Below are 57,671 nucleotides of genomic sequence, written 5' to 3'. Positions count from 1 at the left end.
TGGCGATCACGGTGACCTCAAAGTCAAGCCGCCGCGATTGCTAGGCGTTGAGATCGCGGGCAAGCAGCCATCGCACGTGGTCGAACATGGTGGTGAGATCGCGATCTTCTTCGACGGCGAGGGCCGCGCTCGAATCGCATCCGAAAGGACGATCCAGGAATCGAAGCCTGTTCTGCGCAAAACCGCACCGGGGCTGCCTCACCATGGGGTAGCGGTTACGAATGATCGCTACACGCTCATTTCCGAACCTAACGCCCAGAACTCAGGCGAATTGCCCATCGGCATCAGTATCGTCGACAAGTCCGGCGCGCAAATCGGCGGCGTTCATTCGTGCCCGGACCTGCACGGCGAAGCAACATCGGGAAACATCCTTGCTTTCAGTTGCGCTAGCGGACTTCTCGTTGTCAGCATGGACGTGTCCACGCCGCAGATTAAGCACCTTCCCTACGCCGCGGCGCTGCCAAGCGGCAAGACGACCACCATGCTCGGCGGACGAGGCTTGCAATACTTCCTTGGCAATTACGGTTCTGACAAGGTCGTTCTGATAGACCCGGCTGAAGCGGAGTCTTTCCGCCTCGTGACATTACCAATGCGGCGGGTAGATTTTGCCGTCGATCCAGTCCGTGCAAAATTCGCATACGTCTTCACGGAGGATGGACGATTGCATCGATTGGACGTTATCGCGGGAGAGATTGACGGATCGCTCCGAGTAACCGAACCCTATTCCATGGACGGTCATTGGAATGATCCGCGACCGCGGTTGGCAGTCGCTGGCGACAAGATCGTAGTCACTGATCCGTCAAGAGGCGTCGTTTCGCTCGTCGATGCAACGAGCCTCACGAAAACCGGCGAAATTGCGCTCGGCGGAAGACCCTTCAATATAGTTGCGGTGGGCGGATCAGGTCAGACTCATGACGATGAGTAGTTACGGTATCCTACAGCCATGGTCACCGCTCCGATTGAAAGACAGGGAGACTTCTACTGAAGTGAGGAGTCTTTGCGGGACCTGGAGACATCCGCGTCAAGTGCAAAATGAACCGACAAGAGAGATGATCCGTTGCGGTCGAGATTGCACCTTCTGAAGATCGCCGGCCTCGGTATCGTAACCATCTTGTCCTGTTCAGGCCCGGCTTTTGCGGTGGGGCAATCGTCAGCCCCGCCGGCTTGGTTACAGGCCCACGTCGGCGACGGCGAGGGTCAAATCGCACGAGTGGTCTTGGAGAGAGCTCGCGCGCTTTACCTGAAAAAAGTCCGTGATGGCGCGGTCAGAAGTCCCTGCTACTTCGCCATGGATGCCACGCGGCCCAACTATGCAAGTGAACGCACATTGGGGCGCCGGTTTTACATTATCTGCGAAGCCGACCGGTCGTTCCGTGCAATTTCGGCGGGTCACGGCAGCGGTCACGATTTGAAAGGCCTCGTGGATTTTGCAAATGGGAGGCGCTGCGCGAAGAACTTCGGCAATGCGATCGATTCCAATCTGACAACCGGTGGTGCGTATGTGACGGCCGAGACGAAAACATCCTTCAAAGGATATTATCGGGTTTCGACCAGGCGAGACGCCGTTTTGGTACGCTCGTTCGTTCAGTTTGACGGCGAAGGCGAGACCGCAAATGCCAGACAGCGCGCGATCGGCGGACATGCAGCCGTATCGCTAAAGGGCGTATGTCGTCGAAAGGATCCACACAGCCCACACGCAAACCACGACGGTTACGTTCCGTTTGGAACGCTGGTGGACTACTCTGCAGGCCGTAGCAATGGTTGCACCAGTTGGTCACCGTCGGACGCCCGGCAAATCATCCCGATGTTGAAAGACAATCCGAGCACGATCTACATTTATCCTGAATCATACGATATCGACGCCATCGGCAAAGCCGTTGCTACTGGGCAGTTGCCATCGAGCCGGGGATTGTATTGGAACGCATCCTGCTTGAAAGAGATTCGCTCTCCGAAATTTTGGTCAAAAGAGGGTCTCGAGCCAATCCTTGCTCAGTACAAGAAGGATCATCCGGTGCCGTCGCCGCGGCCGGCGCCGATCTGCAAGGAGCCGTGAATTTATCCCGTGAAGCGGGCATCCATCTAATGGCGTTCGACCAGCCGTGGAGAACACGGGGTAGTCGGCCATGGGCGCTCGACGGGCCGCGATCAGGTTGTTAAGCCCGCCTCCGCAGGAGCCTTTTGAGTCGAGACATGACCGTTGCGATCGAGATGGGACACACCAGGGCAGGCGCCCCGGCGACTCTGGACCTTGAGGAACTGCTTGCGACCCGCCTACTGGTGCAGGGCAATTCTGGCTCCGGCAAATCCCATCTGCTGCGCCGGCTACTGGAACAGAGTGCCCCCTGGGTGCAGCAGACCATCATTGACCCCGAGGGCGATTTCGTGACGCTTGCCGATCGTTTCGGCCACCTTCTGATCGATGCCGAGGATCATACCGAGCGGGGTCTCCAAGTCGCTGGTGAGCGAGCGCGCATCCATCGCATCTCGACGGTGCTCAATCTCGAGGGCCTCGACGCCGAGAACCAGATGCGGCGCGCCGCTGCCTTTCTCGGCGGGCTTTTCGACGTCGCCCGCGACCACTGGTATCCGATGCTGGTGGTGGTGGATGAGGCGCAGCTCTTCGCGCCGGCAGTCGCCGGCGAAGTTTCGGACGAGGCGCGCAAACTCTCGCTCGGCGCCATGACGAACCTGATGTGCCGTGGCCGCAAACGCGGGCTTGCCGGGGTCATCGCCACCCAGCGACTGGCGAAGCTCGCCAAGAACGTCGCGGCCGAGGCGTCCAATTTCCTCATGGGCCGAACCTTTCTAGACATCGACATGGCACGCGCCGCCGACCTTCTGGGCATGGAGCGGCGACAGGCAGAGGCCTTCCGGGATCTGGAGCGCGGGCAATTCATGGCGCTGGGACCGGCCCTCTCCCGCCGTCCGCTGGGCTTGCGCATTGGTCCAACGGATACTACGCCGCGCAACGCGACCCCGCGCCTGATGCCTCTGCCGGAAGCGACACTGGACGCACGCGCCATCATCCTGGCAGCACCGCCGCCCGAGAATAATCGGTCCCAGCGCCGGTCGCCGCCAGACCTCCTCGGCCAGCTCGCGGCGGCGAAAACCGCGGCGCTGGAGACCCGTCCCGAAGCGGTGGAGCAGCCACTCAGCCCTGAGGAACTGGCGGAGCGGCGTGAGCGGATGGACCGTGTTCTGCGCGCCGTCATGGCGGAACCCGACGCGGGATTCCGTTCCATTGGCGTCCTCTATCAGGAGTTCGCGGTCCGCTGCCGAATAGAGGGCTTCGGTTCGGCCGTGCCGGACTTGGGTAGCTTCCGTCGCATGCTGACGCGCGCCCGCGCCGGGCTCGGCTCCGATATGGCTGAGGATGACGGGTGGCAGGATGTATCGGTCCGCGCTTCACTTCTGCCGGAGGATATGCAAGGCGTCTTCATGATGATCGCCCGCGCCGCAAAGGAAGGTTGGCCCTGCCCGGGCGATGCAGCGATTGCCCGCGCGTATGGCTCACATTCGTTGCGCCGTGCACGGCGTCTGTTGACCTATATCGAGGAGCAGGGCCTCATCGTTTGCCAGCTTGACGGCGCCGGTCGGCGGATCGTGACGCTCGTCGAACTGGCTTGGGCGACGGCACCGGGCGACCCCAATGCCGAGGAACCGCCGGCGGAGCAAGGCTGCAGCAGTTCGGTTGCATGACGCAGCGGTCGAGCGCGGATTCAGAAAATACCACGCATACCGGGCCGAAACTACGTCGGACACTTCACGCGGTGCGACTAAGGTCATGAATGACCGGCCGAAGGCCGCTTGGGGTTATCTCCAAAGTAGCCAGTGTGACGGGCAGCTTGAAACGACGTGGCCCTGCACTTCCAGGATTTAGGTATAGCACATCGTCAATCGTTTGGATCCGCGGTCGATGCGAGTGGCCGGAAACGACCACGTCAATTCCGCAAACTGCTGGATCAATCTGCAGTTCCTGAAGGTCGTGCAAGACATAGAACGATCGCTCCCCGAGCCGTACCGCGTGAGTGTCAGGATAATGTTTCGCCCAGTCGCCGGTATCGATGTTCCCTCTAATCGCGGTGACAGGCGCAATCCGACCGAGTCTGACAAGAACATCCGCACGACCAATATCGCCAGCGTGGATGATATGCGCCACGCCGGCAAGCCCTTGCTCAGCCTCGGGCCGCAGGAGCCCGTGGGTGTTCCGAGACGATTCCAATCCGCAGCACTGCAGCATCCATCGATGCGAGCCGAACGGCATGGCCTGAAACGCGACCGGGATAACAAGCCACCATGGTGTGATCTATGGTCAGCGCGCCGCGATGCGTGACACCGCGGACTGTCCGGGTTCCGTCCTGTTTCGACTTGGGTGTTCCGAGCTGGCGTGTGGTTCGGTCTGCAATCAGCACACTGACACAACGCATGGGCGGTCCTCGACCTGCGCCGGCCTGATTTAAACCCCATGCGTTCCCGCACGTTTCCTATGACTCGCTGAAATAACCATTTTCGAGGCGGCTCGATTGTCCCGCAACGCAAAAAATAGAAGCTTTGTTTGCCACTCTCGCAGCTAATCCAAACGTGGAGCACGGTGACAGTTCCGAACTGCCGAGTTCAGGAAGGTCCGCGCGCCGCGATCGCTGATTGAGCGCGATGTCGCGGCCCGCCTTGCACCTCAACGCATGCAACTATTTCTATAAAGTGAAGCCCTTCCTGCAAAGTAAAGCCCTTCCTGCGCATTTTGCGCCGCTCCATGCGCCCGCAGTGGCAAACTGCCTCACTCAGGGCGGCCGCACATATAACCTAAGATATATATGGAGAACGAGAATTCGAATCTAAAATTAAAGAAAGCCTCGCAAACGAGGCGACGTTTTGAAAGTTGGAGCCGTGACATTTTCAGTGGGGAAATACCGAAGGCGCATAGCCTGAGTATCTCAACGTCAAGACTACACTAGAGAAGCATTAGGCCATCAATAGTGGGGCCGCCGATCGGCTGCCCTTTACGAATGTTATTGCGTGCAGGGCTGGGAGGGTCTCATGTGGAGGCGGCCACCTTTTGCGACTGTGCTCATTGGCAAAAGCGTCTTACTCAGAGAAGGACTTTCTAGAATCTTACGCACGGCAAGTTTTCGTATCCAGGGCTCAGTATCATGCGCTGATGATCTGATCCCGAGCACACTTCAACGACATCAGCCGCTGTTTCTCATTATCCATACCGGAAATGACTTTGATTCCACCGTCGAGCAGATCGAGTTGCTCAGGGAGCGGTATCCGAACGGGCGCATCGCGATCGTGGCTGACCACTACCGGCTGAGCGAGTTGGTTTCAGCATTCCGAGCCGGCGCAAACGGTTATCTCCTCGACGTCACGACGTGCGATGCATTTATCAAATCCATCGAGCTCGTGATGATCGGCCAAACAATCTTCCTGCCGGCTCTGCTTTCATTCGCTCGCGACGCCGAATCCGCATCCCACGGCGAGACCGAGCAGCGTCGCGAAAATGACCGCGCGATCCTTTTAGAGAAAGAGGATGCAACTGCAGACGAGGCGACTGCAGAGAAAGCGACTGCGCCCCAGCTATCTCCTCGCGAAAAGACAATTTTGCGATGCCTCATAGAGGGCGATACCAATAAATGCATAGCGCGCAAGATCGACATCGCCGAGGCGACCGTAAAAGTCCACGTAAAGGCGATCCTTCGCAAGATCCGGGTTCAAAACCGGACTCAAGCGGCGATTTGGGCGATGAACAACGGCCTCCTGACACATTCGAAGGACACGAGCTCCCCGCCCACAGTTCCCGAGGTGGGCGAGCGACCTCCAAGTCCCGGCGAGGCGATCGCCGAGGCGCCGGCGCAACTATGTGTGGTCACCCGCGATATAAATCGGGTCGAGATAGCTCGTATCGACGACCACCTGATCCGCAACCGCGTCAACGGAACGGCTCTTGGCACGGGACGGTTTGGCAAATAGTCGACGGTCGCCGAGCCTAGGGATCGGTCGTCCAGTGAATTTTCTCCGGGCAAGAGATTGAAAGTGAGCAAATCGCAAGAATCGAGCCTCGCCAGATCGCGGTGTGTTCTGGCCGGTTGTTTCCAACGTCCGGCGACACTTGGGTATGACGCGGGGGTTGCCGGAGGCACGTTGTGCAAACCGCCACCATCACTCCATCACAGATCGAAAACGACCGCGGGAGGGCTACCATGCGATCGGCCTTTGAAGCGAGCTTAGCGGCCGGTGGTGCTCAGCTTCTCGGCAGAAGGCGCGACGCTGCGGCGCTGCTGATTGCTGTGGCTCTCACCTGTTCGATCGCGCCGGCAAAGGCCGACTACCTGCTGCATCCGGGAGACATCCTCGAGATTTCCGTCGCCCGACTTCCCGAGCTCAAGCACCGGGTCCCCGTTCAACTGGATGGCACCATCTCGTTTCCGCTGCTCGGGACCATGGCGGTGGCGGGCATGTCCACAGCGGACCTGCAGGCCAAGGTGCAAGCCACGCTCGCGGCGAAAGTCTTTCGGCAAAGAACCCCGGACGGACGCGAGAACTCCGTGACGATCGATCCTGATGAGGTTACCGCGACGATTGTCGAATACCGACCAATCTACGTCAACGGCGATGTCGCCAGGCCGGGCCAGCAGGTCTTCCGTCCCCTCATGACGGTACGGCAGGTCATAGCCCTGTCGGGCGGATACGACGTTATGCGCCTGAGGATGAATAATCCCGTCCTGGAAACTGCAGATTTGCGGGGCGAGTACGAGGCGCTCTGGACCGAGTATGCCAGAGCACAAGCGCATGTCTGGCGCCTCAAGCAAGAACTGGGACAAGAGTCTGGGCTCGATCGCGCGTCCTTGCTTGACGTGCCGGTTGCACGATCAACTGCGCTCGATATTGTCAACGGAGAGGCCGAGCAGCTACAGGCCCGCTTGGCGGACCAGCAGGCCGAAAAAAAATTCCTTCAGCGTGCGATCGTTCAGGCCGACGATCAGATTCGCGTCCTTTCGGAGCAGCAGAAAACGGAAGAACAGGCAAACCAGGCCGACACCGAGGAGCTGGAACGCGCCAAGGAGCTCTTCAACAGAGGAAACTTGACAAATCTTCGCGTCAGCGATGCACGTCGCGCCATGCTATTATCATCTACGCGGAAGCTGCAGACCACGGCACAATTGATGCAGACCAAGCGGCAACGAGATGATTTTTTGCGGCAGATCGAGCGGCTCGATGGACAGCGCAAGAGTGATACGCTTCGCGAACTGCAGGATGCTATCGTGACCCTGAGCAAAATCCGATTCAAGCTGCAGAGCACGGGCGAAAAGCTTCAGTACGCTGCTCTTGCCAAGTCGCAGTTGGCACGAGGATTGGGCAATGAACCTTCGATCACGATCCTCAGAAATGGCAGCAACGGTATCGACCATCTGGTCGCGAACGAGGAGTCCGAACTTCAGCCCGGCGATGTGGTTGAGGTCGCCTTGCGGGAAGATAATTCCGGCGCCGATCTGAGCAGCCTACGTTAAACGCTCACCTACGGCGATGGCACATGGCTTCTTCTCGAGGGGCAGTCGCATGCTGGCGAGTATACCCGGCAACAGACCCAAACGCCTCCATAGCAAGAGCGCCATTGCCACGTTCCAGATGACCAGAGACGCCGCGGTACCCGCGGCCGCACCAAGCAATCCGAACTCGGCAACAAGTATGGCACTTGTAGCCAAGTTGACGGCTGCACAGGTTACGAGCAGTACAGCGGCACTTCGTTCATGACCGGTCATGGTCATAACGTACAGTTGGGAACCGGCACTGGCGGCGATCACCTGGCTGATGAGAAGAACCCGTAGCGCGGGTACGCCTGCCTCATAACCGGCACCGAACCAATCAAGAAGAGGCCCAGCCAGCAAGAAAAGCGCTACAGCAATGCAAATTCCTGCACAGAACGTCCATGAGGACGTCTTGGTAATCAGCACTTGCATGGTGCGCATATCGCTACGCGCATGGAGATCAGAGATAACGGGCGCGAACAAGGTGTTCATCGCGATGCGCGGCAGCGTGACCACAAGAGCGATGTTGAAGGCGAGACTGTAGATTCCGGCGTCCTTGGTATCTCCGATCCATCCCAGCAATAGGACTCCGGTACGGTTCATCAGGCACTCGGTGGCGCCGAGAATGACGAGCGGTATCGCTGTCCGGCGCCAGACCGCGGCGTCGTACGCTGGCAAGGTGTCATCAATGGCTCGAGGGCGGCGACGCCGCATGGCATGGCCCGCACAGATAAGCCCGAGCACCGCGCCGGTCAGCGTAGCCATCATCACGAATGGCGCATTGAGCGTCCACCCAAGACCGACACTGGCGGTAGCAACGAGGACGACCAGTACCCCGTCCCGTACGACGCGGTCTGGTATCAGCGCGGAAGTTACACCACCAAAGGCGCGCACCACCGAGCATCGGACCCGCACAAGGGCCAAAATCGGCACCAGCGCGAATCCGGCGAGATATGTGGTCTGGAGTTCAGATGAGGACGCCCAACGCACGACGCAGACGCCGATGAGGATCACCAGCAGGCCGACCAACGCCACCCGTCGCTGCGCATACTGGATCACTCCCCTGAGCAAGGGCCACGCCCGCTCCGCCTCGTAGGCGGGCACATAGCGCAATATTCCAACATCGAAACCGAGTGTCGAAAAATACGCCAACACGACCATCCAAGCGAAGGCATAGGCATACAGGCCATAGGTGTCGACGCCCACAATGCGCGCGATGACGAGCTGAGAGAGGTAGGTTAGCGCGATACCCAAGCCATAGACAAAAAAGGCGGTAACGCCGCCGCGGGCAACCTTGCTTACCGGCGCGCTTCCAGGCAATCCATCAGCCACGTCGGTCTCCTCCATATCTCCACGCAGCAGCCTTGCTGATCTTCATGACGGCGTTTGCCCGCGCGTTGTTTTGACGCCTTCTGGCTACCTCCTTCTCAATCATGGTCACGCTCTCATCGAGCGACTGCTGATCGAGAGACGATGCACTCAGCACGGGTCGACCTCGCTGCAATAACAAATCATGCAAGCGATCAATCATTGGCACCGATGCCAGGCTGGTCTTCAGATCAGGCTCGAACAGTTGCTCAATACTCCCTTGAAGCCGCAACCGGTTCTTGAGGCGGGCTTTCAGGAGTTCCACCGGAGCATCCAGGCGGATGACCAAGTCGGACTTCGGCACGGAATCGAGGGCGTCGGCAATACGAGCGTCATTCACCGATCTAGCCAGCGATGCCAACGAGAACACCGCCTGAACAAACGCCTGATCAAATAATGCGATATGGGTGGCACCGGCCGCTTCATGCCAGGAGTGCGACAGCCGCACTATGTATTGACTGTTCTTCATCGACGCAAAGACGCTAGTTGGCGGCAGCAGGCGTATCAGATCAACTGCTGTCCTTACGTCGCGGGCATTGGCAAGCGGGTGACACGCAATGGTCAGCATCTCCAGCAGGGGCCGGCTCAAGCGCTTGATCACCACATTCTGATGTCGCGGTGTCCCGGCACCGCAACGATCGAGAGACTGCTGGCGCTCGTTCGGTCGGTAGCTGCCACTGAGCTGCGCGAGTTGACCGCGTTCTCGCAAGCGGACTGCAAGCGCCCGCGCGAGTGTAGTCTTGCCAGCACCGGGAGGACCGAACAGCTCGATTATCATGCGTCGCTCCCTATCATCGGCTCTAGAGGAGGCGCCAGATTTCGCGCTTGACCGCACGGATCACCTGCGCGAACGGCTGTTCGGCGTCTACACACACGACGCGGGCTCGGGGAAATTGGAGCCGCTGCAGAGCCGCGATGCGCTCTCGGATGATCGCCGGGTCCATCTCCGGCTCGCGCCTCGCAGCCGTCTCGGGTGTCACCACCAATTTGATGACGAGATCCGGCGGAACGCGGTCCGCGAGCGCATAGGCAGCGGCCTCCAGTCGACGAAGCCAACCCGGCGCGACGGTTAGACGTGTCAATAAGGGACCATCGTTGAATCCACGAATTTGATCCTGCGGATAGCGGTCGGCGAGCACGAAGAGGCCCCGGTTGGTTGCGCGTCGCGCCGCTGTGAGCTTTTTTCGTTTGTCCGCGGCCACTGCTACGGCCCAGATCATCAGCAGCAGGCTGTAGAGACTTCCCGGAGCCTGGCCCGATTTTTTCCCGTGCGACGCACAACTCGGTTTGCTCTTGAGGACACGCATGATCAACGGCATGATCAACTTGAACGGCCGAAGAAACAGCGATGGCCTGCCATCCCCCGTACCGAAATAGATCGGTACGACGTCAATCTTTGAATTAAGCCAAGCCCGCAGGGCTGCCACTGACGTGCTTTTGCCGCTGCCATCGACACCGACGATTGCCACCATTCGTCCGCCGCCGGGCGCGCGCCGGTTCCAGGGGCGCGGCACGTGGAGAACATGTTTGTTCAAGCCGCCGGCAATCCAGAGCACGGCTCGCGCGCCACTCCGTACCCGCGCCTCGAGAGCGTTATAGCTGCGGTAGGCCGCACAATGTCTTCGTACGTATCGGCAAAGCCGCGCCTGGCTATCCAGCTCTTCCTTGTCGTAAAGGGCGTCGGCAACGAGGTCCGCCAACTCCTCGTTCAGTAGTTCAGAAGCAAGCAAGCGAAGAGCACCATGATCGACCTGCGCGGCCAACTCGGCGCGGTCAAGCGCAAACTTGCGCTTTGCTGCCTGCCATTCTCCAAGCGTCATGGGATCGAGTCGCCGCAGCTCAAGGCAGGCGCGTAGGATCAACAGCAGTGCCTCCGCCGTCGGTTCAAGTATGCGAATTGGCAGCGTGGGATGGTGCATGGCCCGGGTCAGAAGCGCCTCTTCCCACGGAATTCGGTAGTTCTTGAGAAGTCGTTCGCCGACGATCAGCACGGAATGGAAATGAATGTGGATTAGCCGGCCGCCACGTTCGTCGTAGCCAAGAAAACTCAGTGCCGGATGATCACGGTCGCCCACAGATGGAAAGAGCTTAAAATCGCGTTCGATCAGTATTCGTTGTGCACGATGCTGGTCACTTCTTGCCACGAGAAGATCGATATCCCCTTCCCCACCGAGAATCGAAAGGAGCCGCCTGCTGCTCTTCCAGTAACAGTAAGAGATCTGCTGCCGATGAAATTCGTTGAAGACCCCAGCCAACTCAGGTGGCATCGCTTCGACACAGGATTGACGGATCAAGCCGATGTCGTGCGCCGCGTTCATCTGAGTTAATTCAGACATCATCGGCCTGCAGGCTTGCCCGACTTCGAGTTCTTGACCTTTGCGCATTGGGACGATCTCGTTGGTGGTGGATCAAGTTGCGACGCATGTTTCGTTACTCGCTTTCTCGGCCCGTCCGGGCCCAGTCGCGATTCAATGGAGCGGGAAGAATATCGCTTGTGGTTCACTACATCACCGTAGCGATATCGAGCGTGCTTGTTGGGAGCAACCTGGGTCAGTATGGCCATCGCAACGTCGCCGCGATCACGGCTGAAACGGCCTGAACCTCGAAGCTGACTCAGCGCATTTTGAGCAAGCTCGCGCCTCGTGCTTCCCCATTTCACGACCAACAGCAGCTTGTCGGCCATGGAAGCAAGCAACCGCGCCTCGATCGCCCCGAGCACGGGCGGGGCATCAATGATCACACAGTCGTAACACTCGCGCAGCTGACGAATGAGGTTCGGCATCTGTTCGGAGGCAAAGAGCGCCAACGGGTCACCCCGGTAAGCGGCTATTGGAAGATAGTCCTGCCGCGCTTCCCCGCCGCGCCGTATCAGCTCTGTGAGCGGTCGATTTTTCAGGAGCAACTCCTCGACTAGCCCAGAGCCTGGGTCGTTCGACCCGTGGCGCGCCGTACCCTGCCGGAGATCGAAATCGACCAGGAGCACGCGTCGTCCGAGGATCCCGATGTAAGACGCGAGGCTTAAGGCCAGCGTCGTTTTTCCTTCCCCGTGAATGCTGGAGCTCACCACGACTACCTTGGAAGAACGGGTGGGCGCCGCCAGTCCTAATGCTGCGACCGTCGATCGGATCGCCTCTGCGTATGCGGAAGATCGGCCGGTCAGAAGATGTTGACCGGGGAGAACTACCTGCCTTCGCGCAAGCCGTGGAACCAGCCCGATGCATGGAATCCCCAGCGCATCGGCGGTTTCTTGCTGGCTGCGCAACCCTCGATCCAGCTGCTCAAGAAGAACGGCAAGCCACCCTCCGCTGATTGCAAAAAGAACGAACGCAGGAAAGATGAAGAGGATTGGGTTATGCGAACTTGGCCGGTTCGGTACCCCCGCGAACAATTGGATTCCGACACTTGATGAGACATTTTCCTGCTGGTCGCGTATCTCTTTTTGACGCCGCAGAAGGCTATCATAGTGCTGCGCGCTGTTCCCCGCCTGACGCAGGAGCTCACGTAAATGACCGTCGGCCGTTCGTTCGGTGCTACGGGCGTTCTGCTGGAGCGCCTTCTGCACCGCACTGCCAGCCGCTTCCATTTCGGACTTGGCCTCAGCAATTCGTTCATCCAGCTGCGCCATTTCACCCGTCATACTTGCCTGCTTCTGTTGAACCAGGCCGTCGATATAGAGCTGGACGATGCGATTGGCGAACGTCGCGGCCTTCTCAGCGCTGGTGGACGTAAAGGCGATGGAAATAACACGGGAGCGACGCTCCCGGATTGCTTTGGTATTGCGTTCGAACTCCTCAAGACGCGGCACCGCCGTGTCTGCAGTCCGACGAAGTTCTCCAAGCCAGAGATTCAGGCGCCGCCTGAGCTCGTTCAGGCCTGCTGTTTCCTTCGCTGTCGCATTCGCTGGCTGATCCAAGACGGGCGATCCGGACGCTCCACGATTATCTCCGGAGGTCGGTTCGGGAGCGGCTTGGTCGCTCGCTAGCGGTCTAAAGTCCGACTCCTGCAAGAGACTCTCAATGACACGCTGCAAATGATCGCGGGAGCTGAGTAGCGTCACGTGGGTCTCAACGGCCTCATCCAGGGCCGCTTGAGCGCGCTCGGCTCTAACGACTGGAGCCTCGATCACGAGCTGGGCGGCTGCAGTATACTTGGGCGGAATCATGAGCCCGACGACTATGGCGAGCAGCGTACCAGTCCCGGCGATCGTGAGGATCAGTGCGCTGCGACGACGCAGGATGCCGACTATTTGGCGAAAGTGGAGTTCGCCTGATGGCGACGTGCTGGAGAGCTCAGAGCCGATCGCCTTGTGCTCCGTCGTCGAAACTCGATCCAGGCGGGCCGTCTCGTCACCCGCGTGCTCATCCAATCGCACTTGCAACATCGCTCAAGCTCACCTGGTTAGAAGTAGTTGACGGCGAACGCCTGGGAGGCCTTTGCTGCGCGGCCCGCATTGACTCACGTCCATAGTCACGGCCTTGGCAACCACCAGCGGACCAGGATCGAGGATGCTGAGCGCGCCGCACATGACTTCAACTCTCAACTCTGCGCTTCGACGCTCGGCGGGAATTGGCAGCCGCCACCAACGAGAGCGAGATTGCAAACCAGACGATCGGATGTCGTACGATCAGGTGAAAGATGCCGAAGACGGCGAGTCCGAAGATCGATGTCGTCAGGGCATCCAACCCTGCCCTGCGGGTCACGGACAGAGCTGCGGCTCCCAGCCATACGATGCTCAAGACCGCGATCAGCCCACCCTGCACAAAGAGATCCAGGAATGTGTTGTGCGCTTCGAAATTCGGAATGTCCCCGAACTCCGGATGTTCGACATGTTTTGGCTCATTCGTCGGGTCCAGCCTGCCGGCTACGATTGTCGGCGGGATTTCGAGATGCGGGCCAGGTCCCAGGCCCAGCATGCCGGCCTCGACACCCCGGCGTATTGCTCCATCCCAGAGCTCAATGCGCAGACGAGTGGTCTCTTCGGTATCGCGGCCGCCGCCGCCCTTTGTCATGCCCTTGATGGATTCCTCGACCTCGGCGGCGACAGAAGCTCCAAGCGGCGTGACGTAGGACACGACCAGCGGCAGAGCGAGAACAAGGATCCAGGCGGACGCGGAACGCAAGAGCATCCGTCTTTCCACCGACATCAGCCATTTCCAGAGCTTGAGAGTGACAAAGATCGGGCCGGCGAGAACAAGGACAAGGAGGAATGAATCACTCATCGTGAGCCGCCCCACTACGATCGCGACGACCATGCAGATCACAGCGACGATCATTCGATCGAACCGCCTGACCACCTCGGCAAGGTGCAGCGAGAGAAGGACAAGCACCGTGCAAAGGAGCGCGAGCTGGTTCGCGTTGTCGCTCAACCCGCGAAATCGGTCCCATTCCCAGGCGTCGAAATCGCCCAGGCTAACCAGTCCCCAACCGAACGCGACCTGAAGTAACAGCCATGCTGCGCCGCAGGTCACCAACAACCAAGCGACGCGATGCAGGCGAGAGCTGGCACCGGGTTCGACGACACTGAGACAGCTGACAGCGGCTGCTACGGCGTAGGCCGCGATATCATGCATGAATAAGCCCGAGTCGTGACGGTCCCCGGTGACAAATCCCGCCATCGTGCCGACGCATTGAGCGATCGCAAACGAGAGCCAAAAGACCAGCAGCGTTGACAACGGCCGGCTCAGCACGGGACCTAGTCGAGCCGCCTCGCGGGAGAGCATCAGCAAGCCCCAGAGGGCCAGGCAAATTTCGCCTGGCCCCACGGGGGCGCCATCGAACCTCAGCTGGGATGCCGTGGACAGCAGCAGTGCGACAGTCAGCAGCACATCGAGCGCAACGTCATATGCGGACGAATACCAGCTCCACTGCGGCGCCACTACGTACCGACGCATCATGAACTTCTCTCCCTCCTAGTCGCCGAGCTGCGTGACATTAGGGGCACAAGATTCATGCTCCAGCGTGCTCTCGGGCGCTGACGAGCCGTTCCGAGTGGAGCACCTCACCAGATTGTCATAGACCGCGGCGTAGCGCGCCACCGTGACCTCCAGGTTGAAGTCCGTTCTAACGAGCTGCGCTGCGCGCCGTCCCAATGCCGCGGCGGCGATCCGATCGCGAAGCAGATCGATAATTCGCTCAGCCATGAGTCGAGGATTGCGCGGCGGGACGAGAAAGCCGCTCCAGTCATCCTGAACTACATCGGTGCAGCCCGGCATCCTTGTTGCAACGATCGGGCAGGCCGCCAAGGCAGCCTCGAGCAGCGCACGAGGTACCCCTTCAAAATATTCAGTCGGAAACGCGAATACATCTGCAACGCGAAGCAACGCGGGCACATCGGACCGCGGACCGATGGCCAGCACATAGGGGGCATGCCTGTCGATCTCGGCTTGTGTCACGGCGAAAGGCCCCTCGCTCTCCCGCGGACCCACCAGCACAAAGCGCACACCGGGTCGACGCTGGTGGACCAATGCTGCGGCTTCGAGCAGCGCCGGAATTCCCTTCTGTCTCGTCATGCGCGTCACAGTCATGACGACCTCGGATGTGCCGAGACCGAGCGTCCGTCGAAGCTCGGCCGGTGACGGTCCCGTCGCCGCAGCCCGCTCGAACCTCTCGATGTCTATGCCGGAACCGGGTATCAACACGTTGCCTCCTCTGCCGACCATCCGATGGCGCACGAAGAAGGCCTGATCGTCGCGGTTCTGGAATACTGTTACTGCCGTCCAGCGGTCCGCCAGCCGCTGAAGCGTGCGATAGACCGGACGCAGCGCGAGAGCCATCGGCGAACTGCATGAATAGAGCCAGCCCAGTCCGTTTATTGTACTGACGACTTTCACATCGGCGTGGCCTCTTGCTGCGAAAGGAACCAGCACATTCAGCTTCGTGTCGAAGCACTGGACCAGATTCGGTCGCAGATCGGCGATCAGGTTCGAGATCGCTTTTAAGGCTGCCCAATCGGACAACGGATCGACGAAGCGGGCGAAATGAATGGGATGATAGTGGATGCCAGCCTGCTGGAACGGACTAGGATCGCCGGCCCCCGCAGCACTTATCCGAAATCCCCCATCACGCAGCGCGAGCAGGAATGGGATGCGAAAGGAATGGTCTACTCCTCCAATGCAAAGCAGGTGGGGTGCTTTCATGTGCTGACCGTCTAGACAGGCCGACATCGGAAGCGTACTTCGCACGGTCGCCACCTTGCTCATCACTGCAACTCCGACGAAGCACCCCTGACCTTCCATCCGTCAATCAGATCGCAAAGCGGAATCCATTCGAACGCGCCAACAAGTGCGGCGAAGCGCCCTTCACAGCGTTCAAGGTTGACGCGATGGCGAAACGCATGGGTGGCCTTGATCCCGGCCACGCGAGGCTGGCCCGCATCGATCTCCCACGGGTGGATGTAGAAGACGTAGGGCAAGCCCGACCGCAGAATCTTGCGCACGCCCCAGAGCCACAGCAGATAGGGAACCAGCCGGAAGTAGCCGCCTCCGCCCCAAGGGATGCCGCGCTTGCCAAGCTGGATGCACGAGACACAGATCTCGTAGAAGCCATCGCGAAGCAGAGTAACCGGTCTGCCAGCATCCATCCCGTTCAACCTGCCGTAGCGATGGTGCGCGATAGTCGGCATGACGGAGGAATCGTACTCAAAGCCAACATCCTGCAAAATCGGAATTGCCCATTCGGTGATAGAGAAGCTCGGCGCGCGGTAGCCGCGAACGGGCTTTCCGGTCAGATCTTCGAGACACTGCTTTGAGCGCAGCACGTCCGAGCGGAATTCACTCGGCCGCAGCGAGTAGAGCAGCTCGTGATCGTGCCCGTGAGAGGCAACCTCATGCCCAGCAGCCGCAATCGCGCGCACAAGCCGCGGGCACTGCTCGGCCACCCAGCCAAGGACGAAGAACGTGGCCCGGGCGTTGCGGGCATCGAGAATCTCCATCATGCGCATCGTGTTGCGCTCAACGCGCAGTTCGCACCGTCCCCATGCCTCGCGGGCGACATTCAGGTTTGCGGCATGAAACCAGTCCTCGACGTCGATGGAGAGTGCAGCTTTGCCGAAGCCTGGCCCGCCGGTGATCATACTTGCTCCTCCGTTGCCACGGCCGGTGGGCTACGGCACCTTGCTCGGACCTTGAGATAATCCTCGGATCGCTACAGGAGTCGGCGAAATGAGCGATGCCTCGTGGGCAGCGATAACTACTAGCACGACACCCAAGGAAACGTGCGTGTATGACGGAGTATAGTCCGGTTGGGGTATACGACCGGCGTTTACCGAGCTTCTTGGTGTCCGGATGCCGGTTCCGTCAACTTGCACCGCCACGGGCTTCGCACGAATCATCCGATTTGGCCGGACAATCAGCGGGGTGAGCGCACCGGCCCGCTTAGATGTATCTCAAGACGCGCGCGAGACGCCTTCTACCGACTTTCGAGGTACCCCGGCTTGGTCATCCTGCACCAACCCAAGTGAGAGTAAATTCGATCTGAACCGACCCAGAATGCCTGGGGAATACCGCGACGCATCCGCGAGGAAACTACCCGTGCCGCAAGGTCCAAACCACTCGGGCGACAATATCCCATGAGGCATTTCGAGATCGTCAGATTGGCGGATACGGGCCTCGATGCGAAATGGGAGAGCTACGTAGACAGCACGCCACATGCTTCCCTCTATCACGCGCTTGAATGGCGGGAGATCTTGCTACGCGCTTTCGGCCATCGAAGCTGGTATTTGATGGCACTGGACCGCGGCAAGACGCGAGGGGTTCTGCCGCTCGTCGAGATGAAGAGCTCGTTGTTCGGCCACTTTTTCGTCTCGCTGCCGTTTCTTGATTACGGCGGTATCCTGGCCGACGCACCGGAGTACGAAGTCGCGCTCGCAACCGCCGCCGCAGACCTGGCCGCGAAGAGAGGAGCGCGTCACATCGAGCTTCGGCAATCGTTCGCGGCGACAGGATCGGTGGCGGCAGGATGGAAGTTGCGGCAGCACAAAGCCGCCCTCGTCATCCCGCTCAGCAGCGATCCTGAAGTGCATTGGTCCGGCTTGAATTCCCGCTTGCGCGGCAAGGTAAGAAGAGCCGAGAAATCCGGCGCCACATTTTCGGTAGAAACGCTCGATGGACTTGACGACTTCTATCGCGTGTTCAGCCTGAACATGCGAAATCTGGGTACACCCGTATATAGCTCCAGCTTCTTTCAGCATGTCCTTCGGCGCGCGAGGGATGCCGTCGTAATGGTCGTGCGCCACGAAGGGCGACCCGCAGCCGCCGCAATCGCGCTGCGCCGCGGCCAACGAGTGGAAATGCCTTGGATCTGTTCGGATTACACACAGTCATCCTCTAGTTTGAACGAATACCTGTACTGGAACGCCATTCAATGGGCATGCAGGTCGGGCGCACGTGAACTCGACTTGGGCCGCTGTTCAATCGGTGGAGGCGTATTTCGGTTCAAGATGCAGTGGAATCCGAAGATACGCCCGCTATTCTGGTATTACTGGTTGGCGCCTGGTGTAGAGCTGCCAGAACTTAGCCCCGACAATCCGCGATATGCATTCGCTGTCGAATGTTGGAAGAAAATGCCCTTGGCCCTCGCAAACCTGCTGGGGCCATGGATTGTCCGGAGTGTTCCATAGGGAGGGCATCGCGTGCAGCTATCGCAGCTTCGTGGATTTCATTCTCTCGACGATGGTTGAGGCCACGACAATTGCGAAACATAATCCGAGACCGGTTCACCGGAATCGCCCCAATTGCTGGACCAGATCACTTGCGAAGCATCGGGTGATGGCGAGGCGTGGGTCTCGCTGTAGTAGTCGCTCTTGGCATTGCGGGTCTGGGCGACGCGCCGAATTTCGCCACTCCCATCGATACGGACCGCAACAACCTCCCGGTAGAATGGCGCATAACCGGGACTCCCGGCGACCTTGGAGTAACTCCCTTCGTAGCTCACGACCGCCCAGCCAGGCCGGTCGATATTGCGTGTTGAGACGTGAGTGCCGTACCCGGCAGGAAGCAGATCAGTCACCCTGCCATCCTCAAGCCTGCGCTTGATGACGTGCCACTTGTCCGGATCGGCCTTGCTAATTCCGACATAGACGTCGCTGCCGTCCTCATCGATCGTCATGTCGCCATGGCCGGGTCTGTGATGTTCAGTCCAGTATTGGATCTGAACGCCATTTAGGGTGAAGATGTGCGTGACCTCAGTTCCATCACCCAGCCTGCGGAAGCAGTATATGTACCGCGCCGAAGGCGAGATGCCGCAATATGCGTTGGTCCCCGGCAGATCGCCAATATCGACGTCCGGATACTTCTTCCTCGCTGACAAATCATAGGCGAAGGCAACGAGCGCACCGGCGGTGTTCGTTGCAACTACGACGAGATGGCTGCCGTCACGGGATGGATTTCCCTTGTAGGGTCCGAATTGCAGGTTCGTGTAGTCTGTTGGAGCGTAGACGATCGTTTTGGCGTTACTCCGCGGCGCCCAGGTGAAGACCGCATGACGTGATAAACAAATCATGAGCGCAGGATCCGTCGGGTGCCACTTACAATCATCGTGCATGGGGCGATGGAAGGCTGGCTCATATCTCCTGCCATCCAGAAAGCAGATGCCATCACAGCCGTTGTTGATCGCCAATAGGCTCTGATCCGCATTCCATGCTTGCGTGCTTGAATATCGGTGCCGACAATACTCTCGTTTGCAGGAAACACCCGGAGCAAGCAGCCGCTCGGGCTCCGTAACGCGGACGAAGCGAATTCCGAGTACCGGGTCAGTCACCGTCTGACGATAGTCTGGCCGCGGCATCGCCCGCTCGGCGACGGTTGATGTCGTCGCAATTCCATCGAATGCCAGCGCGCCGGAGCCGGATGCCATCAACAGCCCGGATGCCGTCAACAGCAATGTCGCGCCAAACACTCTCCTGCCCTTGAACGCAAGCGCCGGACCGAGCCGCGCGCACGCTGACTGCAGGGCGGCGGACAGAACGTGTGGCGAGGATCGTGGGCCTCGCCTCCCAGGCCGAGCAGGGGCTGGACTCAAAAGCAATATCCATCCTCCTCGTTACCGAGCCGGAAAAATTCGCCAGCTCACCTCGCATCACTACCACAGCACGACAGCGAATGTGCTTGCATAAGGGGGTATAGCCGGGAGGTGCTTACCTCCTCTTGGGCACCCCCTCCAATGGATATCTACCCATTCTTGGCATCCCCGGCACTCCGCATCTGCCCCGTGACAATTGCTGGTCATAACCCCTTCTAGTTGCGCGAGCGAAAGCTCAACAACGGTATGCTCGATCCTTGGCCGGTCAACACGGTTTGCATCTCTGATTACCACTGGGCACGAGCGCGTCTGCGACTCTTGCCCAAGCGACGACGATGGTCCGCCTCTTGCGGAGAAACACGATGACGATGTTAACGCCGACTTCCTTCACGATGAGGCGGCCTTCACTTGCGCACTTCGCCTTGTTTCGAAACCTCTCAGAGCTGCGACCGACACCGGGTACCGCCCTGCGCATTTTGGCGGATATGAGTTCCATCTGGCTCGCGTTCTTGTTTGCCTGGCTCGTCGTAGAAGACAATGACCTTGCCGCGCTGGTCACGACGGAAGCAACGAGAGTCCTCCCGCTAATCGGATTGTTGTCAGGCTTGGCCTGCATCGCCTACGCCGGAGCTGGCCTGTACAGCCTCAACCACAGATATGACCTGTCGACAAAGATCCGCCTGATCTCCCTGGTCAATCTTCTCCTCTTCACCATCGCCGGGACGATCCTCTGGCATGCAGATCAGTCGGCGGTCCTCACTTTTGATCAGCTATTCACGATGGCGGGTGGGTCGACCGTGCTGCTCTTGCTCGCACGCTGCGCCTCGCTCGTTCTGCGTTCGGACGATAGGTATGCCGGCAAGAATCGACGATCGGATCCCGCCGACGATAGCAAGGTCCTCGTCATCGGCGGCGCCGGCTACATCGGTTCGGCGCTTGTCGAACAGTTGCTCGATCTCGGTCTGGAAGTCTCGGTCCTCGATGCGATGCACTTCGGGAAGGAAACGCTCTCCCGTGTAGCCGGCCATCCGAAACTCACCCTCATCCAGGAGGACTTCCGTCACATCGAAGTCCTCACCCGCGCGATGAGTGGCGTTGGCTCGGTGATTCATCTTGGCGGGCTTGTTGGCGATCCGGCCTGCGCCGTCGACTCCGACCTCACGGTAGACGTAAATGTGACGGCGACCAAGGTCATCGGCGAAATCGCCAAGGCACAGGAAGTGAGGCGGTTCATCTTCGCAAGCTCCTGCTCGGTCTACGGCTCCTGCGACGAAATCGTGGACGAGCAATCTCATTTCAATCCGCAGTCGCTCTATGCGCGCAGCAAGGTCGCCTCTGAAGCGGTGCTGGGCGCCCTCAACAGTCGAGACTTCGCGGTGACCTGCCTTCGCTTTGCTACGATTTACGGCATTTCTGGGCGAACGCGGTTCGATCTCGTTGTCAACCTGCTTTGCGCCAAGGCGGTTCGCGACAGAAAGATCACAGTCTACGGCGCAGATCAATGGCGTCCCTTCGTGCATGTCGACGACGTTGCACGAGCTATCACGATGACGCTGCGAGCGCCGGTAGACCTCGTCGCCGGCGAAGCCTTTAACATCGGGAGCGACGCCCAAAACTACACGTTGGGACAGATTGCAGAGCTCATCCAAAGGCAGGTTCCCGACGCCGAGATCACATCCGACGATAACTTCGTCGACAAACGCAACTACCGGGTCTCTTTCACAAAGGTTCGGTCACGGCTCGGATTTGCGCCTGCTTGGACAATCGAGCGTGGCATTGCGCAGGTTTTGGCAATCGTCCGCTCCAATCAAGTCGGCGACTATGCGTTACCGACATACAGCAACGTTCTCTACTTGAAGGCGCGGGGCATCAAGAGCTTTGGCATCTTCAAGATCACCGGATGGGAGCAGGAGCTTATGAATATTGATCACGTTGCACCGGCCCCCAGCGTCGACCAACCCGCCGCGCACGGAGCGGAGTCATGCAGTACCTTCGTCCACATCGCTCACTAACCTCGGCAAGGGTGCGGGGACGCCGGGCATCAAGAGCGCTAGCGCCGGCTAGTCACGTTGCCCCAGCCGGAATACCCTGTTTCCGGCCAGTTATCGGCGAGGAAGAGATAGCGGCGGCAACCGCCGTGCTGCGCTCCGGATGGCTCACCACGGGCCCGAAGGCCCGCGAGTTCGAACAGAAATTTGCTGACTTTATGGGTGGAGACGTCGAAACTGTCGCGGTGAATTCGGCGACCGCGGGACTACACCTCGCCGCGGAGGCTTGCGGCATCGAGCCAGGTGATGAAGTGATCGTGCCAACACTCACGTTCACCGCCTCCGCATCCGTTATCCGCTATTTGGGTGCGGAAGTCGTACTGGTCGACATAGAGGAGAGCACGCGCTGCATTGACCTCGATCACGCGAAACGCTGTCTGACCCCGCGCTGCAAGGCGATCATGCCAGTTCACTTTGCCGGCTTCCCCTGTGACATGACGAAGGTCATTGCGTTCGCGCGCCACCATGGCCTCAAGGTCATCGAGGATGCCGCACACGCCATGCCGGCGCGGCGCGACGGTCGCTTGATCGGCTCTTGGGAATCAGATGCCTGTGTGTTCAGCTTCTACGCCTGCAAGCCGATCACCACCGGCGAAGGTGGCATGATCGTGACCCGCAACTCGGAGATTGCTGCCCGTGCGCGCATGATGCGCACGCACGGGCTCGATCGAGATGCTTTCGATCGGTTCCGCAAGGTCGGCGCCTCGTGGGCCTACGACGTTGTGGCGCCGGGCTTCAAGTACAACCTCACCGACGTCGCCGCCGCTATCGGGGTAGTCCAGCTCTCGCGGGCGGAGACGTTGCAGGCGCTACGACAAAGGGCTGTCGAACGCTACCTCACGACACTGGTGGGCTTGCCGCTCGATTGCCCGGCCCCCGCGCCTCCGGGCGGCCTTCATGCTTGGCACATGTTTCCAATACGGCTCCACCAGAATGCGCGGGCCAACCGTGATGATCTTATCATGGGTCTGGCTGCCGAAGGGATCGGCACGTCGGTCCATTATCGCCCATTGCACGAGATGACCTACTGGAAGGAGCGCTATCACTACGAGCCGCGTGAGTTTCCGGTAGCCAGCCGCTATTTCGCAGGTGCGGTCACACTACCCCTATTTGCCGGTATGACGGATGCCGAGGTCGATCGGGTCGTCGCCGTCGTGCGCAAAATCCTGAAGTGACGCGCTATGCAGTCACACTTCAATGGCCGCGTGCCGGACCGTCCATCGCACGGGGCTATGGCAGCGAAGCGCACTTTGGACATTCTGCTATCAGTAGCCGGTCTGCTCTTGTTGTTGCCCGTGCTGGCGGTCGTTGCAGTCATTATCAAGCTCGACAGTCGCGGTCCGATCTTCTTTCGTCAGGAACGGGTCGGACAGGGAGGCCGGTCGTTCCGTATCTACAAATTCCGCACGATGGTAGTCGGGGCGGCCGGCACGGCACTAACGGTACGCGCCGACCCGAGGATCACGCGCGCGGGAGCGTTCCTCAGGAGAACCAAGCTCGACGAGTTGCCGCAATTCATCAACGTCCTGCTCGGTGACATGTCGATCGTTGGTCCGCGACCCGAGGTGCCGGAGTTCATGAAACTCTACGCGCCGGATCAACGCGCAATCATCCTCGCGATGCGGCCCGGAATCACCGACTACGCAGCCATCTTGTTTCGTGACGAGAGCGCCCTGCTCAGTGGGAAGCGCAATCCGATTGATGTCTATCAACGTGTAATCATGCCGGCCAAATTCGCCTGTTACGAGCGCTACAGTCGCGAAATCGGCACGCTGAACGATTTGCGAATCATCATTGCGACCACGTTGCTGCTCACTACGGGTCGAATCCCGCACTGGCTCGGTATCGAATACTGCCTGCCGACGGCCGGGTTGGGCAGCACGAGCGAAGCTGAGATTCATCCATGATTCCGGACAAAGCCGACACAACAGGGGTTGACGCGATGTCCGACGATATTCTCTGGAAGAGGATCGGCCGGATCGCATCCCAGCTTATCGCCTCGCAAGTAGCGCTGAGCCGCGCGTTTGATCAACTCTTGCCGCGCTCGTTCCGCGTCGACGGCTCGAAGGATTTCAAACGGTGCGTTGTTCCGAGATACTTGCGTCCGGGACTGGTCATATTTGACGTCGGCGGCGGAGCTCGGCCGTGCGTGGACCTTGAAACCAAGCGCCGCCTTGGTCTGACAGTTGCCGGCGTGGACATCGATGAGCAGCAGTTAGCAAAAGCTCCGCGCGGGCTTTACGACCGCACCATTGCGGCTGACATTACCACCTTTGGGGATCAGAACGCCGCTGATATCGTTGTCTGCAAGTCAACGCTCGAGCACGTTCGTGGTACCGAGGCTGCCTTTGCCACAATGGCGAGATTGCTCAAGCCGGGCGGCGCTCTGCTCGTGTTCGTGCCGTCGCGCAATGCGCTTTACGCCCGGCTGAATATGCTGCTGCCCCAGCGTTTGAAGCTACGCCTACTATCGGCGTTCATGCCGAATCGGGCTGATCACTTGGGCTTTCCGGCCACGTATGATCATTGTACGCCGCGAGATTTTCGTCGCTTTTCTGCGCGCTGCGGCCTGCAAGTCGAGGAGCTCCGGCCATATTATATCAGCTCGTATTTCTCCGTCCTATTCCCCTTGTACGTGCTCTGGCGCGCCTGGATTATCGGCTATCGGCTGATATCGCGGGAGCAGGCTGCCGAGTCGTTCGCATTGGTTGCCCGCAAGCCGGAGCCGTTCCGCAAGCGAGGCACCGCGATAAGCACGGCGCCGCTTTGTGCCATCAAGGATTGATTGGAGGCCGCGATCACAATCAAGGAGTTCATGGAGACTCGTTGTATTGTTGTCCATTGGGGCGGAGGAATGACGCGGCGGTTTGATTTGGCTCAAACCACACGTCGGGGCTTGAGCCGCTGACGTTCGCTTCCGCGCGTCGAGCGGACATGAACTAGGATTTCCTGACTTGACGATTGAAGACTTCCTCGATGTTACAAGCGCAAGCCGAACGGCGGGTGGAAAATAGGCAAGAGCCATCGATGATGTCCGCGCTGTGCAGGATCGGCTGTGCGCACGATGGATGGTCGCGTTCGCCGCGCCCTCTAAGACCGGAAAACAGCACCGTCACACGATCAGATCGTGCGGCACATGATGCTGCGCGCCCCCGGCGTGATCAGCGGCGTATTGCTCAGCGAGCGAAAGCCCGGGCGGTTCCGTATCCTGGATCGCTGCCAGCCCATTATGTCCGGCGTGCCAGTCATGCGAGGTCGAAGCCGGACCGTTGCCCACATCTGCCACAGCATCTGAATGTTTGGAGGCGGCCATCTCGCTCTTGAACTGGAATGAATCTCCGAGTACCGGGGCGGCTGCCATCTCTGCGTGACCGGCATCGGCGGGGGCAGACTGGTCCTTGCTGGCAGCGTTCGGATTCGATTCCGAATGTGAGTTGTTTGATGCGTCTGCAGACACTGCGTGCAACTCGCGCTGCGATTGGCCGGGATTGGCACCGCTCCCCGGTGCCACGGCCAAGCCGCCATGATCGATCGTGCCTCCCGCGAGCGTTGCGGCTACATCTCTGGTCGTCATTGCGACGGTGCTTGCGTGGATCGGCCCTTGATCGAACCTGGAGTGATCCTCCACTGGTCCGGTCGCGTGACCGCGCGGAAGCTCGACCGAAGACCCTCTGACGAGGGTAACGGCGTCATCCCTGCCGTCTTCGGTTGCATGCCCCGGAGCTTGGTCGAGACTGGCAAGCTGGGCAGAACTGGTTGAATCGACCCGCTCCCACACGAAACGGAAGCTGAAGCTCTCGTCGGATGTGGTCCAAATGCTGTCTGTGACGCGCGCAGCTTCGCTGACAGTCGCTTCCACGGAAGCCTCGGCGCCACTCGCCGTCAGAACGTCTCCTGCCGTCATCGCGGCCAGCGCCGGATCGATCGCTTCGCCGGTGGCCGCGACGGTCGCTGTTGCCGGCTCGTGGACGAAATCCGAATCCTGAGCGAACGCATCGCCCTGAAGGTAGATTTCTAGAAGGGCCGAATCGCCTATATCAAGGGCTTGATTGGTCTGATTCACGTACACGATGGTTTGATTGCTCGCGCTGTCATAGATCGAGGCGATAGTATGCGGCGGCACGGTTTTAGCCGTTGCAGACAGCGCCATGAACGCAAGCGCGCCAAAGGCCGCCAGATCGATCCTATCCGACCCGAATTTGAAATCGGTGATGGAATCGAACTGGGCCGAACTGGAGTCCGTCGCGGCGAGATAGACGAAGGTATCGGCGCCGTTGTTGTCGTTGACGGTTCGGGGGCCTCCGTAGATCGTGTCATTGCCGTCATTGCCCCTGAACCTGTCATTGCCGGATCCTGCATACAGAGGGTCATCCTTGCCGGTGCCGTTGACGGTATCCTCCTCGCCGGCGCCCGCATGGACGATTTGAAATTCATGGCCGCCTCCAGCGATGGTGTCGCCTCGGGAGGTCCCGAAGACGAACGGCGGTTCGGATATTCCGCGGTCCCCCAAGGGGTCGAAATCGTTGAGGTCCGCATCGATGCTGCCACGAATGGTGACCGTCACCACTTGCTCGGTGCCGCTTGCAGTGGTCACGGTGAAGGTATTGGTCCGGGTATCGCCGACATCGAGCGCCTGCGCGGCGCTGTTGGCGTTGTCGAGCGCGTAGGTCCACACTCCGGCCGCCGTCATCATGAAGGTGCCGTAGCCGCCCAAGCTCGGCCTCGTCGAGCTGGCTGCCGTGAACGTATTGGCGGTGTTGTAGATGTCGGAATCGAGTTGGCCGGTCGCGCTCGGCGTGCCCGGTGCGGCATTGGCAGCGCCAATAGTGACATTATAGGTTTGGCTGCCCGAGAGAGTGCCGTGCGAAACCGTGATTGCGCAGGTTTCGGCCGTGGGCGCCGCCAGCGCATTGACCGTGTCATTGCCGGGAACATAGGTGTAAACGCCGGTCGCGCCGTTGAGGTAGAGCGCGCCACGGAAATGGGCCCTCGAAACATCGTATGCTCCGCCATCCAACACTGTTTCGTCGGCGGTGGCATCCTCGCGGGGACTGCTGGCAACGAAGGTTGCCTTCGACGCGTACGGGTTCGCGGCGTCGTCCATCGCTGCGCAGGTCAGTGCTGCAAGCGAGAGCGTGCCGAACCCGCCGTATCGTTGTGATATGGCGAGCGCCGCGAGCACCGTCCGATTGTTGATCTCAAGCTTCTGATATATGTGGTGGAGGTGCACTTTGATGGTGCCTTGGGAAATGTTCAGCTGGCGCGCAATTGCTTTATTCGACAAACCTTCGGACACCAGACGCATAATTTCGCGCTCGCGATCCGTCAGCACTGCCAGCGGACTTTCGATATTGGCGCCGCTTACTTCCTTCCCGGTCGGCGCCAAGTCTGGGGACGGTTCTGGCAGAAAACTGATTCTCTCTACCACTAGCCTCAGGGATTGCACCAAAGTTTCGGGGCTCGCATACTTCGAAATCGCACTGCAGGCCCCGGCGGCGATTGCCGCGGCGAGATCGCCATGTTCGAGTGATGTGGTGAAGAAAACCAGCCGGGTGGAAGGATTCTCGGCTTTGGCAATGGCGAGAACTTCAGATGCCGTCACGTCAGGCGATGTGTCCTCGAGAAGCACGACATCGGGTGCCAAATTCCGAATCGCTTCAACGCAGCTGGCTCCATCGCGACAAGACGCAATAATCTCGAAGTCACGATGAGCCGCGAATACTGACGTCAAGCCCTGCAGAACGATCGGGTGTCGGTCTGCGATCACCAACCGGGTACGACGCATGAGCGGTCCTCGACCTGCCCTCCCCTGTGAACCCCGCCAATCCCAATATATTTCATAGGATTTTCTTCTCAGTGAGCGCAGTTCAGATGCCGCATCGCAAACGCGTCCGTCGCCCCAGCGATCCGACAGGTGTCGTCACGTCAGATGGACTGTCTCAGATGCCCGGCCTCGCCGTTCGGGGCGTCGCCTCAAAATACCCGTCGTTGATGGTGGCTGCGATTGGCAAAGGTGCGCCGGAACCAGTCGTCCAACAGGGCCTGCTCGCAGGCATAGCGGTCGCTGGAGAAGCGCACCGAGGCATTCATTTGGTAGTTGATATCAGTGAGGGTATCTTCACCGCCTTGTCTGGCTTTTCCCCTTTCCGTGAGTACGTAACGCAGCTTGAAGCTTGGCGGGGTAACGTCCCGCATGATCCGGACGTCGGAGACGTTGCGCCGCCACGGCTCATAGTGACCGGCAAGATCGATATTTAGAACATCGATCGTCAGGTTCTGGCCCAGCCGACGTCCAAGCTTCTCGAAATACGCCCGAAATGCCGTGATCGTCGCATCGCCGATGTTGCGCCAAATGACCAGCGTTGCGGCGAAAAGCGACTTCCGGACCATTAGCGAACCTCCGGTGATCTTCGGGAACTAAGCACGCCCACCCGCAATTCCAGGCCCGCCCTCCTCGCAGGCACTACATCCTGAACCGGACCGGAACCACGAGCTGTACGATCTGCTGGCGGATCTCAGGCGGTGCGGGCGGCTTTCCTGCCTGACCTTCGGCCCCTTGGCGAGCCGGCGGCAACGGCCGGTGTCGACCAAAACCCGGCACTGTATCGCATCCAGATTGAGGCGACTCTAGCACTGCAAGAAACGGCACGTCGTCGCGGCCTGCCTGCCGACCAAAAGGGCTTGGCGCGTGCGTTGCTGGACGTCCTCACAGAGCTTCCATAGATCCCGAGCGCGCCGCGCCTTCGAAGTGGCTTCTCACGGGAAGTATTTCGCAGCAGGTCCCGAAGCTGAAGACGAGGATCGGTTGTCTCTCATGTTAGTTGAATAGCAACGCCGCGATTACTCATCCAAAAGGTCGAGGAACTCTTCGACCTTCCTAAGCGGTCCATCGCGTCCGTTGCTGATGTAGACAACCCGATCGCCATCGCGTTGCAGGGATCGCGCCCTGGATTTCCGAAGTCGTCCCGGCAGGAATGTCGCGGCTACGGCATCCAGGCCGACATCAAGTCTTATGATTCCTCTTCGCCTGCAGTCGATTCTGAGCCTTGCTGCCGCAAAGAAATCGCGGGCCGCCGGAGGCAATCTGCCGAAGCGACGAGAGGTCTCCTCCTCGAGATCGTCCAGCTCATCTTCGCTTCGGCATCTGGCGACGCGGCCGTAGATTTCCAGCCGAACCGCCTCCGATTGCACGTAGCCTGCGGGCAACATGTCCCCTACCGGCAGATTCAGATCAGGCACCCACAGGTCGGCTGTTCTGTCGTCGGCTTTCTCCGAGGCCAATTTCAGAAGGTGGCTGTAGAGCACCGGCCCGAACACCTGCACATGGCCCGACTGTCGCTCTGAAAGCACGTCCCCCGCTCCCCTGAGGTCCAGATCCCGCGCACTGATCGCGAAACCCGCGCCGGGTCTGTTGAACTCCTCCAGAACGGCCAATCGCTTCTCAGATCGCTCCGAGCCCGAATCGGTCAGCAAATGCGCAAACGCGCGTATCCCGCTGCGCCCCACCCTTCCTCTGAGCTGATGAAGTTGCGCAAGACCGAACTTTTCGGGCCAACAGACCACGATCGTGTTTGCACGTGGGATATCGAGACCGCTCTCCACGATGTTGGTCGCCAGCAGCACATCGGCCGCGCCTTCGACGAAGCTCATCATTCGGTCATCTATGTCGTCGGCAGGCAACTTGCCATGCAGACAGACGATGCGGAGATCCGGAGCCACCGATTGAACGCGCGCCAGCATCGGATCGAGATCCTGAATTCGCGGACAGATCAAGAAGCTTTGCCCGTGCCGCCTTTGCTCGCGCAGCAATGCGGAGGCAATAGCAGCATCTGAAAGAGGAGCGACCTTTGTGACGACCGGGAGTCGATGAATGGGCGGAGAGGCAATGACGCTAAGGTCCCTGAAGCCAGCAAGACCGCCCGCGAGAGTCCGCGGAATCGGCGTGGCGCTCATCCAAAGCGCATGAATACTCTTGGCCAGCCCGGAAAGTTTCGCCTTCTCGGTCGCCCCAAAATGCTGTTCCTCATCGATGACGACAAGGCCGAGCCCGGCGAACTTCAAGTCTTTCGAGGCGAGGGCCTGCGTTCCGACCACGACCTTCAATTTGCCACTCTTCAGCCCCTCCTTCACCTCTCTTGTCTCTGCGCCCGAACCGGTTCGCGACAAACTCCCCACTTCGATGCCAAACGGAGCGAAGCGTTTGCGGAAAGTCGCGACATGCTGCCTTGCCAGGACGGTCGTCGGCACCGCGATCGCCACCTGCTTCCCCGACAATACGACGGCGGCCGTGGCTCGCAACGCCACTTCGGTTTTGCCGAAACCGACGTCGCCGCAAATGATCCTGTCCATGGGGTGGCCCGACGCAAGATCATCCAAAACGTCCCGAATGGCTTTCGCTTGGTCGACTGTCGTGAAATACGGAAAACGCGCGACGAACCTCTCATAGATGGGACCAGGAGGTACAAGTTTCGGAGCCCGCCGGCGCCGCCGCTGGCTGATGTGTTTGGCGAGCTGCTTGCCGGCGATTTGAATTTCGCGCTCCGCCTCGGTACGCCGGCTCCACCATGTACTTCCATCCGCTTTGTCGAGGGTGAGTTCGCCGCGCTCCGACGCATATGGCCAGATCAAGGCTAGGTCAGAGGGCGGAACGAGCACTGCATCGTCTCCCGCAAATTCGAGCCTGATCATCTCGCGCGACAACCCGCCCCCCGTTGCCACGGTCTGCAAGCCGTCGAGCAAGGCCAGCCCTCGCTGCAAATGAACCACCGCAGTCCCTTGCTCCGGCACATCTGCGTGGTCGAAAGCCCCACTCCAAGCTCTCACCAGGGGCTGCGGATGATGAGCCCTGCTGCCGAGCACATCGGAAGCAGTCACAACGACAAGAGGCTTCCGATCAGGCACGACAAAACCCCTATCGAAGTCGGCCAGGAGCGCCGCCTCACGATTGCGTCCGGCCGTCGCCTCGTTCCAATCCGCAAAGTGCTCCGCCTTGACTCCGCTCATCCGTTCCAGCACGCGCAGATCGTCCTCATGCGCTGCGACGAAAACCAGTCGCGAACCGGCGCGCCGCGTATCGTCGACGAACGCACGAAGCGCCTTCCTGGGCGATGCAACCTGCGAAAAGTCCGGTGAGGGAGCGAAAGGTGCCTTTTGCGACAGCACATTCATACGCCTGGTCGCCTGCTTCCATTCGCGTCTTCCGAGGTATTCCCGGTCTCTGTCCGTGCGACCCGCCGCCTCCTCGATCGTGCTGAGCCAGCTATCAGCGTGCGCTGAAACGCCGGCATCCGCGATCCACTTGGCTCGACCGCAATAGTCGAACAGGGTCGAGCGCTTTCCGCGCATGTTCCGGAACGCCAGCCGCTCCGACATCGGGTCGATGAGAAGCTCTTTCGTCTCAAAAACGATGTCATGTTCTATCGGGTCGAACGCCACGATCCGACGTATCACCCCGCCGGAATGCTCTACTCTGAACGGACCGAGCGCGCCGGCGGGAAAAATCTCGAATGTCTTCCCGTGAAACAGCGCGCCGCCGGGATAGTCCGCCTCGTCATCGAGGTCGTATCCGAGGGCCTCAAGCCGCGCCCGGAGATCTCGTTCGGAGAACACGGCACCGACTTTCAAACGGAGGATGATCCGGGACCAACTCGCCGCCGTGGGAAGGCGCTCCATCACGGCCTCTGCCGTAGATACGAGCAGGATCGGCTTCTCAGGCTTGGCAACGCGCCTCAAGACCGAGCTTCGTCTACCCGCGATTTCGTGCGAAGGCTCAAGCTGATCGAATGGCAGCGTATTCAGTCTTGGAAAAACAAGCACATCGCACGAAGGGGCGAGGGCATGAATGACGGCACCCAGCCGCTCGGCCCTATTCTCGTTTTCAGCAAGAAAGACGACGCCTTTGCGACCCGACTTCCTCCACCGTGCGAGCAGATGGAGGGCCACCATGCCCAGGGGCGAGGAAGAAGAGATCGCAGTCCGCGATGAAGAATTCTTTCGCTTCGTTGCCCTGCTGGCAACACGCGCTTTGCTGGAATGGCCCACCTTGAACCCGTCGTTGATTCGCCACCAACTGGAGCTGATGGCGAGTGTTGCTTCGAACAGGCCCGCTCTGATGCGAGAGCTACGCCTCGGGCTGCGTACATATGCGAATTTGATCGCGGACGCACGTATCCAATCTGGTCGTCCAGTGAAACGTCGCTCGGGAGCGGAGGCGTCTCGATCGTCCCCCTTCTCCACCCGATAGTAGGTTCCCGATTCCTGACGATTGCCCGCTTGCTTCAGCCTAGGCCTACGCCTCGGCGTGGATAAGATGGACACGTCGGCATTTACGTGATCCGAACCCAGGCGCCATTGTTTGCGGATGAGCTCACCGCAGCTTCGATGAACTTCACACCGGCAAGGCCATCCTCGACGGTCGGGAAAATCACCGCCGGATCGGGCGATCTGCCGGCCTGTGCTGCGCGGATAGCGCGCGCTGCCTCAGTATAGATTGTTGCGAACCCCTCAAGGTAACCCTCGGGATGCCCCGATGGCACGCGGGTGAGACGGCCCGCCTCGACCAAGGCGCCGGCACCGCCGCGGGTGAGGAGTTGCTTGGGCTGCCCATAGCGGGTGAACCAGAGATGGTTCGGATTTTCCTGTACCCATTCGAGGCCGCCCTTGGTCCCATAGACGCGCAGCGTCAGGCCGTTCTCGTTGCCGACCGCGATCTGGCTCGCCCAAAGCATACCTTTGGCACCTCCCTTCCACTTGAGGAGGATCTGGGCGTCATCATCGAGACGCCGGCCGCCGACGAAGGTCGAGAGCTGGGCGAGCAGTTCGTCAAGCTGAAGTCCAGTGACGAAGCAGGCGAGATTGTAGGCGTGGGTGCCGATGTCGCCGATGCATCCGCCAGGGCCGGATCGCGTCGGGTCCGTGCGCCACGCGGCCTGCTTGTGCCCGCTTGCTTCTAACCGCTCCGTCAGCCAATCCTGCAGGTATTCGGCCTGCACCAGCCGGATCTCGCCGAGATCGCCGTTCGCGACCATGGCGCGGGCCTGTCGGACCATGGGATAGCCCGTGTAGTTGTGGGTCACGACGAAGACCTTGCCTGTCCTCCTGACCAGTTCCACCAATTCCTCTGCCTCTGCGACGGTCGTCGTCAGCGGTTTGTCGCAGATGACGTGGATGCCGGCTTCAAGGAAGGCCCTGGCGACCGGGCCGTGCAGGTGGTTGGGGGTCACGATCGAAACCACCTCGATCCCGTCGGGGCGCGCGGCTTCCGCCTTCGCCATCTCTTCGAAGGAGCTATAGGCGCGGTCGTTGGCGATTCCGAGCTCCTTCGCCGAGGCCTTGGCTCGGACCGGGTCCGACGCCAACGCGCCGGCTGTCAACTCGAACTGATCGTCGATACGCGCGGCAATGCGGTGGACGGCGCCAATGAAAGATGCCTGGCCGCCGCCAACCATGCCCAGCCGGATACGACCATGACCGCCAGCCGTGTTGCTTGCCTCAATAGCCATTCTTCTTCCTCGCTCAGGAGATGCCAAGCATCTTGCGGTTCATCTGGTCGTCGGTGGCGGAACCTGCGAAATCATCAAAGGCCTTCTCCGTCACCCGAATGATATTTCTTTTGATGAATTCGGCGCCCTCGCGCGCGCCTTGCTCAGGATGCTTCAGCGCGCATTCCCATTCCATCACCGCCCAACTGCCGTAATCGTACTGCGTGAGCTTGGAGAAGATCGCGCCGAAATCTACTTGACCATCGCCCAGTGAGCGGAAGCGGCCGGCACGATCGACCCAGTTCTGGAACCCGCCGTAGACTCCCTGGCGGCCCGTCGGGTTGAACTCCGCGTCCTTGACGTGGAAGGCCTTGATGCGTTGATGATAGATATCGATGTAGTCGAGATAGTCGAGCTGCTGTAGCACGAAGTGCGACGGATCGTAGAGCAGGTTCGCGCGCGTGTGGCCATTCACTCGCTCGAGAAACATCTCATAGGAGACACCGTCGTGCAGGTCCTCGCCTGGATGGATCTCATAAGCGAGATCAATGCCGTGCTCCTCCGCATAATCAAGAATCGGCTCCCAGCGCCTGGCGAGCTCGTCAAAGGCGGCCTCGACGAGGCCTGCCGGACGCTGCGGCCAGGGATAGACATAGGGCCAGGCCAATGCGCCGGAGAAGGTCGCCTGCGCCGCAAGCCCGAGGCGCCTTGAGGCGCGGATTGCGCGCTTGACCTGGTCTATCGCCCACTCGGTGCGCGCCTTGGGATTGTCCCGCACCTCCGGCACGGCGAAGCCGTCGAATGCTGCGTCATAGGCCGGATGAACCGCGACGAGCTGACCCTGGAGATGGGTCGAGAGTTCGGTGATGGAAAGGCCGTGACCGGCTGCGATCCCCGTCACCTCATCGGCATAGTCCTGCGACTCCGAGGCCTTGCCGAGGTCGAAGAGTCGCCCATCCCAGCTCGGGATCTGAATCCCCTCGTAGCCAAGCGAGGCGGCCCATTCGCAGATCGCGTCGAAGGAGTTGAACGGCGCGGCGTCGGCGGTGAACTGAGCGAGGAATATCCCTGGTCCCTTGATCATCTTCATGAAGTGCTCCTTCTTCCCTGGATGCTCCAGTAGCGCGTGTCCGTTCGATCGCTGACTGGCCGCCTCACTTTGGCAGAAGATTGGACACATCTCCAACCAGCTCAGGCATGACCTTCTCCGCCGTACGCTTACCCGTCACTAGGCCCTCTATATGGCGCTTGATCACCTCAATAATTTTCAGCGAATTGTCACTTGGAAAGGACGTCTGGTGACGGGCGACAAGCTAGGCGCGTTTTCGTGTAGCGGCCGGGGAATAGAGCGCCTCCTGCTCCCGTCGGATACGCACGGCGGGCAGCGTCTCGTCGATCGCTACATCGACCCAGGTGATGCAGGAGTCTTTGGCTACTGGCCGGATCATTCGCACATTGTGCGCAAGACCTAGCGGGAGATATCCCTTCGCCAGCGACGTGCTGGCGGGCGTCAACTTTCCGAAGACGGTGTAACCTCCTTCCCCATCGAGTACATCTCCCGGACGCAAATCCTTCTTCGCGGCAGCGGCAACATCGGCATTGAAGGTCGTTGCGACACCTGTCGGTTCGCCGCGAAGCGCGATGGCTGCAACCGATATTCCGAGTTCCAGACCGATCAGGTGCCACTTCTTGTAGGAGCTCATGTAACGGCCGCTCGGGTCCGTGACGACCTTGTACTCCTCGAAACAGTTGCGGATGTACTCGCTATCACCTTCGAAGCAAACCCAGACGCCCTTTCGAATATCGTTGGGGATCTGAACTCCGTCGGCCGTGAGGCAGGACACAACCTCGACTTGACCCTTGGCCTCCAACACTCCTCCTTCCGAGCGGGGGCGCATCAGCGTAGGAATGTCGTCGACTGATCCCGGAGGAAACGCAAGCCCCTGCGAGGGCGCCTCCAGGCCGGTCGCGTTCGCTATCGAAGCGGATTCGATCGCCGGCTTCGATCCGTCAAGGAAAGCGTTGAACATCTTCGGGTTCATGCCACCGCGTGCAGCTTGCTCGGCGGTCAGCCCCCAGTGATCCCACACCGTTTCAGGCGTCGATTCCCGATATTGCGGCAGCCATTTGTGACCGCGACCAGCCGCGACCACCGGGAAGCCGCATGCCCTCGCCCAGTCAACGAGATCACAAGCCAAAGCCGGTTGATCGCCATAGGCAAGGCTGTAAATCACACCTGCCTGCCTGGCTTTGTGCGCCAGGATCGGTCCGCAGAACGCATCAGCTTCGACCGTTACGTTGATGATCGGCTTGCCGGCCGAAAATGCCGCTAAACAATGTTCGACGGCAGCCACCGGATTACCAGTGCATTCGGCAATCACGTCAATGCCGTGGTAATTGACAAGCGCTTCCCAGTTGTCGGTCAGGAAGGTCGTGCCATTCTCAAGGGCATCATCAAGAGAGACTGCGCCATACCGCTCCTCGGTCCACCCGACGCGCTTCAGGTTCTCGATCGCACGAGATGGCGATAGATCGGCGATGCCGACGAGATGCACGCCGGGCGTACGCAGAACCTGATGAAGGTACATCGCGCCGAACTTTCCTGCACCGATCAACCCGACCTTGACGGGGCGTCCCTCTGCTTCGCGTTCGAGGAGTTTTGCATAGAGGTTCACGATGTCTCTCCAGTCATTAAGTGGCGCAGCCTTGTTTCAGATCTTTGGCGGAGGCAGGCTCAACTCCTGCGTCAGCCAGTGCGTGAACATCCGGACCGACCGGCGGGCCTTGGCCACACGTGGAAAGACGAGGTAGTGCCCGACGTAGCCGACGTCCTTTGCCCGCCCGGCGAGCGGAGCGACGAGCTGGCCGGCTGCAATTTCCCGCTCGGCCAGCCGTGTCGATTCCAGGGCGACGCCGAGTCCGTCGACGGCTGCGGCGATGGCCATGAAGGACCGGTCGAAGCGCGAGCCACGGGGAGCCGGAGGAGCAATCTCGTTCGCATCGAACCAGCTATTCCACCGCACGCGCTTGTTGTCGCTTTCGATGAGCTTCGCGTCGAGGAGATCCTTCGCTGAGGTGATCTGCGCAGCGATATCCGGCGCGCAGAGAGGGGTGACGGTCTCCTCGCCGAGCGGGATGACGATCAATCCCTCCTGCCGCGGTGGCCCGTAGCAGATGTCGGCGTCGAACTCGTCGTGCTCAAACCTCGGATAGTCGACCCCGGCCGCAAGCCGCACCTCGAGCCCGGGCTGCTTGGCCAGAAGATCTCGCAGGCGCGGCATGAGCCATTGCGCGGCCATGGACGGCGCGCAGTGCAGCCGCAGCAGGTTGCCGGAGCGCGAGCCGACGGTCTCAATGCCTTGCCGCATCTCGTCGAAGCCAGACGCGACGTGGCGCACCAGCGCTTCGCCCGCCGTGTTGAGATGGACGGCACGGCTCTGCCTGTCGAACAGCACCGCGCCCATCAGGCTTTCGAGCTTGCGGACCGCGTGGCTGACCGCGCTCGGCGAAATGCCGAGCTCCTCGCCGGCTGCCCGAAAGGAGCCCGTCCGGGCTGCGGCCTCGAAGGCCTGGAGCGCGGAAAGCGGCAAGCGTCTCATGTCTTTCTCAGGAGCCCGACTCCGCGACGTCTGACGACTACGAACACCGGCCGACCATCGCCTGGAGGCCGGAAAGGGAAAGATGAATTCAATTCATCAAATAGCGCAATTTTTGCGTTTTTCCCATGGAAAAAGGCGAGTCAGTATCACGCAACAAAGATCACACCAGTTCGAGGGATGAAATGCTGCTTCAGAACAAGACCGCCGCGATTTCCGGCGCCGCCAGCGCTCGCGGCATCGGCTTGGCCACGGCGAAGCTTTTCGCGAGTCATGGTGCGCGCGTCGCCATCCTCGATATCGACGAGGCGGCCGCGCAAAAGGCCGCCGCCGAGCTCGGCCCGCAGCATATCGGCCTTGGCTGCGATGTCGCGAACAAGGCGTCCTGTCAGGCCGCCGCGGACAAGGTCATCAAGGCCTTCGGTCAGCTCGATGTCCTGATCAACAATGCGGGCATCACCCAGCCGGTGAAGACACTGGAGATCGACGAGGCAAGCTGGGATCGGATCCAGGACATCAACTGCAAGGGTGTTCTGTTCCTGAGCCAGGTCTTCATCCCGCATATGCAGGCGCGCAAGCAGGGTTCGATCGCCTGCATGTCCTCCGTCTCGGCGCAACGCGGCGGCGGCATCTTCGGCGGGCCGCACTATTCCTCGGCGAAGGCGGGCGTGCTCGGACTCGCCAAGGCGATGGCGCGCGAATTCGGGCCGGACGGCATCCGTGTGAATTGCGTGACGCCGGGCCTGATCCAGACCGACATCACCGGCGGCAAGCTGACCGACGAGATGCGCAGGGAGATCATCAAGGGGATCCCGCTCAACCGGCTCGGCGACGCGAGCGACGTGGCGGGCATCTACCTGTTCCTCGCCTCCGACCTCTCGGCCTACGTCACGGGCGCGGTGATCGACGTCAATGGCGGCATGCTGATCCACGGCTGAGGGCCAGCCGGCCGCTCCGGCCGGCAGTCCTCGCCAGTGTCGCCAATGCTCACTCTCAAGAAGGCTCAGTACTCATGAGAACCGCTCCACTCGGCCACAACGTTTCGCTTGAACGCCGTGCGTGGAATATCCGGCGCCATGCCATCCTGATGGGCGAGGTCCAGGGGCAAGGATACATCGCGCAGGCGCTGGATGTCGCCGACATCCTGGCCACCGCCTACTTCCACGCCATGCGCTACCGGCCCGACGATCCCGCCTGGGAAGGACGCGACCGCTTCCTGCTGTCGAACGGCCACTATGCGATCGCGCTCTACGCGGCGCTGATCGAGGCCGGGATCATTCCGGAGGAAGAGCTGGAGACTTACGGCTCGGACGAAAGCCGCCTGCCGATGTCCGGCATGGCGAGCTACACGCCCGGCATGGAGATGTCGGGCGGCTCGCTCGGACTCGGGCTGTCCATCGCGGTCGGCAAGTGCCTCGGCCTGAAGCGGAAGGGTTCCGACAGTCGCGTCTATACGCTGTTCTCGGATGGCGAGCTGGACGAAGGCTCGGTCTGGGAGGCGATCATGTCCGCCGCCCATTACAAGCTCGACAACCTTGTCGCCATCGTCGACGTCAATAACCAGCAGGCCGACGGTCCCTCGACCACGGTCATGGGCTTCGAGCCGCTGACGGAGAAGCTCGAGGCCTTCGGCTGGTTCGTCCGGCGCATCGACGGCAATGATCTCGCGGCGGTGCGCGCCGCCTTCGATGCGGCCAAGGCGCAGCACGGCCAGGGCAAGCCCAGCATGATCATCGCCGACACGCTGATGGGCAAGGGCGTGCCCTTCCTGGAGGCACGCGAGAAGAACCATTTCATCCGCGTGGATGCCCATGAATGGCGGCTTGCGCTCGACGCACTCGACGAGAGGAAGCCTTCATGAAGCCCGCAGCTCCGAGGACCGACGCCGGCAAGCCGCGCCTCACCACCTCCGCGATGATCGCCTCGATCGCAGGCGAAGGGCAGCGAACGAAGCCGGCTCCATTCGGCCACGCGCTCGTCGAGTTGGCGAAAGAGGACGGCTCGATCCTCGGCATGACCGCCGATCTCGGCAAGTACACCGACTTGCACATCTTCGCGCAGGCCTTTCCCGATCGCTACTACCAGATGGGGATGGCGGAGCAGTTGCTGTTCGGTGCCGCCTCCGGACTGGCCGCGGAAGGCTTCACGCCCATCGCGACGACCTATGCCGTCTTCGCCTCGCGTCGCGCCTACGACTTCATCCACCAGACGATCGCGGAGGAAGACCGCAATGTGAAGATTGCCTGCGCGCTGCCGGGCCTCACCTCAGGCTACGGTCCCTCCCATCAGGCGACCGAAGACCTCGCCTTGTTCCGCGCCATGCCGAATATGGTGGTGATCGATCCTTGCGATGCACACGAGATCGAGCAGGTCGTGCCGGCAATGGTGCGCCACAAGGGGCCGGTCTACATGCGCCTCCTACGTGGGCAGGTTCCGCTCGTGCTCGACGAGTACGGCTACAGCTTCGAGCTCGGCAAGGCCAAGCTGCTGCGGGACGGGTACGAGGTCCTCTTCATCTCCTCGGGCATCATGACGATGCGTGCGCTCGAAGCCGCGAAGGCGCTGGTGAGCGACCGGATCGATGCCGGTGTCCTGCACGTGCCGACAATCAAGCCGCTCGATGCGGCAACGATCCTGGCCTGCTGCGCAAAGCCCGGCCGACTCGTCGTGGTTGCCGAGAACCACACGGTCAATGGTGGCCTGGGCGAGGCTGTCGCCGGCCTGCTGATGCGCGAGGGCGTGCATCCGGCCTTTCGCATGGTCGGTCTGCCGGACGAATTCCTCGCCGCCGGCGCGTTGCCAACGCTGCACGACCGCTACGGCATATCGACGGAAGCGCTCTGCGCAAGAGTCAAAGGGTGGCTGAAATAGGCTCAGAACGCTACAGCTCCCGGCAAGTAGAGCGCAGGATCGGGAGGGCGGCCCGCTTTCGACGACCGTCGCACTCGCTCAACCTGGAAGCCAAACAGCAGTCCGCTGTCACTGACTATTATGCACGCTGGCCTGCGCGCCAGCCCATTTCCCAGAAGTCCGATTCGAGTCGCGTTGCTTCCTTGAAGATCGCGATCAGCTCGGCCTCGCGGGCCGGTGTGGCGTAGAGATCGGCGAGATTCTCCAAATGAGCCCGCGCTTTCGCCGCAACGTCCTGGTATGGCGTGCCGGCATACTCGGCGATCCAAACGCGATATGGGTTCGTTGCAGCGAGCGCATCGGGTCGCGACGCAAGCCGCGTCGCAATCTCCGCGTAGCCGATCACGCAAGGCGCAAGCGCCACCTTGAGTGCCAGCAGATCACCGCGCATTCCAGCGTCAAGTACGTAGCGTGTATAGGCCAGCATCTCGACGGCAGGCGGGGCTTGTTCGAGATCGCCGGGCGACAGGCCCCAGCCGGCGCAGAGCTTCACATGCAGGTTCATCTCGACGTCGAGGATGGCCGAGAGGCCGGCTGCCCCTTCACGCATGTCGGCAAGCTTGGGCGACTTGTAGACGGCGAGCGCGTAGGCGCGGGCAAACTCGATGAGAAAAAGGTAATCCTGGACGAGGTAGTGACGAAACGCGGCCTCGGCGAGCGAACCGTCCGCCAACCCGTTCGTGAAGGGATGTTCGGTGTAGGCCCGCCACTCGGCGGATGCTGCTGTCTTTAGGCGCTCGAAGAAGCTCATGATCATTCGCCGGCTTTGCGTTTCATGAATGTGTTTGGCTCGCTACTACAGACGCGTCCCAAGCTTCGGTTGCGAACATACTGCACCAGTTTCGCACTAGAAGCGCCCCGTCGTCCGGCCCCTTGCACCCAAACCATTGCCGTGGCCTGCATGCTGTGGTCGGAGGCCGCCGCCTATCACGGCTGGCCAGGGCATTTCTGGACGAAGTCCGGCAAGCGAGCCTGCTTCCGGGCCCGGAAGTTCCCCTTGCCAAGCCTCCCCAGGGCGGGTCCAAGATACTACGTTAGGGTCATGAAGAATCACGGCCGCCCCCAAGCCATCGGGCCAATAGCCACACCAGAGCCCTTCGTGCGGCAAAGCTTCGACGACGCGCGCAAGGCGGTCGCGGCTTTGCGATCACTTTATGCCCGAAATACCCAGTTCCTGCGCGATTCCTTCGCCGCGCTCGCGGCTGGCAGCGACAGTAACCGGCGATACCGGGCGTTCTACCCGGAAATCAGCGTCACCACGAGCTCATACACCCAGGTCGATTCTCGTCAATCCTATGGCCACATGCCGACGCCCGGACACTACTCGACCACGATCACCCAGCCCGACCTGTTCGAAACCTATCTCATCGAACAGCTCGATTTGATCATGCGCAACCACGGCGTTCCGGTCGTCGTATCGGAATCGGAAACCCCCATCCCGCTGCATTTTGCTTTTCAGGAAGGCACATACGTTGATGGCGCCGCCGCCAGGAACATCAAGCGACCGATTCGAGATCTGTTCGACGTTCCAGATCTTGATGGAACCGACGATCAGATCGCCAATGGCACATACGAAGCGCCGGTCGGCCGGCCGAGGCCGCTGGCGCAATTCACCGCGCAGCGCGTCGACTATTCCCTGCATCGCCTGCAGCACTACACGGCCACCAGCCCAAACCACTTTCAGAACTTCGTGCTGTTCACCAACTACCAATTCTACATCGACGAGTTCTGTGCTCGCGCCAGGGACCTGATGGCGAACGGCGATACCGGCTATGCCGAATTCGTCGAGCCCGGCAACGTCATCATCAGGCGGGGCGAACAGCGACCGGCCGCCGGCGTCACAACGGCGCGTCTGCCGCAGATGCCGGCATATCATCTGAAGAGGCCGGACTACGCAGGCATCACCATGGTCAATATCGGTGTCGGACCTGCGAACGCCAAGACGATCACCGACCATATTGCCGTGCTCAGACCACACGCGTGGCTCATGCTCGGGCACTGCGCCGGATTGCGCGACACCCAGGCGCTGGGCGACTACGTGCTGGCGCATGCGTACATGCGGGAGGATCATGTTCTCGACGACGACCTCCCGCTATGGGTGCCCCTTCCCGCGCTGGCCGAAATCCAGGTCGCGCTCGAGGAGGCCGTGGCGGAAGTGACCGGGCTATCCGGATACGACCTGAAGCGCGTCATGCGCACCGGCACCGTTGCTTCCATCGACAATCGCAATTGGGAATTGCGCGACCGGCGTGGTCCGATCCAGCGACTCTCGCAGTCGCGCGCTATTGCGCTCGACATGGAATCGGCGACCATCGCCGCCAACGGATTCCGCTTCCGCGTACCCTACGGCACCTTGCTGTGCGTGTCCGACAAGCCGTTGCACGGAGAACTGAAGCTGCCCGGCATGGCCACCGAATTCTACAAGCGGCAGGTGGCCCAGCATCTGACCATCGGCATCCGCACGATGGAGAAGTTGGCGGACATGCCGTTGGAGCGGCTGCACTCGCGCAAGCTCAGAAACTTCTCCGAAACGGCCTTCCAGTAAGGCGCGCCGAGACCTGTCGGTGCCTTATCGCGTGCCGTAGGCGCGGTCGCCTGCATCACCGAGGCCAGGCAGGATAAAGGCGTTTGCATCGAGCCCCTCGTCGATACCGGCCGTCCACAACCGCACATCGGGATGCAGGCCCCGGAAGCGCTCCACACCTTCCGGCGCGGCGAGCAGGCATACCAGCCGAATATCCTTCGCGCCGCGCTCCTTCAGCCGGTCCACCGCCGCCACCGCCGTGTTCGCCGTCGCAAGAACCGGCGACACCACGATCGCCAGCCGCTCGTGAAGATCGGACGGCGATTTGAAGAAATATTCGACCGCCACGAACGAATGCGGTTCGCGGTAGAGCCCGATATGCGCGACGCGGGCGGTCGGAACGAGGTCCAGCATTCCGTCGACAAAGGTCACCCCTGCCCGCAACACCGGCACGAAAACCAGTTTCTTACCCGCGATCTTGGCGGAGTGCATTCGTGCAAGCGGAGTCTCGACCTCCACATCGGTCAGCGGCAGATCGCGCGTCACCTCGTAACAAAGCAGCATTCCGATCTCCTTGAGGAGCTCGCGAAAGGACTTGGTCGAAATCGTCTTGTCGCGGATCAGCGTAAGCTTGTGCTGGACCAACGGATGATCCACGATCGTAATGCCTTCCATGCTTTTGCTCCCTGCGAGTAATCGAATCGCGTTCCATAGCATTTTTGAGCGAACCGGATATCCTGTTCGCATGAAGAAAACGCGTCAAACAGATACTAGAAAACCGTACCGTCGCTACTGACCTTGACGGGCGGCGACCCGTCGGGCCGGCGCGCGAACGCCAGCGCCCTGCCCGCCGCCCAAGTGCCGCCTTCCAGAATCTTCGCCAGTGGAAGAGAGACCGCGTCAAGACCAACGCGTTGCCGCAGCAGATCCGCCAACCGATCCAGCAGCGCGACGGTCAGCGCCCTCCACTCGACCACGAGCGTCGAGGCGACATCATGTTCGCGTTGCGCGTCCATAGGGTCGCGCAGCACCAGTACCCCGGCGTCGACGAACAATCCGCCGTTGCGGTATTCCGCAAGGCCCGTCAGGCCGTCGATATTCGTCACCAGCAGCCCCGCCCGCTGTATCGGCTCGATCAGCGAATACGATAGCCACTGCGACAATTTGTGCAGCGGCACCAGCCCGCTGGTCTCATCCTCGGTCTTGAGCGCCGGATGACGCCAGCAATCTCCTAACGGAATTTCGCCGAGCGTTATGCGCGACGGCCAGATCGGCCCCAGTTGGCGCAAAAGCTCCGACAAAATCGTCGAGGCCGCGATCACCCCCGCGTTGGCCGCCCCTGTGAGGTGATCGAACAACCCGCCGGGCCGGGCCGTGTCGCCGCGGGCGAAAATCTGCGGTGACGCCGATGCTACTTGACCGAGCCGGCGAAGAAGGCTGATGCGCCCCTCGAGGCCAACCAATGGATTGTCGTCCGCAACCTGAAAGCCAGTCTGCAGATCGGCAACGGTCAGGCGTTCAAGCCTAACGGCATCGGCCCGCAGCGGCTCGTCAGCCTTCGCTGAGAACACGCCGCGCGCAAACATATCCAGACTGGCAAGCCCCAGCCCCTCCGAACGGCCAATACTGGCACCCGTCAGGGTATCGCGATAGCGCCACGATGGACCTGCTCCGGCGTCGAGCAGCACGCTGATTATGGCGAGGTCAAACTCGGCGCGAGCGCGCTCTTTCCTGTCGCGCCAATTCTTGGCGTCGGCAAGTGCTGCCCAGCGATCGATGCCGCCGACGACAAAATGGCGCCAGCGCGAATGAAAGGGAACATCGAACGTCGGATAGGCCTTGTGCGTTGTCGTAAGCACGAGATCAACCGCCTCGTCGAGCCGGCCAAGATCGACTTTGAAGTGCTGAAGCTGGTCGTTCAAGCCGATTTCCAGCATCCGGTGCGCGCGACTGCGCACCGCTTCCGCACTTAAAAGAGATAAGCCGTCTGCCGTCGCGTCTGCTGTCACGATCAATGGCCCTGGCTCGCCCTAGTATTTTTCGAGCGGCCGACCGGAGGCGATCAGGTCCTCAGGCTTCGTGTCAGGTGAAAAATATCCCGCGGCTTTCTTGGCGGCGATTTCCACATGGGCGTCGGCAGGAATCATGTAGTCGGGAATGGCGACGCGCTCGACAATGTCGATACCCTGCCCCGTCAGCGCATCATACTTCATGTCGCTCATCGAGATGAAGCGGTCGATGCGCTTCAATCCCAGCCAGTGAATGACATCCGGCATCAGTTGCTGGAAACGCGCATCCTGCACCCCGGCAACGCATTCCGTTCGTTCGAAATAGGCGGCTGCATCGTCGCCGTCTTCCTGACGCTTGCGCGCATTGTAGACCAGAAATTTCGTGACCTCGCCGAGCGCCCGGCCTTCCTTGCGGTTGTAGACGATAACGCCCAGACCGCCCGATTGTCCGGCGCGCGCGCATTCCTCGATGCCCTGAATGAGATATGGACGGCAGGTGCAAATGTCCGAGCCGAAAACATCCGAACCGTTGCACTCGTCATGGACGCGACAGGTGATTTTGGTTCGATGGTCCGGAAGCTTCGTGACATCGCCGAACAGATAGACGGTCGTTCCGCCGATCGGCGGAAGAAAGACTTGCAGATCGGGGCGCGTGACAAGCTCGGGAAACATGCCCGCGGTCTGTTCGAACAACGCACGCCGCAGATTGGTCACGCTCGTGCCGAAGCGCCGCGCGATCCCGGGCAGGTGCCAGACCGGATCGATCGCTATCTTGACAACGGAGACGGAGCCGCTGGCGTGAACGAACTCGCCGTCGGGCACCAACCGCTTGGCGGCCAGAGCCGCCTGAATTTCCGGCAGGTCGAGCCGGGCCCGCGTGATCGCGATGCTCGGCCGGATATCGATGCCTTCCGTGATTTCGGCGCGAAAGTTCTCCCCGACGAGATGTCCCCACGGATCGAGCGCAACGATGCGCTCCGGATCTATCCATTGCGAGAACGGCCCAACGGTCGCGGCCGGATGAGTGTTGGTCAGGTCGGGGCGACGGATCGGATCCAGCGCACCCGAAGAAACGGCAAGGGCGCGGTAGACCGCATAGGAGCCTCCGTGAGTGCCAATCACGTTGCGATCCTGCGGACGCGATACCGTGCCGATGATGGGACCACGTTCACGCGCGGTCGGCGCTCCCCACAGGATCGGGAATTCATGCGTCGCACCAGGCACCGGATGCGATGTCAGGCGAATATGGTCGATACGATTGGAATTGCTCATCGTTCGGTAGTCCCAAAACGGCAACGGCCCGCCTGAATGACGGGCCTGACCGGAGAACCAAATGAATTATGCGGGTCAGTGACCCCTGCGGTACTATATAGGTAAACTGTGTGTATTTACAACAAGGAAGGAAATCCTCCCCTCTGGAAATACCGGCGCAGGAAAGTCCGGAGCGCTACAACGTCAGACCGGGCAGATCGAGCCCGTTGGCGCGGGCACACGCAATCGCGCTTTCATAGCCGGCGTCGGCATGACGCATGACGCCCGATGCCGGATCGTTCCACAACACGCGTTCAAGTCGACGCGCCGCCTCCTGCGTTCCGTCGGCGACAATGACCATTCCGGCGTGTTGCGAATAGCCGATTCCGACGCCGCCGCCATGATGTATCGAGACCCAGGTGGCCCCGCTGGCACAATTGAGCAGCGCATTGAGCAGCGGCCAGTCGGACACTGCATCCGAGCCGTCGCGCATCGCTTCGGTTTCGCGGTTCGGGCTCGCAACCGAGCCGCTGTCGAGATGATCGCGACCGATGACGATCGGCGCCTTCAGTTCGCCGCGCGCCATCATGTCATTGAACGCCATGCCGAGCCGGTGGCGATCACCAAGACCGACCCAGCAGATTCGTGCCGGCAGCCCCTGGAACTTGATCCGTGCCTTCGCCATGTCGAGCCAGTTATGGAGATGCTTATCGTCCGGCATCAGCTCCTTGACCTTGAGGTCGGTCCGAAAAATATCTTCGGGATCTCCTGATAGCGCCGCCCACCGGAACGGGCCGACGCCGCGGCAAAACAGCGGACGGATGTAGGCCGGTACGAAGCCGGGGAAATCGAACGCGTTCTTCAATCCCATGTCCTTCGCCATCTGGCGGATGTTGTTGCCATAGTCGAGCGTGGGAATGCCTTGCGCGTGGAAATCCAGCATGGCCTGGACGTGGCCGACCATGGAGGTCTTGGCCGCCGCTTCAACCGCTTTCGGATCAGCCTCGCGTTTCGACTCCCACTCGGCAAGCGTCCACCCCTTCGGCAAATAGCCGTTGATCGGATCGTGCGCGCTGGTCTGATCGGTAACGATATCGGGCCTGACGCCGCGGCGCACCAGTTCGGGAAAAACGTCGGCGGCATTGCCGAGCAGGCCGACGGAAACCGGCTTCTTGGTCTGCGCCGCCTCCGTCATGATCGCCAGCGCCTCGTCAAGCGAGCTTGCCTGCCGGTCGAGGTAACCCGTGCGCAGCCGCATCTCGATGCGGCTCGGTTGGCATTCGATCGCGAGCATCGACGCCCCGGCCATGGTCGCAGCAAGCGGCTGCGCGCCACCCATCCCGCCGAGACCCGCCGTCAAGATCCACTTGCCGGCGAGATTGCCGCCGTAGTGACGCCGCCCGACCTCGACAAACGTTTCATACGTCCCCTGCACGATGCCCTGGCTGCCGATGTAGATCCACGATCCCGCCGTCATCTGGCCGAACATCATCAGCCCGGCCTTGTCGAGTTCATTGAAGTGATCGAGCGTCGCCCAATGCGGCACCAGATTCGAGTTCGCGATCAGCACGCGCGGCGCATCGGCATGGGTGCGGAAAATTCCGACCGGCTTGCCGGACTGCACCACCAGCGTCTGGTCGCCTTCGAGCTTGCGCAGCGAGGCGACGATTCGGTCAAAGCTGTCCCAGTCGCGGGCGGCACGGCCGATTCCGCCATAGACGACAAGTTCGCTCGGCCGTTCGGCGACATCAGGATCGAGATTGTTCATCAGCATTCGGAGCGCCGCTTCCGTCAGCCAGCTCTTGGCGCTGATCTCGGGCCCGCGTGGCGCCCGGATTATGCGGTCGTTATCCAGTCGGCGGTTCATGACAAAGAGCCTCTCTCGGCAAGGATTGGAAACGGGTTACTCTCAAGCACCGACATAGCTGCCGCCGGCAGCGCGTCGGCCTCAACCAGCGCCGTTGCCTTCGCGAGGTCACTGGCCATGTAGCGATCGCTGCCCAGCGCCGACACCTGCTCGCGCAATACAGCAATCACAGCAGCCAGTGCGAGACTGGTCGAATGCGGTGCGCGCAGCCCAATGCCTTGCGCCGCAACCAATAGCTCGATGCCGAGGATGATGGCGAGATTGTCCGCCATGTCGGACAACCGCCGCGCCGCGTGTGCGGCCATCGACACGTGATCTTCCTGGTTGGCGCTGGTCGGCGTCGAATCGATCGAGCAGGCCGTGGCGCGCTGTTTATTCTCCGCATAGAGCGCGGCTGCCGTCACTTCGGCGATCATGAAGCCGGAGTTGAGGCCGGGATCGGGGGTCAGGAACGGCGGCAGGCCGAAGTTCAACGCGGGATCGACGAGAGTCGCGATGCGTCGCTCGCTTATCGCGCCAATCTCGGACAGTGCCAGCGCAATCTGGTCGGCGGCAAAGGCGACCGGCTCCGCGTGAAAATTGCCACCCGAGACGATTTCTCCCGTCTCGACCACGACCAGCGGGTTATCGGTGACGGCGTTGGCTTCGATCGTCAGCGTGCGGGCGGCTTGCGTCAGCAAATCGAGCGCGGCGCCGGCGACCTGGGGCTGGCAGCGCAGGCAATAGGGATCCTGCACGCGCTCGTCGCCTTCGAGATGCGAGTTCCTGATGTCGCTGCCGTCAAGCAGTGCCGTTAGCGCAGCGCCGACGGCGATTTGCCCGGCATGCCCGCGCAGTCGCTGGATCTCAGGACGAAACGGTGCCGTCGAAGCCATCGCGGCGTCGACCGACAACGCGCCCGTCACTAACGCCGCACTGGCCAGGCCATAGGCACGCAGCAATCCGGAAATGGCATAGGCCGTCGAAAACTGCGTGCCATTGATCAGAGCGAGGCCTTCCTTCGGACCGAGCGCCACCGGCGCAAGACCGGCGGCGGCCAGTGCATCGCGGGCCGGCACAACGCTTCCGCCGACCAGCGCCTGCCCCTCGCCGATCATGACCGCCGTCATATGCGCGAGCGGCGCCAGATCGCCGGAGGCTCCGACCGATCCCTGCTGCGGCACCAGCGGACAAATGCCCTTCGCCAGCATGGCCTGGAGCTGCTCGATGATTTCGCGGCGCACGCCCGATGCGCCTCGCCCGAGCGAGACGATTTTCAGCGCCATCATCAGGCGAACAATCGGCTCCGGCGTCGGCGGCCCTACCCCGCAGCAATGCGACACAATGAGATTGTGCTGCAGCAGCGCTGTCTGGTCGGCAGCAATCCGTTTCGACGCAAGTTTTCCGAAACCGGTATTGATGCCGTACGCTGGGGCTTCCGCGCGCGCGGCCGCCGCAACAATCGCCGATGCCGCCTCAACGCGCGGCCAGAACGACGGGTCGAGCACGACCGGAGCGCCGGCCAGGACTTGCGCCAGATCGTCGAGACTGACCCTTCCAGGCGAAACCACAATGGGGGCGTCGGGGCGGCTCACTGTCCCCTCCACACCCGGCTATGCAACGGATTAAAGCCGATCCGGTAAACCAGCTCGGCCGGCCGCTCGATCTCCCAGATCGCAAGATCACACCATTTGCCCGCCTGGAGCGTTCCTGTCTCGCCGAGAATTCCGAGCGCGCGCGCACCTTCCCGTGTCACGCCAGCGAAGCATTCGGCAACGGTCATCCGGAACAGCGTTGCGCCCATGTTCATGACCAAGAGAAGCGACGTCAGCGGCGAACTACCGGGATTGCAGTCGGTCGCAAGTGCCATGTTGACGCCGTGGGCGCGAAATAGTTCGATCGGCGGCTTCGTCGTCTCGCGAATAAAATAGAATGCGCCCGGCAGCAGCACGGCGACTGTCCCTGCCCGCGCCATCGCCGCTGCGCCGGCACCATCGGTGTGCTCCAGATGATCGGCCGACAGGCCTGCGAATTCCGCGGCAAGCGCGGCGCCGCCGAGATTCGAGAGCTGGTCCGCGTGCAGCTTGACCGGCAATCCAAGCGCCTTGGCCGCGCGAAACACCCGTGCCGTTTGCTCTCCCGAAAACGCAATGCCTTCCATGAAGGCATCGACGGCGTCGGCCAATCCGGCCTGCGCCACCGCCGGCAACATCTCGCGGCAGACGAGATCGATATACCGGTCCTTGTCACCGTGAGCTTCCGGAGGCGTCGCATGCGCACCGAGAAACGTCGTCTTGATGGCGATCGGCCGCTCGTCACCCAGCGCGCGCGCCGCCGCGAGCTGACGCATCTCGGTTTCCGTATCAAGGCCGTAGCCGGATTTGATCTCCAGCGTCGTCACGCCCTCGCCGATCAGGGCATCGAGCCTTGGCAGCGCGCCGGCAACAAGCTCGGCCTCGCTGGACGCCCGCGTCGCCGCGACCGTGGAGACAATGCCACCGCCTGCGCGCGCGATCTCTTCGTAGCTCGCTCCCTGCAGCCGCAGCTCGAACTCATGGGCGCGGTTTCCGCCAAAAACCAGATGGGTGTGACAATCCACCAATCCCGGCGTGATCCAGCGTCCCGCGCAATCGACCCGTTCGGCCGCATCGGCGTCTGATGGAAAGTCGGAACGGCTACCGGCGAACGCGATGCGGCCGTCGCGCGCGGCGATCAGGCCGTCCTCGATCACACCGAGCCCGGGCAGATCCTCGCGGACCGTGGCGAGCCTGGCGTTGAGCCAGATTCGATCGAAGCGCTCGGCCATGCAGCCCTCCTCAAAGGCAGGAGCTTGACGTCTCTATATGTCTATACATAAAATCGTGTTGGTGTTCTGTCCAGCCGGTTTCGAAACATGTCGACACTGCATTTCGCATCAGCGCTGCTCCCCTCGGGGTGGGCTGATGACGTGCAGGTGGTGGTGACAGACCAGACCATCACCAAGGTTACGGCCGGCGTGGCGCCGGGACCGCATGACAAGCGCTACAAGCTCGCGATTCCGGGCATAGCGAGCCTGCATAGCCACGCGTTCCAGCGCGGCATGGCGGGGCTCGCCGAAACGCCCGGCAATTCCGCGGATACGTTCTGGACATGGCGCGAGACGATGTATCGCTTCGCGCTCGAAATGACGCCGGAAGACGTCGAAGCCGTCGCCACGCTGCTCTATGTCGAGATGCTCGAGCAAGGCTATACGCGCGTCGGCGAGTTCCACTATCTCCATCACGACCACGACGGCGCGTCCTACGCCAACCCTGCGGAGATGGCGACGCGAATTGCGCGGGCCGCCGAAATCTCCGGCATCGGGCTGACGCTGCTGCCGAGTTTCTATGCACACGGCTCGTTCGGTGGAGCGGCGCCACATGCCGGCCAGCGCCGGTTCATCTGCTCGGTCGATCAGTTTGCAAAGTTGATTGCTGCGGCGAGCATCGCCGTCCGCGCGCTGCCGGGAGCCAATATCGGCATCGCCCCGCACAGCCTGCGCGCCGTGACGCCTGACGAATTAGCGGCCATCGCGCCATTGGCCGAAGCCGGGCCGATGCATATCCATGCCGCCGAACAGACCAGGGAAGTCGAGGAATGCATCGCCTGGTCGGGCCGGCGGCCCGTTGAGTGGTTGCTCGAACATGCGCCCGTCGATCAGCGCTGGTGCCTGATCCATGCGACCCATATGACTGAAGCGGAAACCGCTGCGCTTGCAAGAAGCGGTGCGGTCGCCGGGCTTTGCCCGGTCACCGAAGCCAGCCTTGGCGACGGGATTTTTCCGGCCCGCGAATTCCTCGACGCCGGCGGGCGGTTCGGCATCGGGACCGACTCCAACGTGTTGGTTGGCGTCACCGACGAACTGCGTCAGCTCGAATATGGCCAGCGCTTGAACCACCGTGAGCGCAATGTGCTGTCCGGCGGTCCCGGCCTGTCGACCGGCCGTGCACTGTTCGACGCTGCACTCACCGGCGGAGCCCAGGCGCTCGCACAGCCCACTGTCGGTCTGCAGGCAAGTGCACGTGCCGACATCGTAACCCTAGACACCACTCATCCTTCGCTTGCCGGGCGTCGGGTGGATGCCGTCCTCGACGGCTGGATTTTTGCAGCAGGCGCAAGTGCCGTCGACACGGTCTGGGCCGGCGGCGCCAAGGTCGTCGAGCATGGGCGTCACCGGCTCCGCGAGAGCGCGCGCGAGGCGTTCAACGCGGCGGCGCGGAGGCTCGTGGCATGAGCCTCTCCACCGAACGCGGCAAACTCCAGCCGGCCGACAAGCCGACGCTGTACAAGCAGATCCGGATCGACATCGAGCGCCGCATCCTGACCGGAGAATGGCCGCCCGGTCACCGCATCCCGTTCGAGCACGAGTTGATGTCGCGCTACGGCTGCTCGCGCATGACGGTGAGCAAGGCGCTGTCGGAACTTGCGCAAGCCGATCTTATCGAGCGGCGGCGCAAGGCCGGCAGTTTCGTCCGCCGTCCCACATTTCTGTCAGCGGTGCTCAAGATCGCGGACATCCGCGCAGAGATAAACGCTCTCGGCCGCAGTTACGGCTATGAGTTGATCCAGTGCTCGCGGCGCACTGCAAACGCCGCCGACCGCGCCCGCCTTGGCGCGGGGAAAACCGGAAAGGTGATCGCGATTGCATGCCGTCACAGCGCCGACGGCGTGCCGTTCGCGATCGAGGACAGGCTGATTGATCTCGACGCCGTGCCCGAAGCGGCTGCAGCGGATTTCGCGGCCGAGCCGCCCGGCTCGTGGCTGCTGCACCATGTGCCATGGACGGAAGCCGAGCATTCGATCAGTGCCATCGTGGCTGACGAACAGGCCGCGGCGGCGCTGGATATCGCGATCGGAGCCCCCTGCCTTGTGATCGACCGGCACACCTGGCGCAGCGCCCGGCCGCTGACGGCCGTGCGCCTGCTCTATCCGGGCGAGTCCCATAAACTGATTGCTCGCTTCAAAGGCAGCTTGGAGGGATAGCAATGTACGCAAGATCTGGCACAAGCTATGCAGCAGTTTTGGCTACAGCTTCGCCGCAACCAGTCTGAAGACCAGTCGATGAACCAGCAAGAGGGATACAGCCATGCGTAGTTTTGGAATTTTCGCGGCAACGGCCGCTCTCCTGGTGGCCGCACCGGCCGCCGCCCAGGACGTCAAGGTCGGCATCGGCATTTCCGGATGGACCGGTTTCGCGCCGCTCACGCTCGCCAATCAGGCGGGCATCTTCAAGAAGAACGGCCTCGATGTGACGATCAAGAAGATCCCGCAGAAAGACCGCCATCTGGCCATCGCGTCGGGCGACATCCAATGCGCGGCAACCACTGTCGAGACCTGGATATCCTGGAATGCCAATGGCGTCGCCACCAAGCAGATCTTCCAGCTCGACAAGAGCTACGGCGCCGACGGCATGGCCGTGCGAAACAATATCGCCTCGATCAAGGACCTCAAGGGCAAGACGGTTGCCGCATCCGCGCCCGGCACCTCACCCTATTTTGCTTTGGCCTGGATGCTCAAGAAGAACGGGCTTTCGGTCAAGGATGTCACGATCGTGAACCTGGAGCCGGCGGCGGCAGCACAGGCATTCGTCTCGGGCCAGAACGATGCGGCCATGACCTATGAGCCTTACCTCTCGACGGTGCGCGCAGCGCCGGACAAGGGCAAGATCATCGCCACCACGCTCGACTATCCGATGGTGATGGACACCTTCGGCTGCACGCCGAAATTCCTGACTGAAAACCCGAAGGCCGCCAAGGCGCTGGCCGACAGCTATTTCGAGGCGATCGCCTTGATCGAAAAGGATCAGGCCAAGTCGTACGAGATCATGGGTGCCGACGTAAAACAGTCCGGCGAGCAATTCGGCAACTCGGCCAAATTCCTGCGCTGGCAGGACAAAGCCGCGAACCAGAAATTCTTCGCGGGCGAATTCCTGACCTTCAACAAGGAAGCTGCAGACTTGTTGCTCGAGATCGGCATCATCAAATCGGTTCCGAAGATCGACGACCTCTTCGACGCGAGCTTCATCAAGTAGTTTTGTGCGTGCCGCACTAGTCCCGCTTTCGGTCATGAGAGCGGGACGACGGCGATCACCGCACAGCCTTTAGGATATGCCTGTGATACGTCCCCTGGATCCCGTGACATCGAGGCAGCGCGCGGCCTTTGGCCTGGCGTTCTTCGTGCTTTTCGTTGCCGTGTGGGCTTGGGCGACCTTTGGCGGCTACGTCTCGAAGACGTTTCTCGCTAACCCGCTGACGATGCTGCAGGAAGGTTGGGAGCTGCTGACAAAGCACGGCTTCCTGTTCGACATCGGCATGACGATCTGGCGGGTCGTCGGCGGCTTTGTGCTGGCGGCCATCATCGCTGTGCCGCTCGGCGTTCTGATGGGAGCCTACAAGCCGATCGAAGCATTCCTGGAGCCGTTCGTCTCGTTTGCCCGCTACCTGCCCGCCTCGGCCTTTATCCCGCTGTTGATCCTGTGGGCGGGCATCGGCGAGCTGCAGAAGCTCCTGGTCATTTTCATCGGCTCGGTCTTCCAGATCATCCTGATGGTCACCGTGACGGTCGGAAACACCAGGCGTGACCTCGTTGAAGCCGCCTACACGCTGGGCGCCAGCGACCGCGGCATCATCAACCGGGTGCTGCTGCCCTCCTCCGCGCCCGAGGTCGCGGAAATCCTTCGGCTCGTTCTCGGCTGGGCGTGGACCTACGTCATCGTCGCCGAGTTGATCGGCTCATCGTCGGGCATCGGTCACATGATCACGGACAGCCAGGCCCTGCTCAACACCGGCCAGATTATCTTCGGCATCATCGTCATCGGGCTAATCGGGCTGGTGTCGGACTTCCTGTTCAAGGCCTTCAACGCCTGGCTGTTTCCGTGGAAACTGGCATGACCGAGCTCAAAATCGATCAGGTCGCCCGCACCTTCCCCGCGCGCCAGGGCCATGCGCCGACACGCGCGCTGGAGCCGATCGACCTCAACGTCGGCAACAATGACTTCGTCACCATCCTCGGCCCGTCGGGCTGCGGAAAATCGACGCTGCTGCGCATCGTTGCCGGGCTTGACCGGCCGACCAGTGGCCGGGTCATTCTTGACGGGCAAGAGGTGACTGGCCCTGGCGCCGATCGCGGCATGGTGTTTCAGTCCTACACGCTGTTTCCATGGCTGACCGTGCGCGAAAACATCGCGTTTGGCCTGCGCGAGCGCGGGATTTCCGAAGCGGATCGCGGCAAGATCGCCGACGGCTTCATCCAACGGGTCGGCCTATCGGGCTTTGAGAATCATTGGCCGAAGCAACTCTCCGGCGGCATGCAGCAACGGACGGCGATCGCACGGGCGCTGGCCAACGATCCAAAAATCCTGTTGCTCGACGAGCCGTTCGGCGCGCTGGATAATCAAACCCGCGTGCTGATGCAGGAAATGCTGCTCGGCATCTGGGAACGCGACCAGAAAACCGTGCTGTTCGTTACCCATGATATCGAGGAAGCGATCTTTCTCGGCAGCCGCGTGATCGTCATGAGCGCTCGTCCGGGCCGTATCAAGGCCGAGATTGCGGTCGATCTACCCCACCCGCGATCCTACAAGATCAAGACCACGCCCGAATTCGTCAATTTGAAGGAACGGCTTGTCGAAGAGATCCGCGCCGAGGCGTTGAAGGTTGCGGTTCATGCCTGACGATCGAGCACTGCGAAATACGCCCCGGATGCGGTGAAATCAGTTCCGAATTTTGCTACGCTGATCCCTGCTTAACAACGTCAACTGGAGCCGCTGGATGCGATCGCATCCATCACTCCTGATCGCCTCGCGATTGCGCACCGCCAACGCAGTGCGACGTTCCGCATCCCGACAGGGAGACAGCCATGGTGAAACCGTTTCCGTCGAAAACCCACATCGGCAACCACATGCTGCATCCGGAAACGCTGATGCTGAACTACGGCTACGATCCGCAACTGTCGGAAGGAGCCGTCAAACCACCGGTCTTCCTGACCTCGACCTTCGTCTTCAGGACCGCCGAAGACGGACAGGACTTCTTCGATTACGTTGCGGGCCGGCGCGAGCCGCCCGAGGGGATGGGCGCTGGTCTGGTCTACTCGCGGTTCAATCACCCTAACAGCGAGATCGTTGAGGACAGGCTCTCGGTGTACGAGCGCGCCGAGAATTGCGCGCTGTTCTCTTCGGGCATGGCCGCGATTTCGACCACAATCCTGGCCTTCGTCCGCCCTGGCGACGTCATTCTGCACTCCCAGCCGCTGTATGGCGGGACGGAGACACTGTTTGCGAAGACGCTTGCGAACCTCTCCATCGGCGCGGTGGGCTTCTCCGACGGCATTGACGAAGCGGCGATCAGAGCGGCAGCGGGTGACGCCATGCGCAAAGGCCGGCTTGCGATGATTTTCATTGAGACACCGGCCAATCCCACCAATGGCCTGGTCGACATAGCGATGGTCCGCCGGATCGCCGAGATGATCGGCCAAACCCAGGGGAGTACGCCGATCATCGCATGCGATAATACGTTGCTCGGACCGGTGTTTCAGAGACCGATCGAACACGGTGCGGATCTTTCGCTGTACTCGCTGACCAAATATATCGGCGGTCATTCCGACTTGATCGCAGGCGCTGCGCTCGGCTCAAAGGCGCTCATGAAGGAAGTCAAAGCGTTGCGCGGCGCGATTGGCACCCAACTGGACCCTCATTCCTGCTGGATGATCAGCCGGTCGCTCGAAACACTGGGCATCCGCATGGAGAAGGCTGACGCAAACGCGCGCCTCGTCGCCGACTACCTGCGCGACCACCCAAAAGTGGGAAAGGTCCATTACCTCGGTCACCACGATGAGGCATCCCCCGCCGGCCGCCTGTTTGCAAGGCAATGCACTGGTGCAGGCTCCACATTCTCTTTCGACATCGTCGGCGGCCAAGCCGCCGCATTCAAATTCCTGAACGCGCTGCAGATCTTCAAGCTGGCGGTGAGCCTGGGCGGCACCGAGTCGCTTGCCAGCCTGCCCGCAAGCATGACCCACTCCGGCGTTCCGGCTGACATCCGTCAAAAAATAGGCGTTCTCGACTGCACGATCCGGCTGTCGATCGGCATCGAGCACCCATCCGATCTCATCGCTGACATCGCGCAAGCCTTGAACGCGGCTTAGCAGCACGTTGGGAGGTGGTTCCCGCCCGAGGGCGCAGCAAGCAATTGCTCTGCCGACAAGATCGATTTAGCGTGCAATGAAAAGACCGGGTGGAAACACAATGGCGCGTATCAAGACAACCGAGGCCGGACTCTACCGGATCCCCCTGCCCGTTACCCTCTCCGACAGCACGCACGGCGAACTCAAAGCCTTCGAACTGGTGACATGCCGTGTCTGCGATTCCGACGGCGCCGAAGGTATCGGCTATACATACACCGTCGGCCGCAATGGCGGCGCGATTGCCGACATCCTTCGGCGGGAGATCCCCGAACTGATCGAGGGCCGCGAGGCCGATGACACCGAAGCCATCTGGCATCACGTCTGGTGGAGCCTGCATTACGGCGGGCGCGGCGGCCCGCCGGTGCTCGCGCTCTCGGCGCTCGATATCGCCCTGTGGGACTTGAAGTCGCGCCGCGCCAACCTGCCGCTGTTTCGCTTGTTGGGTGGCTTCGACGCCTGCGTGCCCTGCTACGCCGGCGGCATCGACCTCGATCTGTCCATCGAGCAGCTTTTGAAGCAAACCGAAGACAATCTCGCCACGGGCTTTCGCGCCATCAAGATGAAGGTGGGCCGCCCCGATCTCGCATCCGACGTCGCACGCGTGCAGGCGATGCGCCAACATCTTGGCAACGGCTTTCCGCTGATGGCGGATGCCAACATGAAATGGACGGTCGAGGAAGCCATCCGCGCGGCACGTGCGCTGCAACCATACGATCTCACCTGGCTCGAAGAGCCGATCATTCCCGACGATATTGCCGGTCATGCCCGCATCATGGCTGCCGGCGGCGTCCCGATCGCGGCCGGCGAAAACCTGCGCACGCTCTGGGAGTTCAAGAACTATATGGTGGCCGGCGCGGTGTCCTATCCGGAGCCCGACGTCACCAATTGCGGCGGGGTTA

General features: G+C 61.1%; 43 protein-coding genes and 1 pseudogene (2 of these 44 only partly in view). 21 read left to right on the top strand and 23 right to left on the bottom strand.

Annotated elements, in window-relative coordinates:
- The 3 genes from aztD to LMTR3_RS29615 form a co-directional block, all read left to right on the top strand.
- Nucleotides 1-925: the 3' portion of a zinc metallochaperone AztD gene (gene aztD / locus LMTR3_RS29625; RefSeq protein ID WP_065748481.1), read on the top strand. The gene continues 284 nt to the left of window position 1, outside the view; 925 of the gene's 1,209 nt are visible here — the last part of the coding sequence; its start codon lies beyond the left edge, outside the window; the stop codon is at nucleotides 923-925.
- Nucleotides 926-1,057: 132 nt separating this feature from the next.
- On the top strand, nucleotides 1,058-2,053 hold the full coding sequence (locus LMTR3_RS29620; RefSeq protein ID WP_065748480.1) for a hypothetical protein: 996 nt from the start codon (nucleotides 1,058-1,060) through the stop codon (nucleotides 2,051-2,053).
- 137 nt (nucleotides 2,054-2,190) lie between these two features.
- A complete protein-coding gene (locus tag LMTR3_RS29615; protein WP_065748479.1) occupies nucleotides 2,191-3,699 on the top strand; it encodes a helicase HerA domain-containing protein in 1,509 nt (502 codons plus the stop codon).
- 64 nt (nucleotides 3,700-3,763) lie between these two features.
- On the opposite strand, the pseudogene LMTR3_RS36895 reads toward LMTR3_RS29615, so the two are convergent.
- Nucleotides 3,764-4,244: pseudogene (locus LMTR3_RS36895) on the bottom strand (metallophosphoesterase family protein).
- Nucleotides 4,245-5,037: 793 nt separating this feature from the next.
- Here LMTR3_RS36895 and LMTR3_RS29605 point away from each other — a divergent pair.
- Both LMTR3_RS29605 and LMTR3_RS29600 read left to right on the top strand, forming a co-directional pair.
- On the top strand, nucleotides 5,038-5,970 hold the full coding sequence (locus tag LMTR3_RS29605; RefSeq protein WP_065748637.1) for a LuxR C-terminal-related transcriptional regulator: 933 nt from the start codon (nucleotides 5,038-5,040) through the stop codon (nucleotides 5,968-5,970).
- A 230-nt stretch (nucleotides 5,971-6,200) separates the two neighbouring features.
- The gene (locus LMTR3_RS29600) at nucleotides 6,201-7,508 is read left to right on the top strand and encodes a polysaccharide biosynthesis/export family protein (RefSeq protein ID WP_065748477.1); all 1,308 of its coding nucleotides are present in this window, start codon (nucleotides 6,201-6,203) and stop codon (nucleotides 7,506-7,508) included.
- Here the strand turns inward: LMTR3_RS29600 and LMTR3_RS29595 are convergent.
- From LMTR3_RS29595 to LMTR3_RS29560, 7 genes are all read right to left on the bottom strand, one after another.
- Nucleotides 7,500-8,858, bottom strand: coding sequence for a lipopolysaccharide biosynthesis protein (locus tag LMTR3_RS29595; protein ID WP_084029906.1), 1,359 nt, complete (start codon nucleotides 8,856-8,858; stop codon nucleotides 7,500-7,502). The two genes, LMTR3_RS29600 and LMTR3_RS29595, sit on opposite strands and share 9 nt — an antisense overlap.
- Entirely contained in the window at nucleotides 8,851-9,672 is an 822-nt protein-coding gene (locus LMTR3_RS29590) for an ATP-binding protein (protein ID WP_065748475.1), read from the bottom strand. The genes LMTR3_RS29595 and LMTR3_RS29590 overlap by 8 nt, the downstream gene beginning before the upstream one ends.
- 22 nt (nucleotides 9,673-9,694) lie before the next feature.
- On the bottom strand, nucleotides 9,695-11,278 hold the full coding sequence (locus LMTR3_RS29585) for a hypothetical protein (protein ID WP_141686867.1): 1,584 nt from the start codon (nucleotides 11,276-11,278) through the stop codon (nucleotides 9,695-9,697).
- Entirely contained in the window at nucleotides 11,230-13,275 is a 2,046-nt protein-coding gene (locus LMTR3_RS29575; protein WP_065748472.1) for an AAA family ATPase, read from the bottom strand. Before LMTR3_RS29575 ends, LMTR3_RS29585 begins: the two co-directional genes overlap by 49 nt.
- A gap of 148 nt (nucleotides 13,276-13,423) precedes the next feature.
- A complete protein-coding gene (locus tag LMTR3_RS29570) occupies nucleotides 13,424-14,788 on the bottom strand; it encodes an O-antigen ligase family protein (RefSeq protein ID WP_084029881.1) in 1,365 nt (454 codons plus the stop codon).
- 15 nt (nucleotides 14,789-14,803) lie between these two features.
- A complete protein-coding gene (locus tag LMTR3_RS29565; protein ID WP_245320038.1) occupies nucleotides 14,804-16,093 on the bottom strand; it encodes a glycosyltransferase in 1,290 nt (429 codons plus the stop codon).
- The gene (locus LMTR3_RS29560; protein ID WP_065748470.1) at nucleotides 16,093-16,965 is read right to left on the bottom strand and encodes an XrtA system polysaccharide deacetylase; all 873 of its coding nucleotides are present in this window, start codon (nucleotides 16,963-16,965) and stop codon (nucleotides 16,093-16,095) included. Before LMTR3_RS29560 ends, LMTR3_RS29565 begins: the two co-directional genes overlap by 1 nt.
- 495 nt (nucleotides 16,966-17,460) lie before the next feature.
- Between LMTR3_RS29560 and LMTR3_RS29555 the strand changes: the two genes are divergently transcribed.
- Nucleotides 17,461-18,510, top strand: coding sequence for a FemAB family XrtA/PEP-CTERM system-associated protein (locus LMTR3_RS29555; protein ID WP_065748469.1), 1,050 nt, complete (start codon nucleotides 17,461-17,463; stop codon nucleotides 18,508-18,510).
- A 38-nt stretch (nucleotides 18,511-18,548) separates the two neighbouring features.
- Here LMTR3_RS29555 and LMTR3_RS29550 read toward each other — a convergent pair whose 3' ends face one another.
- Nucleotides 18,549-19,787, bottom strand: a complete 1,239-nt coding sequence (locus LMTR3_RS29550) for a hypothetical protein (RefSeq protein ID WP_245320037.1) — start codon at nucleotides 19,785-19,787, stop codon at nucleotides 18,549-18,551.
- A gap of 485 nt (nucleotides 19,788-20,272) precedes the next feature.
- Between LMTR3_RS29550 and LMTR3_RS29545 the strand changes: the two genes are divergently transcribed.
- From LMTR3_RS29545 to LMTR3_RS29530, 4 genes are read left to right on the top strand one after another with little or no spacing between them, the layout of a single operon-like run.
- On the top strand, nucleotides 20,273-21,922 hold the full coding sequence (locus LMTR3_RS29545; RefSeq protein WP_245320036.1) for an NAD-dependent epimerase/dehydratase family protein: 1,650 nt from the start codon (nucleotides 20,273-20,275) through the stop codon (nucleotides 21,920-21,922).
- The gene (locus LMTR3_RS29540; RefSeq protein WP_084029879.1) at nucleotides 21,892-23,133 is read left to right on the top strand and encodes a DegT/DnrJ/EryC1/StrS family aminotransferase; all 1,242 of its coding nucleotides are present in this window, start codon (nucleotides 21,892-21,894) and stop codon (nucleotides 23,131-23,133) included. The genes LMTR3_RS29545 and LMTR3_RS29540 overlap by 31 nt, the downstream gene beginning before the upstream one ends.
- Nucleotides 23,134-23,139: 6 nt before the next feature.
- Complete coding sequence (locus tag LMTR3_RS29535; RefSeq protein ID WP_065748467.1) at nucleotides 23,140-23,865, top strand: sugar transferase; 726 nt, start codon at nucleotides 23,140-23,142, stop codon at nucleotides 23,863-23,865.
- The gene (locus LMTR3_RS29530; RefSeq protein WP_065748466.1) at nucleotides 23,862-24,743 is read left to right on the top strand and encodes a class I SAM-dependent methyltransferase; all 882 of its coding nucleotides are present in this window, start codon (nucleotides 23,862-23,864) and stop codon (nucleotides 24,741-24,743) included. Before LMTR3_RS29535 ends, LMTR3_RS29530 begins: the two co-directional genes overlap by 4 nt.
- 327 nt (nucleotides 24,744-25,070) lie before the next feature.
- Here the strand turns inward: LMTR3_RS29530 and LMTR3_RS29525 are convergent, their stop codons facing one another.
- The 7 genes from LMTR3_RS29525 to LMTR3_RS29485 form a co-directional block, all read right to left on the bottom strand.
- The gene (locus LMTR3_RS29525; protein ID WP_084029877.1) at nucleotides 25,071-27,743 is read right to left on the bottom strand and encodes a LuxR C-terminal-related transcriptional regulator; all 2,673 of its coding nucleotides are present in this window, start codon (nucleotides 27,741-27,743) and stop codon (nucleotides 25,071-25,073) included.
- Between the two features lie 188 nt (nucleotides 27,744-27,931).
- On the bottom strand, nucleotides 27,932-28,348 hold the full coding sequence (locus LMTR3_RS29520; protein WP_065748464.1) for a DUF3016 domain-containing protein: 417 nt from the start codon (nucleotides 28,346-28,348) through the stop codon (nucleotides 27,932-27,934).
- A gap of 450 nt (nucleotides 28,349-28,798) precedes the next feature.
- Nucleotides 28,799-31,903 carry a DEAD/DEAH box helicase gene (locus tag LMTR3_RS29510; protein WP_065748462.1) on the bottom strand — a complete coding sequence of 1,035 codons (3,105 nt, stop codon included), beginning with the start codon at nucleotides 31,901-31,903 and terminating at the stop codon, nucleotides 28,799-28,801.
- Nucleotides 31,904-32,283: 380 nt separating this feature from the next.
- On the bottom strand, nucleotides 32,284-33,459 hold the full coding sequence (locus tag LMTR3_RS29500; RefSeq protein ID WP_065748460.1) for a Gfo/Idh/MocA family protein: 1,176 nt from the start codon (nucleotides 33,457-33,459) through the stop codon (nucleotides 32,284-32,286).
- Nucleotides 33,460-33,472: 13 nt separating this feature from the next.
- Entirely contained in the window at nucleotides 33,473-34,528 is a 1,056-nt protein-coding gene (locus tag LMTR3_RS29495; protein ID WP_065748459.1) for a sugar phosphate isomerase/epimerase family protein, read from the bottom strand.
- Nucleotides 34,529-34,751: 223 nt separating this feature from the next.
- Nucleotides 34,752-36,113, bottom strand: a complete 1,362-nt coding sequence (locus LMTR3_RS29490) for an NAD(P)H-dependent oxidoreductase (protein ID WP_065748458.1) — start codon at nucleotides 36,111-36,113, stop codon at nucleotides 34,752-34,754.
- Nucleotides 36,114-36,149: 36 nt separating this feature from the next.
- Entirely contained in the window at nucleotides 36,150-37,037 is an 888-nt protein-coding gene (locus LMTR3_RS29485; protein WP_065748457.1) for a LysR substrate-binding domain-containing protein, read from the bottom strand.
- 182 nt (nucleotides 37,038-37,219) lie between these two features.
- On the opposite strand from LMTR3_RS29485, the gene LMTR3_RS29480 reads away from it, so the two are divergent.
- The 3 genes from LMTR3_RS29480 to LMTR3_RS29470 all read left to right on the top strand — a co-directional run bounded on the left by LMTR3_RS29480 (nucleotide 37,220) and on the right by LMTR3_RS29470 (nucleotide 39,905).
- The gene (locus LMTR3_RS29480) at nucleotides 37,220-37,972 is read left to right on the top strand and encodes an SDR family NAD(P)-dependent oxidoreductase (RefSeq protein WP_065748456.1); all 753 of its coding nucleotides are present in this window, start codon (nucleotides 37,220-37,222) and stop codon (nucleotides 37,970-37,972) included.
- 74 nt (nucleotides 37,973-38,046) lie between these two features.
- Complete coding sequence (locus LMTR3_RS29475; protein WP_065748455.1) at nucleotides 38,047-38,895, top strand: transketolase; 849 nt, start codon at nucleotides 38,047-38,049, stop codon at nucleotides 38,893-38,895.
- Entirely contained in the window at nucleotides 38,892-39,905 is a 1,014-nt protein-coding gene (locus tag LMTR3_RS29470; protein WP_065748454.1) for a transketolase family protein, read from the top strand. Before LMTR3_RS29475 ends, LMTR3_RS29470 begins: the two co-directional genes overlap by 4 nt.
- Before the next feature lie 118 nt (nucleotides 39,906-40,023).
- Here the strand turns inward: LMTR3_RS29470 and tenA are convergent, their stop codons facing one another.
- On the bottom strand, nucleotides 40,024-40,695 hold the full coding sequence (tenA, locus tag LMTR3_RS29465) for a thiaminase II (RefSeq protein ID WP_065748633.1): 672 nt from the start codon (nucleotides 40,693-40,695) through the stop codon (nucleotides 40,024-40,026).
- A gap of 291 nt (nucleotides 40,696-40,986) precedes the next feature.
- Between tenA and LMTR3_RS29460 the strand changes: the two genes are divergently transcribed.
- On the top strand, nucleotides 40,987-42,489 hold the full coding sequence (locus LMTR3_RS29460; RefSeq protein ID WP_065748453.1) for an AMP nucleosidase: 1,503 nt from the start codon (nucleotides 40,987-40,989) through the stop codon (nucleotides 42,487-42,489).
- A 24-nt stretch (nucleotides 42,490-42,513) separates the two neighbouring features.
- Here the strand turns inward: LMTR3_RS29460 and upp are convergent, their stop codons facing one another.
- The 6 genes from upp to hutI all read right to left on the bottom strand — a co-directional run bounded on the left by upp (nucleotide 42,514) and on the right by hutI (nucleotide 50,380).
- On the bottom strand, nucleotides 42,514-43,143 hold the full coding sequence (gene upp / locus LMTR3_RS29455) for a uracil phosphoribosyltransferase (RefSeq protein ID WP_065748452.1): 630 nt from the start codon (nucleotides 43,141-43,143) through the stop codon (nucleotides 42,514-42,516).
- Between the two features lie 95 nt (nucleotides 43,144-43,238).
- Nucleotides 43,239-44,477, bottom strand: a complete 1,239-nt coding sequence (locus LMTR3_RS29450; protein WP_065748632.1) for a URC4/urg3 family protein — start codon at nucleotides 44,475-44,477, stop codon at nucleotides 43,239-43,241.
- A gap of 21 nt (nucleotides 44,478-44,498) precedes the next feature.
- On the bottom strand, nucleotides 44,499-45,749 hold the full coding sequence (locus LMTR3_RS29445) for a GTP cyclohydrolase II (protein WP_065748451.1): 1,251 nt from the start codon (nucleotides 45,747-45,749) through the stop codon (nucleotides 44,499-44,501).
- Between the two features lie 175 nt (nucleotides 45,750-45,924).
- A complete protein-coding gene (gene hutU, locus LMTR3_RS29440) occupies nucleotides 45,925-47,595 on the bottom strand; it encodes a urocanate hydratase (RefSeq protein WP_065748450.1) in 1,671 nt (556 codons plus the stop codon).
- Nucleotides 47,592-49,169: a histidine ammonia-lyase gene (hutH, locus tag LMTR3_RS29435; protein WP_065748449.1), complete on the bottom strand. Its 1,578-nt coding sequence runs from the start codon at nucleotides 49,167-49,169 to the stop codon at nucleotides 47,592-47,594. The genes hutU and hutH overlap by 4 nt, the downstream gene beginning before the upstream one ends.
- Nucleotides 49,166-50,380, bottom strand: a complete 1,215-nt coding sequence (gene hutI, locus LMTR3_RS29430; protein ID WP_065748448.1) for an imidazolonepropionase — start codon at nucleotides 50,378-50,380, stop codon at nucleotides 49,166-49,168. The genes hutH and hutI overlap by 4 nt, the downstream gene beginning before the upstream one ends.
- An 87-nt stretch (nucleotides 50,381-50,467) precedes the next feature.
- Here hutI and LMTR3_RS29425 point away from each other — a divergent pair, with 87 nt between their 5' ends.
- From LMTR3_RS29425 to LMTR3_RS29395, 7 genes are all read left to right on the top strand, one after another.
- A complete protein-coding gene (locus LMTR3_RS29425; RefSeq protein WP_065748447.1) occupies nucleotides 50,468-51,826 on the top strand; it encodes a formimidoylglutamate deiminase in 1,359 nt (452 codons plus the stop codon).
- Nucleotides 51,823-52,575 (top strand): histidine utilization transcriptional repressor HutC, encoded by a 753-nt coding sequence (gene hutC, locus LMTR3_RS29420; protein ID WP_065748446.1) that lies wholly within the window; start codon nucleotides 51,823-51,825, stop codon nucleotides 52,573-52,575. Before LMTR3_RS29425 ends, hutC begins: the two co-directional genes overlap by 4 nt.
- Nucleotides 52,576-52,678: 103 nt before the next feature.
- Complete coding sequence (locus tag LMTR3_RS29415; protein ID WP_065748445.1) at nucleotides 52,679-53,623, top strand: ABC transporter substrate-binding protein; 945 nt, start codon at nucleotides 52,679-52,681, stop codon at nucleotides 53,621-53,623.
- A gap of 85 nt (nucleotides 53,624-53,708) precedes the next feature.
- Nucleotides 53,709-54,482 carry an ABC transporter permease gene (locus LMTR3_RS29410; protein WP_141686880.1) on the top strand — a complete coding sequence of 258 codons (774 nt, stop codon included), beginning with the start codon at nucleotides 53,709-53,711 and terminating at the stop codon, nucleotides 54,480-54,482.
- Nucleotides 54,479-55,264: an ABC transporter ATP-binding protein gene (locus LMTR3_RS29405; RefSeq protein ID WP_065748444.1), complete on the top strand. Its 786-nt coding sequence runs from the start codon at nucleotides 54,479-54,481 to the stop codon at nucleotides 55,262-55,264. The genes LMTR3_RS29410 and LMTR3_RS29405 overlap by 4 nt, the downstream gene beginning before the upstream one ends.
- Nucleotides 55,265-55,449: 185 nt before the next feature.
- Nucleotides 55,450-56,733, top strand: coding sequence for a cystathionine gamma-synthase family protein (locus LMTR3_RS29400; protein ID WP_065748443.1), 1,284 nt, complete (start codon nucleotides 55,450-55,452; stop codon nucleotides 56,731-56,733).
- Nucleotides 56,734-56,833: 100 nt separating this feature from the next.
- Nucleotides 56,834-57,671, top strand: partial view of a mandelate racemase/muconate lactonizing enzyme family protein gene (locus tag LMTR3_RS29395; protein WP_065748442.1) — the 5' portion only. Its footprint extends 251 nt past the window's final position; the window shows 838 of its 1,089 coding nt (coding positions 1-838); its start codon is at nucleotides 56,834-56,836; its stop codon lies beyond the right edge, outside the window.

It is taken from the genome of Bradyrhizobium sp. LMTR 3, from assembly GCF_001693485.1.
Lineage (GTDB): Bacteria > Pseudomonadota > Alphaproteobacteria > Rhizobiales > Xanthobacteraceae > Bradyrhizobium.
Note: the sequence above shows the minus strand (reverse complement) of the source record. Positions and strands in the feature narration are given on the sequence as shown.

Coding starts and splice junctions, on each gene's coding strand:
- LMTR3_RS29615 (WP_065748479.1), top strand. CDS start 2,191: ATGACCGTTGCGATCGAGATGGGACACACCAGGGCAGGCGCCCCGGCG.
- LMTR3_RS29605 (WP_065748637.1), top strand. CDS start 5,038: ATGTGGAGGCGGCCACCTTTTGCGACTGTGCTCATTGGCAAAAGCGTC.
- LMTR3_RS29600 (WP_065748477.1), top strand. CDS start 6,201: ATGCGATCGGCCTTTGAAGCGAGCTTAGCGGCCGGTGGTGCTCAGCTT.
- LMTR3_RS29590 (WP_065748475.1), bottom strand. CDS start 9,672: ATGATAATCGAGCTGTTCGGTCCTCCCGGTGCTGGCAAGACTACACTC.
- LMTR3_RS29585 (WP_141686867.1), bottom strand. CDS start 11,278: ATGCGCAAAGGTCAAGAACTCGAAGTCGGGCAAGCCTGCAGGCCGATG.
- LMTR3_RS29575 (WP_065748472.1), bottom strand. CDS start 13,275: ATGTTGCAAGTGCGATTGGATGAGCACGCGGGTGACGAGACGGCCCGC.
- LMTR3_RS29570 (WP_084029881.1), bottom strand. CDS start 14,788: ATGATGCGTCGGTACGTAGTGGCGCCGCAGTGGAGCTGGTATTCGTCC.
- LMTR3_RS29565 (WP_245320038.1), bottom strand. CDS start 16,093: ATGAGCAAGGTGGCGACCGTGCGAAGTACGCTTCCGATGTCGGCCTGT.
- LMTR3_RS29560 (WP_065748470.1), bottom strand. CDS start 16,965: ATGATCACCGGCGGGCCAGGCTTCGGCAAAGCTGCACTCTCCATCGAC.
- LMTR3_RS29555 (WP_065748469.1), top strand. CDS start 17,461: ATGAGGCATTTCGAGATCGTCAGATTGGCGGATACGGGCCTCGATGCG.
- LMTR3_RS29545 (WP_245320036.1), top strand. CDS start 20,273: ATGACGATGTTAACGCCGACTTCCTTCACGATGAGGCGGCCTTCACTT.
- LMTR3_RS29540 (WP_084029879.1), top strand. CDS start 21,892: ATGCAGTACCTTCGTCCACATCGCTCACTAACCTCGGCAAGGGTGCGG.
- LMTR3_RS29535 (WP_065748467.1), top strand. CDS start 23,140: ATGCAGTCACACTTCAATGGCCGCGTGCCGGACCGTCCATCGCACGGG.
- LMTR3_RS29530 (WP_065748466.1), top strand. CDS start 23,862: ATGATTCCGGACAAAGCCGACACAACAGGGGTTGACGCGATGTCCGAC.
- LMTR3_RS29525 (WP_084029877.1), bottom strand. CDS start 27,743: ATGCGTCGTACCCGGTTGGTGATCGCAGACCGACACCCGATCGTTCTG.
- LMTR3_RS29520 (WP_065748464.1), bottom strand. CDS start 28,348: ATGGTCCGGAAGTCGCTTTTCGCCGCAACGCTGGTCATTTGGCGCAAC.
- LMTR3_RS29510 (WP_065748462.1), bottom strand. CDS start 31,903: ATGGTGGCCCTCCATCTGCTCGCACGGTGGAGGAAGTCGGGTCGCAAA.
- LMTR3_RS29500 (WP_065748460.1), bottom strand. CDS start 33,459: ATGGCTATTGAGGCAAGCAACACGGCTGGCGGTCATGGTCGTATCCGG.
- LMTR3_RS29495 (WP_065748459.1), bottom strand. CDS start 34,528: ATGAAGATGATCAAGGGACCAGGGATATTCCTCGCTCAGTTCACCGCC.
- LMTR3_RS29485 (WP_065748457.1), bottom strand. CDS start 37,037: ATGAGACGCTTGCCGCTTTCCGCGCTCCAGGCCTTCGAGGCCGCAGCC.
- LMTR3_RS29480 (WP_065748456.1), top strand. CDS start 37,220: ATGCTGCTTCAGAACAAGACCGCCGCGATTTCCGGCGCCGCCAGCGCT.
- LMTR3_RS29475 (WP_065748455.1), top strand. CDS start 38,047: ATGAGAACCGCTCCACTCGGCCACAACGTTTCGCTTGAACGCCGTGCG.
- LMTR3_RS29470 (WP_065748454.1), top strand. CDS start 38,892: ATGAAGCCCGCAGCTCCGAGGACCGACGCCGGCAAGCCGCGCCTCACC.
- tenA (WP_065748633.1), bottom strand. CDS start 40,695: ATGAGCTTCTTCGAGCGCCTAAAGACAGCAGCATCCGCCGAGTGGCGG.
- LMTR3_RS29460 (WP_065748453.1), top strand. CDS start 40,987: ATGAAGAATCACGGCCGCCCCCAAGCCATCGGGCCAATAGCCACACCA.
- upp (WP_065748452.1), bottom strand. CDS start 43,143: ATGGAAGGCATTACGATCGTGGATCATCCGTTGGTCCAGCACAAGCTT.
- LMTR3_RS29445 (WP_065748451.1), bottom strand. CDS start 45,749: ATGAGCAATTCCAATCGTATCGACCATATTCGCCTGACATCGCATCCG.
- hutU (WP_065748450.1), bottom strand. CDS start 47,595: ATGAACCGCCGACTGGATAACGACCGCATAATCCGGGCGCCACGCGGG.
- hutI (WP_065748448.1), bottom strand. CDS start 50,380: ATGGCCGAGCGCTTCGATCGAATCTGGCTCAACGCCAGGCTCGCCACG.
- LMTR3_RS29425 (WP_065748447.1), top strand. CDS start 50,468: ATGTCGACACTGCATTTCGCATCAGCGCTGCTCCCCTCGGGGTGGGCT.
- hutC (WP_065748446.1), top strand. CDS start 51,823: ATGAGCCTCTCCACCGAACGCGGCAAACTCCAGCCGGCCGACAAGCCG.
- LMTR3_RS29415 (WP_065748445.1), top strand. CDS start 52,679: ATGCGTAGTTTTGGAATTTTCGCGGCAACGGCCGCTCTCCTGGTGGCC.
- LMTR3_RS29405 (WP_065748444.1), top strand. CDS start 54,479: ATGACCGAGCTCAAAATCGATCAGGTCGCCCGCACCTTCCCCGCGCGC.
- LMTR3_RS29400 (WP_065748443.1), top strand. CDS start 55,450: ATGGTGAAACCGTTTCCGTCGAAAACCCACATCGGCAACCACATGCTG.